The sequence below is a fragment of the Nonomuraea sp. NPDC049419 genome (genome assembly GCF_040676995.1).
Classification (GTDB): domain Bacteria; phylum Actinomycetota; class Actinomycetes; order Streptosporangiales; family Streptosporangiaceae; genus Nonomuraea; species Nonomuraea salmonea.
Genome location: NZ_JBFAQB010000010.1, coordinates 1 through 57,042, shown reverse-complemented (window position 1 = coordinate 57,042; position 57,042 = coordinate 1). Strand labels below are relative to the sequence as shown.

Genomic DNA, 57,042 nt, shown 5'->3' with positions numbered 1-57,042 from the left:
TCTTCCTCAACAGCGCGATCGAGCGCCGCCACCTCGTCCTGCCCCCGGCCGGGGCCGACGGCGAGCGGCGGCCCGAGGCGCAGGGCGAGCTGCTCGCCAAGCACAAGCGCAACGCGCTCGACATGGGCGGCAAAGCCGTGCGGGCGTGCCTCGACGACGCCGGATTCCGGCTGGAGGACGTCGCCTACCTGTGCTGCGTCACCACGACCGGCTTCCTCAGCCCCGGGCTGAGCGCGTACCTCATCGACGCGCTGGGCCTCGACCCCTCCTGCGGCCGTGCGGACATCGTCGGCATGGGCTGCAACGCCGGCCTCAACGGGCTCGGCGCGGTCACCTCCTGGGCCGTGGCCCACCCCGGCAGGCTCGCCGTGATGGTGTGCGCGGAGGCCTGCTCGGCGGCGTACGTCATGGACGCGACCATGCGCACCGCCGTGGTGAACAGCCTCTTCGGCGACGGCGCCGCCGCCATAGCGCTCGTCGCCGACCCACCAGAAGGCGGGCACGAGAGCGGGCGGGGAGATGAGGGCGGATCCGCGGCGGGGCCGCGGGTGCTGTCGACCGCCAGCCTCCTCATCACCGACGCCATCGCCGCGATGCGCTACGACTGGGACGACGACCAGGGCAGGTTCAGCTTCTACATCGACCCCGACGTGCCGTACGTGGTGGGCGCGCACGCCGAGCAGGTCGTCGACCGCCTGCTCACCCCCGCCGGCCTGCGACGCGACGACGTCAGCCACTGGCTGGTGCACTCGGGCGGCAAGAAGGTGATCGACGCGGTCCGCGTCAACCTCGGCCTCACCCGCCACGACGTCCGGCACACCCGCTCGGTCCTGCGCGACTACGGCAACCTGTCCAGCGGGTCGTTCCTGTTCTCCTACGAGCGGCTGCTGCGCGAGGGCGTCGTCAGAGCGGGCGACTACGGCGTGATGATGACCATGGGGCCGGGCTCCACCATCGAGACGGCGCTGATCCAATGGTGAGCCCCGGGCCCGCGATGCTGCGGATCGACGGCGCCAGGCCGCTGACGCCCGACGTGGTCGCCGAGGTCAACGCCGCCTGCGACGCGGCCGTGCAGCACGGGACGCTCGTCGTGCACGTGACAGGCGCCCCCGGCGACGGCTGGCTGAGCGGCGTCACCGTCGCTCTGGTCAGCAAGTGGGAGCGGGCGCTGCGCGCACTGGAACGCCTGCCCCTGCCCACCCTCGCGATCGCCCGCGGCGACTGCGGCGGCCTCGCCCTCGACGCCTTCCTGGCCGCCGACCACCGCGTCGCGATCGGCAGGCCGCGCCTCGTGCTGCCCGTGAGCGCGGGGGCGACCTGGCCCGGCATGGCGCTCTACCGGCTCGCCCAGCACGGCGGCGGCGCGGCGGCCGTCCGCCGGGCGGCGCTCTTCGGCACCCCGATCGGCCTGGAGGACGCGCTGGCCGCGCACCTCATCGACGCGGTCGCCGCCGACGAGGAGGAGGCGGTGGCCGTGGCGGGCCGGTACGGCGCCGGCATCGCCGGCCCCGAGCTGGCCATCAGACGCCAGCTGCTCTTCGAGGCCCCCACCGTCGGCTTCGAGGAGGCGCTCGGCGTGCACCTGTCGGCCTGCGAGCGAGCCCTGCGGCGCACGGCCGCGGAAGGGAGCACCTCATGACAGCGGCTCTGGAGGAGGACCGCGCCGCCCTGGCACGGGCCGCCGAGCAGGAGGAACGCGTCCTGTCCTGGCTGCCTGAGCCCGCCGACCGCTCGCCCGAACAGCGCGCAGCCGCGACGGCGGCCGTCGACGCCGCCCGCGACGCCCGCTGCGCCTTCCTCGACGCCCACGCCGAGGAGGTCTACGACGACCTCACCGCCGGCCGTACCCGCCGCCTGCGGCTGCCCGAGCTGGCCGCGGCCGCCGCGGACGCCTTCCCCGGGCTGGTGCCCGGCCCCGACCGGCTGGCCCGCGAGCAGGCCAGGCAGCAGCAGGACAAAGAAGGCCACGAGATCGACATCGGCATCTTCTTCAACCGGGTGCTGCACGCGCCGCGCGCCGGCGACCACCTGCTCGGCACCATGCTGCGGCCCACGCCCCGCGCGCTCGGCCTGCTCGCGGAGTTCACCAGGACCGGCACCGCCGACCTCGGCTCCGTACACATGGAGCGCAGGGACGGCGTGGCCCGGCTCACCATGTGCCGCGACGACTGCCTGAACGCCGAGGACAACCGGCAGGTCGAGGACATGGAGACGGCGGTGGACCTGGCGCTGCTGGACCCCGGCGTCGAGGCCGGCCTGCTGCGCGGCGGCGAGATGACCCACCACCGCTACCGGGGCAGGCGCGTCTTCAGCGCGGGCATCAACCTCAAGGCCCTGCACAACGGCACGATCTCGCTGGTCGACTTTCTGCTGCGGCGCGAGCTCGGCTACATCCACAAGCTGCTGCGCGGGCTGGTGACCGACGAGGGCCCGGCCTGGCGGGCTCAGCCAATCCAGAAACCGTGGGTGGCCGCCGTGGACACCTTCGCCATCGGCGGCGGCACGCAGCTCCTGCTGGTCTTCGACCACGTGGTCGCCGCGTCGGACGCCTACCTCAGCCTGCCCGCCGCGCAGGAGGGCATCATCCCCGGCGCCTCCGCGCTCCGGCTCACCCGGCACACCGGCCCCCGGCCGGCCCGCCAGATCATCCTGGCCGGGCGGCGCCTCACGGCGGACGAGGCGCGGGCCATGGGCCTGATCGACGAGGTGCACGACACCGACACCCTCGACCTGGCCATCGAGGGCGCGCTCCAGCGGCTGCGCGGCGCCGCCGTGGTCGCCAACCGCAGGATGCTCAACCTCACCGAGGAGCCGCTTGAGGCGTTCCGCCACTACATGGCCGACTTCGCCCTGCACCAGGCGCTCCGCCTCTACAGCACCGACGTGATCACCAAGGTCAGCCGCTTCACCACCGCAAGCTCGCCCACCAGTGAGAGGTCCCAGACATGATCGAACTGACTCCCAAAGAGTCCCTGGCCAAGAACGGCTTCGCGGGTCCCTTCCCCCGCTTCGCCTCGGAAGAGACGATCACGCAGCTGCGGGACTTCTTCGCCACCCTGCTCGACGACGCCCCGCAGCACCCGCTCTACGGGCGCTACTCCGTCCGCGACTGGCACCTCGTCGACGAGACCGTACGCTCCGTCATGAGCGCCCCCGAGCTGGTGCAGACCGTGCAGGAGGTCACCGGCGCCGACTCGCTCATCCTGTGGCGCTCCAAGCTCTTCGAGAAGTTCCCCGGCGACGGCCCCATCGACTGGCACCAGGAGTACGGCTACTTCGACGGCGAGGAGATCGGCGGCCACCGCCCCGCGCTGTTCCCGATGAACCCGGCCGGCGAGTGGGACTGGACGGTCTGGATGGCCCTGACCGACGTCTCCGAGGACGACGGGGTCATGGAGTTCGTCAAGGGCTCGCAGCGCAGCTCGTACCCGAAGCGGATGGTCAAGCTGGTCGAGTCGGGCGCGTACGTGAACCCGCGCAACCGCATCAGCACCAAGGAGGAGCTGCTGACCCGCGCGGCCAACAACAGCGTGCTGCTCGACATCGACACCCGCAACGTCTTCAGGGACGTCGACCCGGACAAGTACACCCTCGACGAGCTGTTCGACCGGCTCGACGCCTTCTGCGACGACCTGCTCGCGGTCGTCACCGAGCCGTTCGAGGTGAAGCCGGGAGACACCCAGACGATGCCGATGAAGGCCGGCGAGTACGTCATCTTCAGCGAGCGCTGCATGCACCGCTCGCGCGGCTCCCTGCCGGACGCCACGACCAGGCTCGCGCTCAACGCCCGCTACACCCTCGGCGACACCTGGGTATACCCGCAGCGCGTAACCGGCGACACCTACGACGGGTCGAACCTCGACATCAGCGGCCACCGCTGCGTGCCCGTGGCCGGGACCAGGTTCAACCCGAACAACGTCTACCTCGGATGATCCACCCCCGAAGCGGACGGGACGGTCATGAGCGCCGCAGAGGATGACCGTCCCCGCGTCCGCTACGACAAGAAGGACCACGTCGCCTACGTCACGCTCGACCGGCCCCACGTGCTCAACGCGATGGACCTGCGCATGCACGAGGAGCTGGCGGCGATCTGGGACGACGTCGAGGCCGATCCGTCCGTCCGCGTGGCGGTGCTCACGGGAGCGGGCGAGCGTGCCTTCTCCGTCGGGCAGGACCTGAAGGAACGCGCCAGGCTGAACGCCGGGGGAGCGCCGCCCACCACCTTCGGCAGCCGCGACCAGCCCGGCTGGCCCCGGCTCACCGAGCGCTTCGCCTTCGCCAAGCCGGTGCTCGCGCGCGTCGACGGGTACGCGCTCGGCGGCGGCTTCGAGCTGGCGCTCGCCTGCGACGTCATCGTCGCGTCGGATCGGGCGGAGTTCGGCCTGCCCGAGGCCAGGCTCGGGCTCGTGCCCGGCGCGGGCGGGGCGTTCCGCCTGGCCAGGCAGCTGCCGCTGAAGCAGGCCATGGGGCACCTGCTGACCGGCCGCCGCATGAGCGCGGCCACGGCCGAGCGGTTCGGGCTGGTCAACGAGGTCGTCGCGAGCGAGCGGCTGGACGAGTGCGTCGCCGGGTGGACGCGCGACCTGGCGCGCAGCGCCCCGCTGTCGGTCAGGGCGATCAAGGAGGCGGTGCTCGCCTCGCTCGACATGCCGCTGGAGCGGGCGTTCGCGACGCGCTACGCGTGGGAGGAACGACGGCTGCGCGGCAGGGACCTCGTCGAGGGCCCTGAGGCGTTCGCCGAGAAGCGGGAGCCCGTCTGGAGCGATGACTGATCAACGCCACGCCGGCGCCACGCTCGCGCCACGGCCGTGTATGACCATGAGGACTGACCAGCAGAGGGGCCTCCAGAACCGGCGGGAAGGCGAGGTCAGGCCACATGGCCGGCCGAGCCGTCGGTCATCGCGGGTGTGTACGGGGTGGGGGCGTCCCGATGCCATGCTGCAAACCGGGAGGCATGGGTGGTTCGTGTGAGCGCCGCATCGCAAGCGCGGCGGAGGATCAGACCGATCGATGTGCAGACGGAACGGCCACGGGTCGTCTCCGTGCCCATCCTGACGTTGCAGTTGGGGGAGTCGCCGCGCCTGAAAGGCGAGGACAAGGCGCACATCATGCGCCTGGCGGAGACCGAGCAGCCGCTGCCGCCCATCATCGTGGACCGGCGCACCATGCGGGTGATCGACGGGGTGCACCGTCTCATGGCCGCCTCGCTGCGCGGGCAGGAGACCATCGACGTCGAGTTCTTCGACGGCAGCGCGGAGGACGCGTTCCTCCTCGCCGTCCAGTCGAACGTGAAGCACGGGCTGCCGCTGTCGCAGGCCGACCGGCGGGCCGCCGCGCTGCGCATCCTCATGACGCATCCGCGCATGTCCGACCGGGCGATCGCGGAGTCGACGGGATTGGGCACCAAGGCGGTGGCGGAGCTGCGGCGCTCGAACGACGCCGTGCCGCAGCTGAACGCCAGGATCGGCAAGGACGGCAAGGTCCGGCCCCTCAGCAGCAGGGAGGGGCGGCTGCGGGTGGCGGCGTTACTGGCCGAGCATCCCGAGGCGTCCTTACGCCACATCGCCAGGGTGGCCGGTGTGTCCGCCGCGACGGCGATGGACGTCCGTAAGCGGCTGGAGCGTGGTGAGGAGCCCGTCCCGCCCCAGCAGGCCGCCGGCGGTGGCGGGCGCTGGCCCAAGCAGGCCGCCGCGCAGGAGACCGACTGGCCTGGGCCGCCGCCGGGCCTCGCGCTGCAGAAGCTGCTGCGCGACCCCTCGCTGCGGCACAACGAGAAGGGTCGTCAGCTCCTGCGCCTGCTGCAGGAGAACGTCAGCGGCGCGAGCACCATGCACGACGTGGTGGCCGCGGTGCCGTCGCATTGCCTGTCGCTCATCATGCAGGTCGCCTGGCAGAACTCGGAGATGTGGCGGGAGGTGGCCTTGGAGCTGGAGAAACGGTCGAAGGTGACCGACCCGTTCACCAAGCAGAAGGCCGGCGACGCGCACGAGCGGCGGCTGGCGCAGTAGTCCGGCCAGGCCCAATAACCGGCTCGCACCGCAGGTGGAGGGGCCTGCGATAGTGAGGGCTGTGCACGGTTCTGGTCCATATGCGGCCCACATTCTCGCCATACTTTCCGCGTACCCATTGATTTAATTCTCTACTTCTTTCCCGGGCGGCTCCTGATCGGCGGTGTCCGCCCACGTCCTGGGCTCTTGACACCGCTTCGGCGCTTTTGCGCAGTTCGCTGTTGCACTCACCCGCATCATGGAGTAAGGACCAGAAAACGTCAGAGTGACGATTGGTGGAGTTTCCCTACGACGCTTTCCGATACGTGAAGAAAACTTGTAGTATCTGCACTTGCAGAACAGCTGACATGCCTTTGCAGCCGCTGTCGTGCGTCCACGGCGACGGTGCGCACGGCGATGTCCTCACGGGAGAGCGTCACTGGAGGTCTGCATGCGGTTCGGGGTGCTCGGTCACTTGGAAGTGTCTGTGGACCACGAAGTGATCAAGATACCCTCAGCGCGTCAGCGCATCACCCTAGCCGCGCTGCTGACCAGGCCGAATCAGGTCATCTCCGCCGACGAGCTGGCCGAGATCGTCTGGGACGGCACCCCCTCCGCAGGAGCGCGCACCACCCTGCGCTCCTACGTCATGCGCCTGCGGCGCTCCATCGGGCCCATCGCGGGCACCCGCATCGGCACCAGAGAGCCCGGCTACTACATCGAGCTCACCGACCACGAGCTCGACCTGCGCCTGTTCGACCAGCACTTCCAGCGCGGCCGCCAGGCCGAGCGCACGGGCAGATGGCAGGAGTGCGTGCAGGAGATGTCGGCCGCGCTCGAGCTGTGGCGCGGCGACCCGCTCAGCGACATCCCCGCCCAATCGCTGCTGCGGGCCGAGGTGCCCCGCCTGATGGAGATCCGGCTCCAGGCCCTCGAGTCCCGCATCGACGCGCTGCTCCACCTGGGCCGCCACGACGACGTGATCCACGAGCTGGTCGAGCTGGTCATGGCCAACCCGCTGCGCGAGCACTTCGGCGCCCAGCTCATGCTGGCGCTCTACCGCGCCGGCCGCCAGGCCGAGGCACTCGATATCTACGGCGCCGCCCGCCAGCGGCTGGTCACCGAGCTCGGCATCGAACCGTCGGGCGAGGTCCAGGCCCTGCACCAGCGCATCCTCGCCAACGACCCGCTGCTGATGCCCCCGCCGCCGCCCCTGCGGCTCGACGAAGCCGCGCCCGCGCCCGCCGCCGAGCCGGCTCCCGCGCCTCCTGCCGGCCCCGCCCGCGTGCCCGTCCCGCGCCAGCTCCCGCCCACCATGAGGGACTTCACCGGCCGCGAGAAAGAGCTCGACGAGATCGCCGGCATCCTCAAGCGCGCCGACCGCGCCGCCGTGCCCATCGTCCACGTGCACGGCCCGCCCGGCGTCGGCAAGACCTCGCTCGCCGTGCTGGCCGCGCACCGCGTGGCCGACGCCTTCCCCGACGGCCAGCTCTTCATCCCGGGCACCCGCGAGGACGGCACCCCCCGCGAGCCGGAGGAGACGGTGCACGAGCTGCTGCGGACCCTCGGCGTGGCGCAGGAGGCCATCCCCTGCACACTCAGCGACGGCGCCGCCCTGTTCCGCTCCATCCTGGCGGGCAAGCGCATGCTCGTCCTCATCGACGACGCGCAGGACAGCGAGCAGATCCTGCCCCTGTTACCCGGCGCCTCCGGATGCGTGGCCGTCGTGACGAGCCGCAGGCAGAACATCCACCTGCCCGGCGCCCACCTGTTCGAGCTGCAGCCGTTCGACATGGACGAGTCCCTGCACCTGCTCCGCAGGATCATCGGCGGCGCGCGGGTCGGCGGGGAGCAGCGCGCCGCGGAACGCATCGCCCACGCGTGCGAGGGCATCCCGCTCACCCTGCGGATCATCGGCGACCGCCTCGCGACCCGCGTGACGTGGTCGCTGTCCTACGCGGCCGACATGCTGACGCCAGGCTCCACCCTCGTCACCCAGGTCGGCCGCGACCCGCACCTGCGCGCCGCCGTCGCCGGCAGCTACGCCACGCTCGACCCCGAGCTGCAGCGCGCCTTCCGCTACCTGGCCCTGGCCGGTCCGCATGCCTTCTCCGAGTGGACGGCCTGCGTCCTGCTCCGCAGGGTCGGCGCCGAGCACCTGGTCGAGGCGCTGCGGGACCGCTCGCTGCTCCAGGACGCGGGCTCGTCGCCGCAGGGCCGGCCCCGCTACCGGATGCTCAACCTGTTCCGCCACTACGCCCTCGACCTGCTGGCCGAGGACCCGGAATACCCCGCCGCGCTGCGGCACGTGCTCACGTTATGGGCCGAACTCGCCGAGCTGGCCCGCTCCCGCCTGCCCGCCGGCACGTACGGCGCCGACGACCGCCCGCCCGCGCCGCCGTCCCCGAGCGGCGACCCGGTCGTCCGCGCGATCGCGGCGCCGGTGCGCCGCGATCCCGCCGGCTGGCTCGACCGCGAGTGGCCGCTGCTGATGGAGGCCGTCGACCTCGGCATCGGCTGCGGCCTGCCCGACCACGCCGTGCGGCTCGCCGCCCGGCTGCACCCGCACCTGGCGCGGCACCACCCGCAGCAGGCGCGCGAGCTGTGGCAGCGCTTCGCCTCCGTGCCCGATCAGCTGATCAGGCAGGAGGCGCTCTTCCACAGCGCCCGCCTGTGGACGTCCTGCGACGCCGGCGCGGTCCGGCCGTCGGCGTAGCCCGCGTCCGTCGCCGGCGTACGGACGATCACCTGGCCGCCAGGGCGGGTGATCACCACTCGGCGAAGGAACCGTCGGGATGCCGCCACAGCGGGCTGCGCCAGCGGTGGCCCTGCTGCGCCGCCCGCTCCACCGCCGCCTCGTCGATCTCGATGCCGAGGCCGGGCCGTTCCGTCCGGGTCGCGTAGCCGCCGGGGAAGGTCAGCGGTGCCGGGTCCACCAGGTAGTCCAGCACGTCGTTGCCCTGGTTGTAGTGGATGCCGACGCTCTGCTCCTGGATGAGGAAGTTGGGCACGGCGAAGGCCAGCTGCAGGCTGGAGGCCAGCGAGATCGGGCCCAGCGGGCAGTGCGGGGCCATGCTGACGTCGTACGTCTCCGCCATCGCGGCGATCCTGCGCACCTCCGAGATGCCGCCCGCGTGGCTCACGTCCGGCTGCGCGACCGCGATGCCGTGCCCGATGACGTCGCGGAAGTCCCACCGGGAGAACAGCCGCTCGCCGGTGGCGAGCGGGATCGACGTGCCCGCGGCCAGCGCGGCGAGGTTGCGCGAGTGCTCCGGCAGCACCGCCTCCTCCACGAACAGCGGCAGGTACGGCTCCAGCAGCGGCAGCAGCCGCCTGGCCATCGCCGTGCTGGCCCGGCCGTGCAGGTCCACCACCAGGTCGTGGTCGTCGCCGATGGCCTCGCGCACGGCGGCGACCCGCTGCACGACCTCCATCGTGCGGGCCGGGGTGTCGATGGCGGTCAGCTCGCCCGAGCCGTTCATCTTCACGGCGGTGAATCCGGCCTCGATCTGCGCCTTGGCCTGCTCGGCGACCTCGGCGGGCCGGTCGCCGCCGATCCAGGCGTACATGCGGGCCTTCTCGCGGACGGGCCCGCCCAGCAGCCGGTGCACGGGCAGCCCGGCGGACTTGCCGGCGATGTCCCACAGCGCCTGATCGATGCCGGCGACCGCGCTGGACAGCACGGGACCGCCCCGGTAGAAGCCGCCCTTGGTGAGGACCTGCCAGTGGTCCTCGATGCGCAGCGGGTCCTGGCCGATCAGATGGTCGGCCAGTTCGGCGACGGCGGCGCGGACGGTCTCCGCCCGGCCCTCGACGATCGGCTCGCCCCAGCCGGTGATGCCCTCGTCGGTGCGGATCCGCAGGAACAGCCAGCGTGGTGTGACGAGGAAGGTGTCCAGAGAGACGATCTTCATGCAGGTTTTCCGTTCTAGGAGGAGGTAGTGGAGACGCTCCAGCCGCCGTCGACGTTGAGGCAGGCTCCGGTGATGAACGAGGCGTCGGGCGAGGCGAGGAAGGCGACGGCCGCGGCCACCTCGTCCGGGGTGCCGAAGCGGCCCGCCGGGGTCTCGGCGATGGTCGCGTCGCGGCCCGCCTGGTCGATGTCGTCCCAGGCGGGGCTCATGATCGGGCCGGGCACGACGGCGTTGACGCGGACGCGGGGCGCGTACTCGACGGCGAGCTGCCTGGTCAGCGACTGCAGCCCGCCCTTGGCGGCGGCGTACGGCGCGCAGCCCGGGATGCCGGTCTGGGCGTGCACCGACGAGGTGATCACCAGCGCGCCCGCGCTCTGCGCCAGCAGCGGGCAGAACGTGCGCGCCGCCAGGTAGGCCGCCTTGAGCGAGACGTCGATCTGCAGGTCCCAGTCCGCCTCGGGCATCTCGTGGGCCGGGCGGGCGGGCACGACCCGGCCCGGCCCGTTGGCGTGCAGCACGTCCAGGCGGCCGAACCGCTCGCGCACCTCCTCAAGGGCGGCCGCCCAGCCGGCGGCGGAGGCCACGTCCAGGTGCAGGAAGGCGGCCCGCTCGCCGATCGACGCGGCCACCTCGCGGCCCCGCTCGTCGGCGACGTCCGCCACCAGCACCCGTGCGCCCTGCGCTGCCAGGCGGCGCGCGGTGGCCGCGCCGATGCCCGACGCGGCGCCCGTGACCAGGGCGGTCCTGCTCATCGGCCCTCCGTGAAGATCCGGTTGGCGGTGACCTGCAGCTCCACGTCGTCCCACATCGGGTGCTGCGGGGCCGCGTTCGAGCAGACCACCGTGCCCCACGCGCTGAGCCGGCGGGCGTGGCGGACCGCGTCCAGGCAGATCTCCGAGCCCACCGGGCCCTCCTCGAACGTGCCGCGCAGCGGGGTGTAGCCGACCCAGCCCTCGCCGAAGACCAGCGGCAGCTCGCGGGCGGCGGCCCAGTCGGCGGCCACCTCCATCCACAGGCACAGCTTCTCGGCCATGCCGTGGCGGTAGGTGGCGTACCGGTCGTACAGCCAGCGGTCGAACAGGGCCGGGTCGCACCAGTCGTGCAGGTACACCTCGCGCGGCGGCACCACCGTGGCCGCGCCGCGCCACTCCTCCTCCGGATGCCACTCCGCGAGGCCGGGCGCGCCGGGGCGGAGCAGCTCGCGGCGGGCGCGCTCCTGCGGGAACGGCACGCTCGGGTCGCGCAGCGCGAACGTCTCGATCAGCTCGTCCAGCACGCCGTAGACGTAGGGGTGGAAGACGGCGACGTCCACGTTGGCGGGGATGCCGCGCATCTCGCCGTGCGGCACGCGCGCGTAGTTCACGGTCGCCGGCACGTCGGGATGCCGGGACTTGAACACGTCGAGCGCCTTCTCCAGGTACGGCCGCAGCCCCAGCACCGCGGACTCGCCCGGCGCGAGCACCTCGGTGAGCCAGGTGGCCTGGATCTCGTTGTGCAGCTCGACGAACGCGATCTGCTCGGCCAGCCCGTGCCCGGACACGAAGTCCACCAGGCCGGCGAGCGCCTCGGCCAGCGCGGTCGCCCGCCGCTCGGCCGGCACCGCGCGCAGCGCCTCGTACCAGGCGGGGTCGGCCAGGAAACTGGAGCTCTGCTGGTACTCCCAGGAGGAGACGATCACCCGGCAGCCGTGCCGCCTGGCCGCCTCGAACAACCTCAGCAGGTGCGCGCGGCCGTCCAGGGTGGACGGCTCGCGCACGTCGTACCAGCGGGTGCCGAGGCCGTAGCCGCGGCCGAACGGGGCGAACGTCAGCGCCGAGGTGTCCAGTCCCGACCCGAACAGCAGGTACGGCATCGCGCAGATCCGCACGGTGTCGTACCCGCGCGCCACCGCCTCGTCGAAGGCGCGGTCGAGGTCCTCGAACGGCTCGCCTGGGCCGGTCCTGGCGTACCAGGAGAAGTCCCAGAGCGTGATGGTCAAAGTGGACAACAGGTCGGCTCCCTCAGGATTTGACGGCGCCCGCGGTCAGGCCGTCGAGCAGTTGCTTACGCAGCAGGATGAACATGATCAGGCTGGGGATCGCAGCCAGCACGCTCGCGGCCAGCACCAGGTCCACCTGGCGGGCCTCGGCGGCGTACAGCGACTGGATGCCCAGCGGCAGCGTGTACTGGGCGGGGTCGGAGACCACGATGAGCGGCCAGAAGAAGCTGTTGTAGCTGTTGAGGAAGCTCCACACGGCCAGCGCGCCGAGCGCGGGCCGCAGCAGCGGCAGCACCACCCGCACGAACAGCCCGAACTCCGACGCGCCGTCGATGCGCGCCGCCTCCAGCACCGAGTCGGGCACGGCCTGCTCGGCGTACTGGCGCATCATGAAGATGCCGAACGCGGGCGCGACCCAGGGCACGATCAGGCTGAAGTAGACATTCGTGACGCCGGCCTTGATGAGGATGACGAACAACGGCACCACGATCACCGCGAACGGCACGGCCATGGAGCTGAACATCACGTCGAACAGCAGCCGCTTGCCGCGGAAGCGGTACTTCGCGAAGGCGAACCCGGCCAGCGCGCACACGAACACCGACACCGCGGTCGACACCACGGCCACGATCGTGCTGGTCGCGAACCAGCCCCAGAACGGCTGCGTCTCCAGCAGGCGGGTGTAGTTCTCCAGCGTGAACGGCGACGGCAGCGGCTGCGGCGGGTAGGTGAAGATGTCGCCGCGCCGCTTGAACGACGAGCTGAGCGCCCACAGCAGCGGCAGCACGAACATCACCACGAGGGCGATCAGCAGCACGTACACCAGCCGTGGCCGGCGGGAGGCCGGGCCCTTCCCGGTGGGGCCCGCCGCCAGGCTCCGGGTCTGCCGGGCGCTCATCGTTCCCTCCCCACCCCGAGCAGCGAGTTGGCGGTGCGGCCGATGACGAAGACGATGGCGAACATCACGACCCCGGCCGCCGCGGCGTAACCGAGCTGCTGGCGGGTGAACGCCTCCCGGTAGATGAACATCGCCACCGACAGCGTCGCCTCGCCCGGCCCGCCCTTGGTCAGCAGCATCGGCTCCTCAAGGATCTGCGCGGTGCCCACCATGACGGTGACGGCGACGAACGCGGTGACGGGCTTGAGCATGGGCAGCGTGACGTTGAAGAAGCTGTGCACCCGGCCCGCGCCGTCGATGCCGGCGGCCTCGTACAGCTCGCGCGGGATGTTCTTCAGGCCCGCCAGGAAGAAGATCGTCAGATAGCCGGTCCAGCGCCACAGCACCAGCAGCATCACGCTGGCCTTCGCCCAGGAGGGCTCGCCCAGCCAGTCGATGCCGCCCCAGCCGAAGAAGCCCCGCAGCGCGGCGTTGAACAGGCCGTACTCGCGGTCGTAGAAGAGCGTGAAGACGAGCGCGATGATGATCGGCGACAGCACGACGGGGATGAAGAACGTCAGCCGGAAGAAGTCGCGCCCGCGCAGGCCGCGGACGTTCAGCGCCTGGGCGATGAGCAGCGCGGCCGGCACCACGACGCACACCGAGAACAGCACGTACAGGACGGTGTTGACGACCGCGGTGAGGAAGCTCTCGTCGCCGAACAGCCGGGCGTAGTTGTCCAGTCCCACCCAGAGCGGGGTGCCGAGCCCGGCCCACTCGGTCAGGCTGAGGTAGGCGCCGACGCCGATCGGGACGATGAGGAACAGCGTGTACAGGACGTAGAACGGCGAGATGAAGGCGTACGGCGCGAGCGTGCGCCGCGTTCCGGCGGACAGCACCTCAGTCGCCCTTCTTGCCGGCGAAGGCGGCCGTCGCCTCCTTGATCACCTCGGCGGGTGTCTTCTTGCCCTGCAGCGCCTCGAGCGCGGGGCCGCCGAGCGCCTCGATGAGCACGTTCAGCTGGGAGTTCTGGTAGAAGACCGGGCTGTCCTGCGAGGCGGGGGTGTAGACGTCGAACAGCCGCTGCCCGCCCAGATACTCGTCCTCGAAGCCGAGGAAGTCGTCGTCCTGGTAGAGCGACTTGAGCGTGGGCAGGAAGCCGCCCTGCTGGAAGCGGAGCAGCTGGCCCTCCTTGGTGAGGTAGGTCTGCTTGAGCAGCTCCGTGGAGGCCGTGGTGTTGGGCTTGTCCTTGAGCACGGCGAAGCCGGTGCCGCCGAGGTTGGAGGAGAGGTGGCCGCCGCCGGCGAACTTGGGCAGCGTGCGCATCCGCCACTTGCCCTTCTGCTCGGGCACGTTGGTCTGCAGGCCGTAGACGTTGTACCAGTTCGGCATGACGGTGGCGATGAGCTTGTCGTTCTTCAGCGCCGCGGTGTTGGGGGCGCCGTACGGGTCGGGCAGCGCCAGCAGGAAGCCGCTGGCCACGCCCTTGACCATGAAGTCGAGCACCTCGACGGCCTCGGGGGAGTCCAGGATGAGGTTGCCGCCCTGGTCGAAGTAGCCGCCGCCGCGCTGCAGCAGCAGCTGCAGGAACGCGTTGGTGATCGAGGTGTTGTCGCCCGTGGCGACCGTGCCGAGCGACTTGCCGGTCTTCTTGTGCAGCCGGGCGCCGATCTCGGCCAGCTCTTCCCAGGTGCCGACGTCCTCGGGGATGTCGTTCTTCTTGAACTCGTCCTCGCGGTAGTACAGGACGCTGAGGCAGGTGTCGGACTCCAGCGCGTACAGCTTGCCGTCGATCGTGTACGGCGCCGTGCGCAGCAGGTCGTCCTTGACGGGGGCGATCACGCTGTCGAGGTCGAGCAGGAGCTGCCTGCCGATGCCGCCGGTCATCATCCGGGGGAAGACGCTGATCACGATGCCGATCATGTCGGGGGTGCCGGTGCCGGCCGCGCCCTGCGAGATCATCTTGGTGACCAGGGCCTCGCTGTCGGCCTGGGTGGCCTTGACCGTGTAGTCGAAGGCGCCGTCGGGCTTGCCGGTCAGCCGCTTGGCCGACTCGGTGAAGGTCTTCACGTAGCCGGGGTCGTGCGTCCAGAAGTTGATCGTGACGGCGCCCGACGTGACCGCGGGGCCGCCGTCGCTGCCGCCGCAGGCGCTGAGCACCGGCGCGGCGAGCAGGCCGCCGCCGATCATCCCGGTTCGACGCAGGAAGCTCCGCCGCGTCAGGTCGCTCATCGTCGACTCCTTCGTTGGGGGTGTGAGGTGCCCGGATGCGGGACTTCGTCTCGCAGGATGCCCCCAGAGTTCGCGAGAAGTCAATAAAAAGTACGATTACTTTTTACACTAGTATGCTTAGAGGCGATATCGGCGATCTTGGGGGCGGTGGCCTGGAGTGCGGGCGTGGCATGATTCCGCCATGACGGAGATCGGGAGGTCCGGCGCGCACGACCGGGTGGTCAGCAGTCTCGGCACGGCCATCGTCAACGGCGAGCTCGTCCCCGACGACGACCTCGACGTGGCGGCGCTGCAGGAGCGGTTCTCGGTGAGCAGGACGGCGGTGCGCGAGGCGCTGCGCGTCCTGGCCGCCAAGGGCCTGGTGGGGGCCCGGCCCCGGCGCGGCACCTTCGTCGCGCCCCGCGAGCAGTGGGCGCTGCTCGACGCCGACGTGCTGCGCTGGCGCTTCGCCGACCGCGTGGACGAGACGTTCCTCGACGAGCTGGGCGAGGTGCGGCTGACCGTCGAGCCCGCCGTGGCCCGCATGGCGGCGCTGCGCCGCACCGACCGCGACCTCGCCGACCTGGAGGACGCGCTGGCGGCCATGCGAGCGGCGGCGGGCCGGCCGGCCGCCGATCACGTCGAGGCCGACCTGGCCTTCCACCACGCCCTGCTGCGGGCCGCGCACAACGAGCTGATGGCCCAGATGGCCACCGCCATCGAGGCGGGCCTGCGGCTGCGCGACCAGTTCGTGCACGCCACGCTCACCAGCGAGTCCGCCGACAAGCACGCCGAGGTCCTGCTCGCCGTACGCAAGCAGCGCGCCAAGGCGGCCGAGACCGCGATGCGCGCCCTCATCGAACGCTCGATCGCCGACGTCGACCTCGCCAAGAAGGTCCACGGGGAACAGGCCGACCGCTGAGCCGGCGGTCGCGAGCGGCACCGTCACCCCCGCCGCCCGCCACCAGGCCCACCGCGCCCCCGCCCGTCCATCCCGCCGGCTCAGCCGTCCGCGCCGCTGCGTGCGATCACGTCGATCAGGCGCTTGGCGCGCGACGTCAGGGCCGCCATGTCGCCGTCGGCGCAGGCGTCGCCGAGCAGCGGGGAGCCCATGCCGACGGCTCGGGCGCCGGCCCGCAGGTAGGCGGGGACGTCGTCGATGCCGATGCCGCCCGTGGGCACCAGGGGGATGTGCGGGAGCGGGGCGCGGACGTCCCTGATGTAGGCGGGGCCGCCCGCCGCACCCGCCGGGAAGACCTTGACCAGGGCGGCGCCCTGCGACCACGCCTGGACGATCTCCGTCGGCGTGAAGGCCCCCGGCAGGACCGGCACGCCGAGCCGCCGCCCTTCGGCGATCACCTCGGGGAGCACGGCGGGCGTGATGAGGTAGCCGGCGCCCGCGTCCACGGCACGGCGCGCGGAGTCCGCGTCGAGGACGGTGCCCGCCCCGACCGCCACCCCCGGCAGCCCGGCCGCCCGCCGGATCGCCGCCTCCGCGCCGGGCGTCGGCATGGTGACCTCCATCGCCCGCACCCCGGAGCCGGCCAGCGTCTCCAGCGCGGCGTCGAGGTGGCGCGCCTCGGCGGCCCTGATGATGGCGATGACGGGCAGCGCGGCCAGCGCATCGTCCAGCGTCGTCATGATTCCTCCTGGGTGAGCACCGTACGGGGCACGGGGACGAGGGTGACCGAGCGCAGCTCCAGCACGGAGCCGCCCGGATACACGGCAGGCCGCACCTGCGGCGAGACGAACACGGGGGCGTCCGCGCGCAGCGGCAGCAACCGTACCTCGATGCCGTGCTCGAGCACCTCGTCGCGGAAGCGGCGCAGCCCGATCTCCCACGCGGGCCCGTACCAGAACTGGTCGGCCACCAGACGGCCGCCGACGTAGGCGCGGCCCACGTCGCCGGTCCAGTCGAGCCGCATCAGCACCTCGTCCTCACCCGCGAACGCCTCGGCCGGGACGGTGACACGGTAGACGGCGGCCTGCTCGAAGTCGGTGTCGGTGGGCGCGGAGGCCCGTCCCGACGCGGGGTCGATCACCGGCTCCCTGGCCGGACCGGCCTGCCGGACCTCCTCCACCTTCACCTCGGGGACCCCGGGCACCTCGGCGGCGGCGGGCAGCAGCCCGAACACGCCGTCGGCCCGGGGAGCACCGGCCGGCGCGGGGAAGACCCGCACGTCCGAGGAGCCCGCGCCGTACACCACCAGCCGGTCGTCCTCGATCACCACCGGCCGCTCGCTCAGCACCAGCCGCCGCACACCCCAGAGCCGGCCCGCCGCCGCGCTCAAGGCACTTGCGGCGTCCAGCACCAGGACGGCCGCGCGGCCACCGGAGGCGTCGCGGAGCCGCAGCAGGCAGCCGGTGCCCGGCGTGAGATCGGTGACCACGAGCCGGTCGCCGTCGCGCGACACCGTCGCGGGCCCCTCGACCCCGGTGACGGTGGCGGCGTCGAAGACCAGCTCGACCGGGATGCCGGCGGTCTGGAAGAACACGTGGACGCCGGCGTCCACCACGCCCATGGGCTGCGCGGTGGCGGCGAGTAGCGTGGCGCCGCCGACCGGCCGGGCGAGCGGCCACACGAAGTGCGCGCCGGACGGCACCGTCACCGGCTCGCGCGGGACGACGAGCTCGCGACCGTCCAGCTCGACCGCGAACCGCACGTCCTCGTGGGCGGGCAGCGTCTCGACGGGCTGGTGAGCGTTGACGAACAGGAAGCCGGAGCGGCCGTCGGAGCGTACGCACCAGCGCAGGGTGTCCCGGTCGGCCGGGTCATCGGGCGCGTCCTGCGGCATGACCAGCGTCATGGTGGCGAGGCCGGGCCCGTCGCTCGCCAGCCACAGGTGCTGCCGCCGCAGGTGCCGGAACGACTCGCGGAACTGGCCGTACTCGCCGAGCGGCGCCTGGAAGTCGTAGCTGACGACCGGGCAGTCGTTCGGGTAGCCGGTGGCGTGCGACTCCTGCAGCGTGGACAGCGCGCCGATCTTCTGGGACGCCCCGTGGTACATGTAGTAGCCCTGCCACACCGAGCCGCTGCCCAGCTTGACCAGGCCGAGCGCGGCGATGTCGGCCGCCTCGACGATCGGCCTGCGGTGGTAGGAGGTGTACATGCCGCCGCCCAGCTCGCAGGTGGCGAACGGGTAGCGCGCCAGATGGCTCTCGTCGGAGCCGGTCACCTCGGTCGTCCGCAGGTCGGCGCCGATGGAGTCGTCGTCGCGGCCCGGGCCGAAGAAGTAGTGGGCCCTGCTCTGCTGCGGCCAGCCGTCGTGCGCGGTGTCCCACGCGGCCTCGGAGTACCCGCCGAACAGCGGGATCAGCTCGTCCGCCGGAAGCTGCGCGTGCCCCCACCCGGTGGCGGTCCACAGTGGCGCGTCGATGCCCGCCTCCCGCGCCATGCGCTTGAGCGTGACGAGATGGCCGGGCTGGTCGTACAGCTCGTTCTCCACCTGCACCGCCACCACCGGCCCGCCGTGCTCGCGGGTCAGCCCGGACAACTGGCCGCCGATCTGCCCGAACAGCGGCCGGACGAGGTCGAGGTAGCGGGGATCATCGGTACGCGGCACGCAATCGGCCTCCAGCACCCAGTCGGGGAACCCGCCGTTGCGCGACTCGCCGTGCCCCCAGGGCCCGATCCGCACCACCACGTCCAGCTCCAGGCCGGCGCACGTGCGCACGAACCGCCGCAGATCCCGGTCGCCGCTCCAGTCGAAGACGCCGCGCCGCTCCTCGTGCAGGTTCCAGAAGACGTACGTGGAGACCACCGTCACCCCGCCCGCCCGCACCTTCAGCAGCTCCTCCCGCCACTCGGCCGCCGGGAAGCGCCCGTAGTGGAACTCGCCCATGATCGGGAACCACGGCACGCCGCCCCTGCTCAGGTGGCGGGAGTTCACGGTGATCGCATCGGGCGCACCGGGCGGATCACCCAGCCGCAGATGGCCTCCGAGCGGCGGAGGAGTCTCGCCCGGGACGCCGATTCGTCGCACAGCTGCACCTTTCCTCAGGGTCGTACAACCGCCGTACGGTACTACGACTGAGCAAAAAAATACTACTAGTTGGGGCGGACGGGCACGACGCCGGTGCGTGCGACCTCGCCCGGCCAGGCCAGTCAGCCAGAACGACCGCGCCCGCACCCTGGGGGCCGCCGGTATGCCGGTGGTACACGACCGGGACTATGGGGCAGGGCGGCCGATGCCGTCGTCGCCGAAGACGGCATCGAGCGCCTTGGCGATGAGGGCGGGCAGGTCGGCGCGGCCTTCGTCCTCGGCCCAGCGCACCAGCGCCGTGTGCAGGGCGGCCAGGCAGGCGCCGGCCGCCGCCTGCGCCTGGAACGCCCGGTCGGGGTCGGCGGCCTCGTCGCCCAGGGCGTCGATGATGGCCCGCTGGAGCGCGTACTGGTTGTCCAGGTGCCTGGCGCGCAGCGCGGGCGTGGAGATCATGAGCTGGAGGCGGACGAGCAGGGTCCGCCGCTCCGCCGGCACGTCGTCGCCGGCCAGGGCGGCGGCCGCGGCGACGAGCGCGCCGCCGATGCGGCGGGCCAGGGGCTGTCCGGGGGGTGACGTGGCGATCCGCTCGGCGATGAGCTCACCGTGCTGGTCGATCAGGACGAGGTCCTCCTTGGTGGGGAAGTGCCGGTAGAGGGTCATGGGTGACACCCCTGCCGCCTCGGCGACGTCGTTCATGGTCGTCGCGTCGTAACCGCGCTCGCTGAACAGCCGGATCGCGTGGGCCTGGATCGTGCGCTGTGTCTGGGCCCGGCGGCGGGCCCGGAGGGTTGAGTGCTGTGCTGACACGTGATAGACACTACCATCCTGATAGTTACTACCACTTTGGGGTGAGCGTGAGGGATCTGACCGGCAGGACGGCTCTGGTGACCGGCGCGTCGCGCGGCATCGGCCAGGCGATCGCGACCCGGCTGGCGGCCGGGGGAGCGACGGTGCTCGTGCACTACGGCAGGGACGCGGACGGCGCGGCGGCGACGGTCGGCGCGATCGAGCGCGCGGGCGGGACCGCGCTCGCCGTCCAGGCGGAGCTAGGGGCGGACGGCGACGTCGAGACGCTCTTCGAAGGCGTCGAGAAGGGCCTGGCGGGGCGGCCGCTCGACATCGTGGTCAACAACGCGGCGGCCCAGCCCGCCGGGCCCCTCGGCGTCACGACCAGGGCCGAGTTCGACCACCTCTTCGCGGTGAACGTGCGGGCGCCGTACTTCATCGTCCAGCGGGCACTGCCGCTGCTGCGCGACGGCGGACGCATCGTCACCATCTCGTCCGTCGCGACCCGCATGGCCAACCCGGCGCAGACGTCCTTCGCCATGACCAAGGGCGCGATCGAGACGATGAGCCTGACCCTGGCCAACGAGCTCGGCGCCAGGGGCATCACGGTGAACGCGGTCGCCCCCGGCGCCACCAGGACGCCCGCCAACGGCGCCGTCTTCGAGGCGCCCGGCCTGGCCGACGTCATCGCGGGATCGACGGCGCTCGGCCGCCTCGGCGACGCCGGCGACGTGGCGGACGTGGTCGCGTTCCTCGCCTCCGACGCCGCCCGCTGGATCACCGGCCAGGTCATCGACGCCAGCGGCGGCCTGTTCCTCGGCCCGCGCGCCTGACGCGGCCGGTTCCGGCCGCCCTCCGTCGGCAGCGGCTGGAACCGAGCCCCGCACGCGCGTCACCCGGCCGTGTGCGTGAGGATGGCGGCGGCCAGCTCATCGTGCACCTCGGGCGGCAGGGTGTGGCCCATGCCCTGCACGATCATCAGCCGCGCGTCGGGGATCTGCTCGGCGATGAGCGCGCCGTGCCCCGGTTTGGCCGGCTCGTGGCTGCCTTCGATGACCAGCGTGGGGGCCTTGACCTGGTGGAGCACGCCCACCGGCTCGAAGTCGGGTTCGGCGGCGGCGGCCAGCCGGTGGTTGGCCGTCGCGGTCAGGTCGCGGGCCCGGTCGTAGACGCGTTCTTGGAGGCGGCGGGCGGCGTCCTCGTCGAAGGGCAGGGCGGTGCCGTGCAGGACGCGCTGTTCGGCGATCATGAGGTCGATCTGCGTGCGCCGGTCGGTGGGCGGTGGGGTGGTGAGCAGCGTGCGGAAGAACGCCACGAACTCGGGCGTGGGCTCTGGCAGGCTGCCTTCGGGCTGGGGCTCGCCCATGAGCGCCCGCATGATCACTGCGCCTTCGCCGCCGCCGAGCGGGGAGGAGCCGATGACGGTCAGCGAGCGCACCCGCTCGGGCGCCTCGACCGCGATGTACTGGCCGAGCAGCCCGCCTGCGGAGTGGCAGACCAGGTGGGCGCTGTCCAGGCCGTGGGCGTCCATCACGCGGTAGACGTCGTTCTTGATGTCGTCCCAGGTGTAGGGCGCCTGTTCGAAGTCGACGGTGTCGGACCTGCCGGTGTCGCGGTGGTCGTAGCGGACGACCCGGCGCCCTCCGGCGGTCAGCAGGCCGACGAACTCGTCCGGCCACAGCACGCCCTGCGACATCGAGCCCATGATCAGCAGGATCGGCTCGTCGGTGGCGGCGCCGAACTCTTCACTCCAGATGTTCACGTTTTGCATGACTCACAGCTTGCCGTCGCCGGTTACGGGTGCCTTCCGTAGGACTACTAGCCGCGCGAGGTCAGTACGCGAGCTGATGCCCAGCTTCGGATACATCTTGTACAGGTGGTACTCGACCGTACGCGGGCTCAGGAAGAGCCGGGCGGCGATCTCCTTGCTGGACAACCCGTCGGCGACCAGGCCCGCGATGCGCAGCTCCTGCGGCGTCAGCACGTCGAGCACGTCGGCGGGCGGGGCCTGCCCGCTCTCGCCGGCCGCCCGCAGCTCCTCCTGCGCCCGCCGCGCCCACGGCCGCGCGCCCGCCCGCTCGAAGGTCTCCCACGCCGCCCGCAGATGAGCCCGCGCCTCGCCGGGCCGCTGCGACCTGCGCAGCCGCTCGCCCAGCAGCAGCGCCGTCCTGGCCGACTCGAACGGGTTGGTGTGCAGCCGCAGCGCCTCGGCGAAGGCGCCGGACGACCCCTCGACCAGGCCGCGGCAGCGGGCCAGCAGGGCGTGCGACTCGGGCGTGGCGGCGTTCGCCGACCACCGCTCGTACGCGGCCAGCGTCGCCCGCGCGCCCTCCTCGTCACCCGCGCCCACGGCGGCCTCGATCCGATCAGGGATGGACCGCGACACGACGGTGGGATGCCCGGCCCCCGGTCCCGCCGTGACGATGGTGTGGAAGCGGTCGTGCGCCGCCGCGTACCGGCCGAGGCACAGATCGAGCAGCGCCAGCGCGTACGACGCCACCCCCGCGCGCATCCCCACCCGGTGCGGGATCGCGATGGCCAGCGCGGCGCGGGCCTGCCGCTCGCACTCCTCCTCCTCGCCGCGCAGCGCCGCCACCGCCGCCAGGTTGGCGAGGTGGGCGGCGACGGTGTTGGTGTAGCCGGCCTCGCGCGCCAGCTCAAGGCCCTCCTCGGAGAGCGCCTGGCTGCTCGCCAGCCGGCCGGCCATGCGCTCCGCCGTCGCGACGAACTCCAGCACGACCGGCAGCTGCCCGCTCATCCCCGACACCCTGGCCACCCGCCCGGCCCGCTCGGCCATCTCGGCGGCCAGGTCGTTCTCGCCCAGGTAGCTGGCCGCGGCCGCGGCCCACAGGTGCTCGGCCGCGTCCTCCAGCTCGCCGGCGTGGGACAGCGCCCGCCGCAGCAGGCCAGGCCCCTCCGCGTCGCCGTCCAGCGTGAGGCCGACCCCGGCCACCGTGTCGCGCAGGAACCCCTCGGGGTGCGCCGCCGCCCGCCGGCCCAGCGCGACGATGGCCGCCGTGTCGCCGACGTACGAGGCCGCCTCGGCGGCGTCGGCCAGCATGTCCAGGGTGTCGCCCGCCGCCAGGATGCGTACGGCCTCGGCGGCGTCGCCCGAGTTCAGCTCGAACCGGCCGCGCAGCCGGGCGACCTCCATCGCCAGGCCCACGTCCTCACCGGCGCGTTCGCGCGCCTCGGCCAGCAACGACTGCGCCTGACCGGGGCGTCCGCCGAGCCAGGCCGCGACGGCGGCATCCTTGAGCCGTACGGCACGCGCCCGCGGCTCGGGGGTCAGCTCGGCGGCCCTGGCCAGGGCCATGGCGGCGACCCCGTACCCGCCGCGCTCGCGCGCCCGGTCGGCGGCGGCCACCAGCGCGGCGGCGACCTGCTCGTCCTGGCCCAGCGCGGCGCCCGCGAGGTGCCAGGCGCGGCGGTCGTCGGAGGCCAGCTCCGCCAGCACGGCGTGCACCCGGCGGACGTCGGCGGGAGAGGCCGCCTCATGGATCGCGGAGCGGACGAGCGGATGGAGGAACCGCACGGTCGCTCCCGCCACCTCGGCCAGCCCGGACTCCTCCAGCTCGGCCAGCGCCTGCCCGCCCGCCAGCCGCTCGGCGGCGCTCAGCACCAGGGGAAGATCGGCCTCCACGGCGGCGACCAGACCGATCAGCCTGGCGGCGGGCGACAGGGACGCGACCTGGTCGCCGAAGAGGCGGGCGCCACCGGGCAGCGGGTCGGGCAGCGCCTCGTCCCCGGCGAGCTGCGCGGGCGTCAGCCGGGCGACGATCTCGTGCAGGGCGAGCGGGTTCGCGCCGGTCAGCGTCACGAGCTCCCGCCGCACGCGGGCGGACAGCTCGGCGTGGCGGTCCCGCAGCAGCTCGTCCGCGGCGGACTCGGGCAGCCCCCGTACGTCCAGCGTCCGCGGCACCCCCTTCACCGGGGCGTCGCCGCGTACGGCGAGCAGCATCGCGACGCGTTCGGTCGCCAGCCGCCTGGCGGCGAACAGCAGCGCGTCGGCCGAGGCCCGGTCGATCCACTGGAAGTCGTCGATCACGCAGATCAGCCCGTCGGGCGCGGCCGCCTCCGCCAGCAGCGACAGCACCCCGGCACCCACCAGGAAGCGGTCGCCCCCGCCCGGCTCAAGGCCCAGGGCCGCGCCGACGGCGAGCCGCTGCGGCTCGGGCAGCGCGCCGAGCGCCCCGATCACCGGCCAGAGCACCTGGTGCAGCGCCGCGAACGCGAGGTCGGACTCCGACTCGACGCCCGTGGTCCGCAGCACCCGCATCGCGCCGCCGCGCGCGGCCGCCGCGTCGAGCAGGGCGGTCTTGCCCGTGCCGGCCGCGCCCCGGACGACCACCGCGCCGCCTGAGCCGTCGCGCGCCCACGCGATCACCTCGTCGAGCGCGCTGACCTCCGCCGTTCTTCCGTAGAGCACGGAAGGACACTGTAGGGGCGTCCGTCGCTCGGGGGAGAACGCGGCCCACTCGACGATGGCGAAGCCGTCGCCGTCCTTGCGCACCTCGGCGGCGCCGTGCCCCGGCCAGTGCGCGGGGAAGACCAGCTCGCGCCGGTCGGCGGCGCGATCGAGGTAGGCGCGGCGGGTCTTGGCCGCGAGCGGTGGGTCGTCGCAGAAGCAGCTGTTCCACTGGGGGTCGAGCACCTGGACGGGACTGTGCAGCATGTCGCCCACGAAGACGGCGCGGTCGCCTCCCGAGCGCAGGGTGAGCACGGACGAGCCGGGGGTGTGCCCCGGCGCGGGCTCCAGCAGCAGGTTGCCGTCGATGCGGTGGCCGCCCTCCCACAGCACCGCCTGCCCGGCCCGGTGGATGGGCGCGATGCTGTCGTCGAACACCAGCTTGCCGCCCTCCCAACGCAGCCGCTCGTGCTCGTCGCGCGGCGCCCGGCGCAGGTGGGCGTTGGCCGGGTCGAAGTAGACGTTGTCAACGCGCGGGTTACAGAACAGTCTAAGTAGTCAGGACGAGCTTCCCCCTCGTACGGCCGGCCTCGCCGCGTAGGTGCGCCGCCGCGGCCCGCTCCAGCGGGAAGGTCTCCTCCACCTCGACGGCGACCTGCCCCGCGTCGATCAGGCCGGCGATCGTGGCCAGCGCGGGACCGTCCGGCTCGACCAGGAACGGCGTGGTGCGCACGCCGGCCGCCGCGCCCGCCTCGGCCAGCTCGGGGGAGACCCCGCCGGGGACGCCGACCAGCAGCCCGCCGGGGCGCAGGACCTTCAGCGTCCGGGGGCTCGCGTCGCCCACCAGGTCGATGACGACGTCCACGTCCGCGGCGGCGTCCTCGACGCGGGTGGCGGTGTAGTCGATGGTCTGCTCGGCGCCGAGCTCCTTGAGCCAGGGGTGACGCGGAGCGCTGGCGGTGGCGATCACGCGGGCGCCCAGGTGCCGGGCGAACTGCACCGCGAAGTGGCCCACCCCGCCGGCGGCGGCCGTGATCAGCACGCGCTGACCGGCCCGCACCTGGGCGGTGTCGACCAGGGCCTGCCAGGCGGTCAGCGCCGCCAGCGGCACGGCGGCCGCGTGCACGTGATCGACCGTGGCCGGCTTGCGGGCCCACTGGCGGGCCGGGGCGGTCACGTACTCGGCGTAGCCGCCGGCGGCGCGCGGGAACCACGGCATGCCGTACACCTCGTCGCCCGGCCTGAGCGTGGTGACGCCGAAGCCCGCCTCCTCCACGACGCCCGAGACGTCCCAGCCCACGATCAGCGGGAACGTCTGCAGCCCCGCCATGCCGTGACCCAGGCGGGTCTTCCAGTCCACCGGATTGACCCCGGCGGCGTGCACGCGTACCAGCACCTCGGTCGGCAGCGGCTCGGGACGGGCGACGTCCTCGACGGTCAGCACCTCGGGTCCGCCGAACTCCTTGATGGTGACAGCCCGCATGATGTCCTCCTCATGTCGTCTTCAATGGGGCGGACACCAGAGTGGCGGGCCATGGGGGAGGCGGGTGAGTGGCCGGAAGGTCAGCTACCGTACTATTCCGGCCATGCCGCATCGTGTCGCCGTCCTCGCCCTCGACGGAGTGCTGCCGCTCGACCTGGGCATCCCGGCCCGGGTGTTCAACGAGGCGTGCACCTCCGACGGCACCCGCCTCTACTCCGTCAGCACCTGCTCCATCGGCGGCCGGCCGGTCCGTACGCACGAGGACTACCAGATCGTCGTGGACCACGACGAATCGCTGCTGGAGAGCGCCGACACCGTCGTGCTCGCCACGCAGGAGCCGAGCAAGGAGCTGCTCGAGACCGGCGCGCTGCCCGGCGACGTCGCCGCCGCGCTGGCCAGGATCGGGCCGCGGGCCCGCGTCGTCAGCCTGTGCACCTCCGCGTTCCTGCTCGGCGCGGCCGGCCTGCTGGACGGCCGGCGGGCCACCACGCACTGGGCGCTGTGCGACGCGCTCGCGCGACTGTTCCCCCAGGTCGAGGTCGATCCCGGCGTGCTGTTCGTGGACAACGGACGCATCCTGACCTCCGCGGGCGGGGCGGCCGGCATCGATCTCTGCCTGCACCTGGTCCGCCTCGACCACGGCGCGGCGGTGGCCTCGGCCGCCGCCCGGCGCTGCGTGGTGGCGCCGTGGCGCGAGGGCGGGCAGGCGCAGTTCATCGAGCATCCGGTGCCGCAGGACACCGACCGTTCCACCTCGGCCACCCGGCAGTGGGCGCTGGACCGCCTGGCCGACCCCATCACACTGGAGGACATGGCGAGGCACGCGAACATGAGCGTGCGCACCTTCACCCGGCGCTTCCGCGGCGAGGTGGGCAGCAGCCCGCTGAAGTGGCTGGCACAGCGGCGGCTGTCCCACGCCCGCCTGCTCCTGGAGTCGACCGATCTGCCCGTCGCCCGCATCGCCACCGCCTGCGGCTTCGGCGACCCCGTGACGCTGAGGAAGCACTTCTACGCGTACCTGGGCCTGTCGCCCCTGGCCTACCGGCGCGCCCACCACGCGCCAGAGCCCGCATGAAGTCTGTTCCCGGCCTCGGCGAGCGTCTCCGCCTGCCGGGCCGGTCCCCGCCGTCGAGGAACGCGCGCCCGCCCACGGAGATCACGTCATCACCAGGCCAGAAGCTCGGCGTCTCCGGCCGTACGGCGGCGGTCATGACCGCGATGGAACGCGGCCTGCTCTAGGGTGACCATGGTGATGGAATCCCGGCTGACCCGCCACCGAGACGTCTCGACCGCCCTGGCCCGTTACGACGACCGGCGGCTCGCCGCGTTACTGGAGCGCGAGGCGGTGCCGCTCGGCACCGGCATCGGCGGGGCCTCCGCACGGCTGGAGGTCGGCGGCAGGTCCGTCTTCGTCAAACGCGTCCCCCTCACCGAGCTGGATCTGCGCCACCCGCGCTCCACGGCCAACCTGTTCGGGCTGCCGCCCTTCTGCCAGTACGGCATCGGCGGGCCCGGCTTCGGCGCCTGGCGCGAGCTGGCCGCCCACACGATGACCACCGAATGGGTCCTGGCCGGCCGCTTCCCCGGCTTCCCGCTGCTGTACCACTGGCGGGTGCTGCCCGACCCCGAGCCGCTCCCGCTGTACGAGGAGCTGGCCGACATCGATCGCGTGGTCACGTTCTGGGAAGGCGCGCCGGGCGTGCGCCGCCGCCTCGAGGCGCTGGCGCAGGCGCCGGCGCGGCTGACGCTGTTCATGGAGTACCTCCCCTCGAACCTGGACCGCTGGATGGAGGAGCAGGTCCGCGCCGGCGACGCCGACCGCGCCGCCGCCGTCGCGGACCGGAGGCTGCGCGAGACCGTGTCGTTCATGAACGCGGCGGGCCTCCTCCACTTCGACGCGCACTTCGAGAACTTCCTCACCGACGGGCGCGAGTTCTACCTGAGCGACTTCGGGCTGGCCGTGTCGTCCGCGTTCGACCTCTCGGCCGAGGAGCGGGCCTTCTACGAGCGGCACCGCACGTACGACCGCACCTACACGCTGGCATACCTGGTGAACTGGCTGACCCGCACCATCCACGGCGGCGGCTGGGCGGAAGGGCGCGCGCGGATACGGCGATGGGCGTCGGGGGAGCCGGTGACCGGCGTGCCCGGCGGCGTCGAGGAGCTGGTGGCACGGGACAGCCCGCTGGTCACCGTCCTCAACGACTTCTACTACGAACTGCAGACCGAGCGCAGGACGACGCCGTACCCGCTGGAGCGGCTCCGCCAGGTGGCCGACCGGCTCGCCCTGCCCATCGACTGACGTCAGCCCGTGGGATAGTCCTCCAGCTCGGCGTCGATCGCGTCCCAGGCGGCGCTGAGCTGCGCGACGAGGTCCTCCTCGTGGGCGGCGCGGTTGGCCCGTTCGCGGGGGTCGGCGGTCACGTCGTACAGCAGGTGCCGGGTCTGCTGGTCCTGGACGCGCAGGTACTTCCACCTCCCGCGGCGCAGCGCGCCCGCGCGTCGCATGCGCCAGAACAGGTCGCGCTGCGGTGGCTGCGCGCCGTCCAGGAGGTAGGGGATGAGGCTGTGGCCGTCGAGCGGGTAGCGCGCGTCCGGCTCGACGCCGGCGGCGTCCAGGAGCGTCGCCGTCCAGTCCTGTGTGACGACCGGGACGTCGCTCACCTGGCCGCCGCCGATCGCGGCGGGCCAGCGGACGATGGTCGGCACGCGGATGCCGCCCTCGTTGAGCTGCCCCTTCGAGCCGGTCAGCGGCCACAGGTAGGACCAGCGCTCGCCGCCGTTGTCGCTGGAGAAGACGACCAGGGTGTCGTCCTGCCTGCCGCTGTCGGCCAGCGCCCGCAGCACCTGGCCGATGCCGGCGTCCATCGCCTCGACCATCGTCCGGTACGTGCCCAGCGACCCGCCGTCGTTGTGCGCCAGGATCTGCCCCTGCTCCTGGCCCTCGGTGATGCGGCGGGTGAGGTCGTCGCTGACGGCCCGGTCGCCGGGGCCCTCCCACGGCCAGTGCGGGGCGGTGTAGTTGAGGTTGAGCAGCCACGGGCCTTCGCTGTGGTCCCTGATGAAGGCCGCCGCCCGGTCCGACACCGTCCGCGTGTAGTACTCCAGCGACTCCGCCGGCACCTCGCCCTCGTACAGGTCCGTCTCGCCGTTCCCGCTGATCTTGGAGAAGTAGTCGACGGCGCCGCCCATGTTGCCGAAGAACGTGTCCCAGCCCGACTTGACCGGGCCGTAGTCCGGCAGGAAGCCGCAGTGCCACTTGCCGAACATGGCGGTGGCGTACCCGGCCTGCTTCAGCAGCGAGGCCAGCGTCGGATGATCGACGGGCAGGCCGACGCCCGCGCCGGGGCCGGGGATCGGCTCCAGCAGGCCCGCCTCCAGACGGCCCGGGTGGCGGCCGGTGTAGAGCGCGAGCCGGGTCGGCGAGCAGACCGCCGAGGCGGCGTACCCGTGGGTGAAGCGCACGCCCTGGCCCGCGAGCGCGTCCAGGTGCGGCGTGCGGATCTCCGGCGCGCCGTAACAGCCGAGATCCGCCCAGCCCAGGTCGTCGGCGAAGATGAACAGAATGTTGGGGCGCGAGGGGCGTTCGGTGAGCCGGGCGGCACGGAACGGCCGCTCCCGGACCGCCGCGGGCGCCGCGAACGCCGCCGCCCCCGCCGCCAGAACCCCTCTCCTGCTGAGGCCACGCATGGAACCGTCCTTTCTCCGGGTGACGGTCCCGACTCTGGCCCCGGCTCTGTTTCCCGGCTGTTACCGCCCCTCCGCCGCCCCTCCGCCGCCCCTCCGCCGCCCCTCCGCCGCGCTGTCCGCCGCGCTGTCCGCCGCGCTGTCCGCCGCGCTGTCCGCCGCGCTGTCCGCCGCGCGGGCGAGCAGGGCGCGGCGTTCCGTGTCGGTGTGGGCGACGGCGGCGGCCTGGCGGAACAGGTCGGCGGCGCGGTCGTGGTCGCCGAGTTTCCCGGTGAGGTCGGCCTCGGTGGCGAGGGCCAGCGGGTGGCCGTCCAGCTCGCCGCCCGCACGGGCGCCGGCCAGCACCGCGAGGCCCGCACGGGGGCCGTGCGCGTAGCCGTGGGCGACGGCGCGGTTCAGCTCGACGACCGGGGTGGAGCGGATGCGGGCCAGCTCGTCGTAGCAGCGCGCGATCCGCGCCCAGTCCGTGCCGGCCACCGACGGCGCGGTGGCGTGGCAGGCGGCGATCCGGGCCTGCAGCTCGTACGGACCGCACACCGCGACACGGTCCCGGCCGTCGGGCGCATTGAGGCGCCGAGAGTCCTCGGGCCGGTCGGCTCCTTCCAGGGCGGCCAGGATGGCGAGGGCCTCCGCGATGGCCTCGCGGTCCCAGACAGAGCGGTCCTGGCGGTCGAGGGGCAGCAGCTCACCGCCCGCGTCGCGGCGGGCCGCGTGCCGGGAGCGCTGCAGCAGGAAGAGCGCCAGCAGCGCCGCCACCTCGTCCTGCCCCGGCATCAGCCGCCGCAGCAGCCGCGCCAGCCGGATCGCCTCCTCGGCGAACGCCGGTTCGCCGTCGGCGTTGTAGCCCTGCGTGAACAGCAGATAAAGCACCGACAGCACCCCGGGCAGCCGCTCACCGAGCGCGGGGCCGCGCGGCACCCGGTACGGGATCCGCGCCGCCGTGATCTTGCTCTTGGCCCTGGTCAGACGGCGGGTCATGGTCGACTCGGTGACCAGGAAGGCCCGGGCGAGGTCCGCGGTCGGCACCCCGCAGATCGTCCGCAGCGTCAGCGCCACCCGCGCCTCCAGCGCCAGCGCCGGATGACAGCAGGTGAAGATCAGCCGCAGCCGATCGTCCAAAACGTCCTCCTCGATGACGGGATCGGTGGTCTCCGCGAGCGCGGCCACTTCCTCCAGCTTGCGGCGCTCCACCGACGCGCGGCGCAGCGTGTCGATCGCGCGGTTGCGCGCGACCGTCATCAGCCACCCGCCCGGATTGCCGGGAACGCCGTCGCGAGGCCATCGCTGCACGGCGCTGACCATCGCCTCCTGCGCGCAGTCCTCGGCCAGAGTCCAGTCGCCGGTGACCCGGATGAGCGTGGCGACGATGCGCGGGTACGCCTCCGCCGCCACGCTCTCCAGGGTCGTCGCAGGTCGGGTCGTCACAGGTCCATGAACGGGCGCAGCTCCAGCCGGCCCTCCCTGGCCATCGGATGGGTACGGGCGACCTCGATCGCCTCGTCCAGATCGGCGCATTCGAGCAGGTCGAAGCCCACGATCATCTCCTTGGTCTCGGTGAAGGGCCCGTCGGTGAGAATCAGCTCACCGTCGCGCACCCGGACGGTGGTCGCCGCCGACTCCGGCGCCAGCGCCGACCCCTGCAGCCGCCGCCCGCGCGCGTCGTTCTCGGCCACCCACGCCTCGATGTCCGGCAGGTTCTCCCTGTCGGTGTCGGGCTGGGGGTCGTCGCAGACGAACATCATGTACTTCATCACATGCTCCTCGGATCGTGGTTCACCCTAGTGACGAACGGGATCCGTCTTTCCGGACACGTCGGAACCATGTCGGCCGGGCGAACATCTAACACGCCGTGGAAACGCTCAGCGCCGGGGATCCGCAGCGCATCGGGGACTACTGGATCGCCGGGCGGCTCGGCTCGGGAGGCCAGGGCGTCGTCTACGACGCCTACGACGGCGACGGGCGGCGGGTCGCGCTCAAGGTCCTGCACGCGGTCGACAGCCGGGCGAGCCGCGACCGGTTCGCCAAGGAGGCGACGGCGGCGCGGCGGGTGGCGTCGTTCTGCACGGCGCGGGTGCTGGCCTCGGACATGTCGGGCGCGCGGCCGTACATCGTCAGCGAGTACGTCCCCGGCCCGAGCCTGCGCCAGGTGGTCGAGCGGGGCCGCAGGTTCACCGGCGACGACCTGCACAGGCTCGCCACCGCCGTCGCCACCGCGCTCACCGCCGTGCACGAGGCCGGGGTGATCCACCGCGACCTGAAGCCGGACAACGTGCTGATCAGCGCCGACGGCCCGCGCGTGATCGATTTCGGCATCGCGCGTACCCAGGACATGTCGCTCACCAAGACCGGCGAGGTGGCGGGCACGCCCACGTACATGGCGCCCGAGATCTTCACCGGGCAGCGCGCGGGCGCGGCGGCCGACGTGTTCGCGTGGGGCGCGATCATGGTGTTCGCCGCGACGGGCGAGGACCCGTTCAGGGCCGACAACCTCGGCGGCGTCATGCACCGCGTGCTGTCGCACCACCCCGACCTGCGCGCGCTGCCGCCCCGGCTGGCTTCGCTGGTCTCCGCCGCGCTGGACAAGGACCCGGCGGCCCGCCCCGCCGCGCGCGACCTGCTGCTCGCCCTGGTCAGCGGCGGGAACGCGGGCATCGAGGGGCTGCTGAACGCGGGCAGCCGCGCCGCGCGGGGCGTGCACGTGCCGGACAAGGCCGATCCGGCGCTCGGCACGATCGCCGAGGACGCCTTCGGCGCCCTCACCCCAGAAGAGCGGGAGCTGGCCGCCGGGATCTTCCTCCGCCTGGTGACGGTGACCGACGACGGCCACGAGACCGTACGCCAGGCGCTGAAGCAGGACCTGCTCGCCGGCCGCTCGGAACGCGAGGTCAGGGCCATCGAGCACATCCTGCACGCCTTCTCCTACCTGGTGACGCAGCAGGACGACGCCGTACGCCTGTCGCGCCCCGCGCTGCTGCGCGCCTGGCCGCGCCTGCGCCTGTGGGTGGACGGCGACCGCGACGGTCTCGCCGTGCTGGCCCGCATCAGCGACGCCGCCCGCAACTGGGACGACAACGGCCGCAAGGACGGCGACCTGCTCCAGGGCACCCGCCTGGACCAGGCGCTGACCTGGGCCGCCACCGGACGCCGGCACATCACCCTCACCCCGCGCGAACGCGACTTCCTGGCCGCCGGCACCGGCCTGGCCAGGCGGCGGGTGCGCCGCAGGCGGCTGACCACGGCGGCGCTGGCCGGCCTGCTGGTGGTGGCGCTCGCGGCGGGCGGCCTCGCCGTGCTGCAGGGCAGGCAGGTGGCCGAGCAGAGCCGCGTGGTGGCCACGCGGCGCGACCAGGCCGTCGGACGGCAGGTCGCGGCGGAGGCCGACCGGCTGCGGACGACCGACCCCGCGACGGCGATGCTGCTCAGCGTGGCCGGCTGGCGGCTCGCCCCCGGCGCCGGCACGCGGCGCAGCCTGACGTCCTCGCTGACCATGCCGGAGAGCGCCGTCTTCCGCGACCCCGGCGCCAAGGGCGTCTCGGCCACGGCGTCGTCGGCGAGCGGCCGGATCCGCGCCATCGCGGGTGAGGACGGCGTACGCGTCTATGACGTCACCACCGAGCGGCAGACCGCGTTCTGGCGCTGGCCCGGCGGCATGAGCGCGCTGCCCACGGCGGCGGCGCTCAGCCCGAGCGGGCGGACGCTGGTCGTCGTCAGCCGGCAGACCGCCTCCGCCTGGGACACCGCGACGGGCAGAAAGCTGCGCGAGCACCGCGTCGGCGAGGGCAGTCCCGGCGTGCACGTCGTCTTCGACGGGCACGAGAGCCTGGCCGCGATCATGCGCGAGAACACCCTGGAACTCCTGTGGGACACCAGGACCGGCGCGTCCTCCAGGCCGCGGCTGCAGGCCGACCACGCTCCGGCGATCGCGCCGTCCGGCGCCTACATCGCCGGGGTGGAGACGAACCAGGGCGGGCTGAAGGTGATCCGCCTGCCCGGCCTCACCGTGGACACCCGCCTGCCGAAGAGGTGCGGGTCGGTGGTGACGTTCACGCCCGACAGCAGGCGGCTGCTCTGCGCGAACGGCGACGTCGAGGCGTGGGACCTCGCGTCCGGGACCAAGGTGCCGGACGAGGACCGGCCGTTCTGGCAGGCGTCGGCCGCCAAGGACCTGACAGGAGCCCGCCTGCGCCTCAGCGCCGACGGCCGCCGCCTGCTCGGCGTCGAGGGACGTACCCTGCACCTCTGGGACGCCGCCACCGGCGACGAGCTGGCCGTCTACCACGCCGAGGGCGAGCCCGAGGACGCCTGGCCGGAACGCGACGGCCGCACCGTCCGCTACCTGCTCGACAGCTCGACCATCACCGCCGACCTCGGCTCCCGCCTCTCCTCGGTCCGGCTCCCCGGCGCCCACCAGGTGACCGCCTTCGCCCAGGACGGCCGCCTGGCCGCCACGGCCAAGGACGGGGGAGCGCTCCGCGTCTGGGACACCCGCCGCCTCGGCCCGCCGCTGTCCGGCAGCGAGGGCGCGTCCGGTGCGTTGTTCGACCCGGCGGGAAGAAGGCTGGCCGCCGACGGCACGGACTCCTCGGTCGCCCTCTGGGACGTCACCACCGGCCGCCGCCTCTGGCGCCACGCGTTGCCCGGCTCGCAGGGCGTCCTGTCCAAGACCTTCACCCCCGACGGCACCCGGCTGGTGCTGTCGCTCACGGAGCAGAGCCAGCGCGACGCCCGCAACGAGCTGGTCGTCCTCGCCGCCGACACCGGCCGCCCGCTGGCCCGCCACCGCCTCGCCACCGCCACGGGGACCATCGTCCCCACTCGGGACGGCACGGCGGTGGTGACGGCAGCGGGCACGATCTACGACCTCGCCACCGGCAAGCCGGCCGGCCCCGGCTTCAATCGCTCGGGCCTGGTCGTCGCCGTCAGCCCCGCCGCCCCGCTGCTGGCCCTCGGCGCGCGTACGGTCGAGCTCTGGGACCTCACGAAGGGCTCAGAGCTGCCCCCCGCACTCCGTGTGGCCAGCGACGCCCAGGTGGAGGCGATGCGCTTCAGCCACGACGGCTCCCTGCTGGCGTTGATCGGGAGATCCATCGGCGAGACCTTCAACGACGTCTACACCGTCCAGCTCTGGGACGTCACCACCCGCGAACGCCTCGCCTCCTTCCCGATCGACATCCTCGACCAGCTCGCCTTCACCGAGGACGACCAGGCCCTGTACGTCTCGGGCAACCACTCGGCCACGATCACCCGCATCCCGATCGGACCGGAGGCGGTGGCCAGGCAGGTGTGCGACCGCGCGGGCCGCACCCTGACCACCCAGGAATGGCAGCGCTACCTGAAGGACGTGCCGTACCGGGACGTCTGCGGCGCCATCTAAGGGCGGTCGTGCCAGGCTTCGGCGAGGATGCGGGTGACGGCGGTGCTCAGGACGCGGACGCCCCTCGTCGAGCCGGGCTCGATCCCCACCAGCTCGCGCACCCGCCGCAGCCGGTAGTCCAGGGTGCGGGGGTGGACGCGGAGGGCCACGGCGGTGCGCATGCGGTTCATGTCGTTGCGGTAGTAGCAGTCGAGTGTGGTCACCAGGTCGGGGCCGCTCGCCAGCCGCCAGGTCAGCTCGCGCAGCCACTGGTCGACCTGCGGCAGCTGGGCCGCACCCAGCTCCACGAACACGTCGGCCACCCCGTACACCTGGGACGGGATCCGCTCCACCGGCGCCGCCTGGCAGACGCGGCGGGCCAGCGCGACCGGGTCGGCCAGGGCGCGCACCCGGCCGGGGGCCGCCCCGACCGAGCACGGGCCGCACAGCTCGGCGACGGCGCGCACCACCGACAGCGCACGGGACCGCGCGGGCGCCTGGCCGTCGATCGGGTCGGCGCCGTCGCAGGGCACCAGCGCCACGAACTCGTCCGGTTCGTGCCAGGTCAGCGGCAGGTAGTGGTCGGTCAGCAGGGTCTTGACGACCTCGTCGCGGCACCGCTCGTCGGGCGGGCCGGCGGCGACGCGGGCGACCGTCACCAGGTAGTGGCCGGGCAGCGGCAGGTCGAGCTCGCGGGCCAGCTGCGCGGCGGCGGGCTCGCCGGTGACGAGCAGGCCGGCGAGCATCTGGATCCTGGCGGCGACCGGCAGGAAGCGCTCCTGGCCCTTGAGGAAACCGTGCGTGTAGGCGTCCTGCGCGGTGAGGCCGTGGCAGGCGACCCAGCCGAGCATGCACATCACGTCGGAGAGGTCGTTGGGGCCGGCCGCCTCGTGGATCTCGCGCAGCGTCAGGTTGGCGTGCAGGAGCAGGACCTGCCGCTGGGACGCCAGCGAGACGCCGACCTCGCCGCGCGTCGCCCCGACCGAGGACATGTACGCGTGATCCTGCTCGGTGAACGGCTGCTCGTCGGCGGCCAGGTCGATGGTGCGGCGGCGGAGGTTGACCGCGAAGTCGAGCATCGCGGCCGAGCCCCGCGTCTCGGCGGCCAGGCTGCGGTAGTCGGCGAGCTCGTTCGTGTACACCTCGACCGCCCGCCGCGCGTTGGCGTCCAGGCGGCGGCGTAAAGCGCGGAACAGGCTGCCCATTTCTCGCCTTCCTCGACGGCCGACTCAATGGGTTTACTTGACCGGCGGTAATTGCGCAAGATGACAAAGCCCGGAATGGCGTCACGCCGCGTATTTCTGAAGAAACAACAGGTGAATGTCCTTGTCACGTGTGACAAGCCGCCGGGCGGCGGCCAGGTGAGGATCATCACAGCTCACGATGACAGGCGGTCGCCCTGCTGAGACCCTGTCCGCAGGCGGGCCGCCCGTCCCGACCGCAGTCGGGACGGTTGTTTATTACGTCCATTTCACCGCTTTAAGGGCGGTCGTTCGTTGGAGGAGGGCCGTGGCGCATTCGCCGCAGAAACCGCCGCCGGCATTCACGCTCGGCGGGCGAACAATTACGGGGAGAAAGTGTTAGGTCACGGCGGCGGGCCGCCCTGTCCGGCGTCGCCGGTCACCGTGGACCTGCGCGTGCCGTCGCCCGCCGCCGTCCGGTGGCTGCCGGAGGAGGAGTGCGCGTCGCGGGTCGTGCTCGCCGACCGCGCGGCCAGGGGCGAGTTCGCCGCGCTGCAGGCCGTGCTGCACCGGCTCGGCGTGCCCACGGTACGCTTCGACGCCGCCCAGGCGGACGGCGGGAGGGAACCGCTGACGATCTCCCTCGACGACGGGCTCGTCACCCTCGAAGGGCGCTCCTTCCGCCCGACCGTCGTGTGGGCGCGCGGCCCGATGCCCAGAGCGATCCCGGACGGGTACGCGGGTTCGCTGATCGGCGCCGACTCCTGGTCGGCCCTGGTCGGCCAGCTCGCCGCGCTCGCCCCCGCCGGTCTCCCGGGCGGCAACCGCGTGGGCCACCTGGCGCAGCTGGCCGGGGCGGCGGCGGCCGGCGTCCGCACGCCGCGCACGATCGTCACCACCGACCCCCGCACCGCCGAGGCCGTGCAAGGGGACAGGCTCGTGGTGAAGGTGCTGGACGAGCACTTCGTCGAGGCCGCGCCCGGCCGCCTGGTGGGCCTGCTCGCCGAGGTCGTCGGCCGCGAGACCCTCATGCGCCGCCGGCCGCCGGGCTTCCCGGTGATCGTGCAGGAGTACGTCGAGCACGACCTCGAACTGCGCGTCTACTACCTGGACGGCGACCTCCACGCCTTCGCCGTCACCAAGCCGTCGCCTGACGCGCCCTGGCGGAACCCGGCCGCCGTCTCGGTCCGGGGGATGCCGGTCCCGCCGCGCGCCGCCGAGGTGGTGGAGCGGCTCGCGCGGGGCTGGGGGCTCACGTACGGCGCCTTCGACCTGCTGCTCACCCCGGAGGACGTCGTCTTCCTCGAGGTCAACGCGGACGGCGACTGGCGCTGGTTCGAGACCAAGGCCGGCACCCGTGCGCTCACGAACGCCGCCGCCTCCATGGTCAGGACCCTGCACGCGAACGTGCTGCGCGCGACCGCCCCGCCGCCGATCGGCGGCGTGCTCGACTTCCTCGTGCTGGGCAGCGAGACATGGTGACGTCGGGGGAGGCGCATGAGCCTGTACTGCTCGATCCTCGGCCCGCTCCAGATCCTGGTGGACGGGCACGACGCCGTCATCGGCGCGCGCAAGCAGCGGCTGCTGCTCGCGCTGCTGCTGTGCCGGGCGAACGCGGTCGTGCCGGCCGCCGAACTGATCGAGGCGTTGTGGGGAGAGACGCCGCCGCGTACGGCCAGGAAGAACCTGCAGGTCTACGTCTCCGCGTTACGCAAGCTCACCGGCGACCGGATCGGCTTCCACGGCTGGGGGTACCGCTTCAGCGCCGCCGCCGGCGAGCTCGACCTGCTGCGCTTCAAGGAGCTGGCCCGAGCGGGACGCGGCGCCATCCACGGCGGGAAGCTCGCGACGGCCGCCGAGCTGCTCGGTGAGGCGGTCGGCCTGTGGCGGGAGCAGCCGCTGACCGAGTTCGCGCAGGTGCCCCGGGTGGCGCGCGAGGTGGCCGGGTTCACCGACCTGTTCCTGTCGGTCCACGAGGACTGGGCCGAGCTGGAGATCGAGCTCGGCCACCACGTCGAGGCCCTGCCCGGCCTGGACGTCCTGGCCGCGCGCTTCCCCGCCCGCGAGCGGATCGCGGCGGCGCGGATGACCGCTCTGACCCGCTGCGGGCGGGCGTCCGAGGCGCTGGCGCACTTCGAGGAGCTGCGCAGGCACCTCGCGAGCGAACTGGGCATCGACCCGAGCCCGGTGCTCAAGCGCCTCTACCAGGACATCCTCACCGGCACCGTCGCCCGCCCCGCACCCGCCGTACGCACGACCGACCAGCTCCCCCGGGACATCGGCGACTTCGTCGGGAGGAAACCGGAGATCCACCGCATCCTGCACGAACCGGCCGCCGTCACCCTGATCACCGGCGAGCCCGGCATCGGCAAGACCGCGCTCGCCGTCCACGTCGCCCACGCCCTGGCCCCCGGCTACCCCGACGGCGCCCTGATGGTCCCGCTCGGGGGAGGAGGAGCGCACGACGTCCAGCACGAGATCCTCGAGTCCGTGGGCGTGAGCATCGCCGGGGTGCACGACGCGGACGTGCTGGCCTCGGTGTGGCGGTCCTGGCTGGCCGGGCGCCGCGTGCTGCTCGTCCTCGACGACGCCCCCGACGAGCAGAGCGTGCGCAGGCTGCTGCCCGGCTCCGGCGACAGCCGGGTGCTGGTCACCAGCCGGAGCCGGCTGAGCGGGCTGGAGTCGGTGGCGCGCGTCGGGCTGGGCGAGCTCTCGGACGCCGAGGGCCTCGCGTTCCTGGCCGCGCAGCTCGGCCGCGACCGTACGCTCGCCGGCCGGGCCGCGCTCACCGCCCTCTTCGACAGGTACGGGCGCTCCCCGCTGACGCTGCGCCTGCTCGGGGGCCGGTTCGCGCGGCTGCCGCACCTACCGCTGCCGGTGCTCGCCGAGCGGCTGACGCGGGCCGGGAACGTGCTGGACGAGTTCACCGCCGGTGACGTGTCGCTGCGGGCACGGTTCGAGGAGTGCTACGAGGGTGCGGCGTTCGCCGCGCTGGGGGCGCTGCCTGGGCCGCCGTTCAGCCATGAGGAGCTGGTGGCGGCGCTGGGCGAGCGGGTCATCGAGGCGCTGCTGGAGGCGAACGTGCTGCGCATGCCCGAGATCGACCCGGCGGCGGAGGTCGCCGCGCACGCGCTGACGTACACGATGTCCCCTCTTGCTCATCTTTACGCCGCCGAACTCAGTAGGGTGGCGTCGCATGACCGACGCTGAGATCGAGATCACCGCCGAGCTGGTCCGCGACCTGCTGCGCGACCAGCACCCGGATCTCGCCGGGCTGCCCGTCCGCGAGGTGGCGGGCGGGTGGGGCAACCAGATGTGGCGGCTCGGGGACGACCTGGCCGTACGCGTGCAGCGCATGGACACCACCCCGGAGCCCCAGCTCAAGGAACGGCGGTGGCTGCCCGAGCTGGCGCCGGCCCTGCCGCTCCCCATCCCGGTCCCGGTGCGGGCGGGCGAGCCGTCCGAGCGCTTCCCCAAGCACTGGACCGTGATGACGTGGGTGCACGGCGAGCCCCTCGACCTCGGCACGATCACCCGCGGCACCGACGCGGCCGACACGCTGGCCCGCTTCCTCCGTGCCCTGCACGTCGAGGCCCCGCCGGACGCGCCGGCCGCTGCCGACCGCGGCGCCCACCCCAGAGACTGCACGGGCGGCTTCGAGGGCTGGCTCAAGGAAGCCGACGCCCTCGACGACATCGCCGCCGACGTCCGCGCCGTGTGGGACGACGCCGTCACCGCCGCCGAGTGGACGGGCCCGCCGATGTGGGTGCACGGCGACCTCCACCCGGCGAACGTCGTCGTCGCGGACGGCACACTCGCCGGCGTCGTCGACTTCGGCGACGTGTTCGCCGGCGACCCGGCCTGGGACCTCATCGCCGCCTGGCTGCTGCTCCCCGCCGGCGCCGCCGCCCGCTTCTTCGACACCTACGACCGAGCCGACGAGGCGACGATCCGCCGCGCGAGGGGCCTGGCCGCCATGAAGTCCCTCTTCCTCATCCTCATGGGCCAGAACGGTGACCGCGGCCTCCCCGGCGGCAAACCCCACTGGGGGCCCCTGGGCCACGCGGCACTGGAACGGGTCCTCAAGGGCGTGTGAGGCGCAGCGCGGCGGTCCCGGCCACGATGAAGCCGACGTACCCGGCGGAAGGTGAAACGCCCACATTCGTGGGGTTTCTCGCCCCTGCGTAGCGCGCTGATACTCGACACGACAACGCGACCCCAACCAACGAGAGGTGGCGGGTATGGCCGTGTCGGGCGACGTGGTGACGGCCGAGGCGCTGACCAAACGATATCGGCGCATGGAGACGCCGGCCGTGGACGACGTGTCGTTCGAGATCGCGCGGGGCGAGACGATCGGGCTGCTCGGCCCGAACGGCGCAGGGAAGACGACGCTGATCAAGATGATCTGCGGGGTCACCGCGCCCACCTCGGGACGGGTCCAGGTGTTCGACGCCGACCCCGTGCGCCAGCCGGTGGCCGCCAAGAGCGGCATCGGGGCCATGCACCAGACCGCCCCGTTCGACGAGATGCTGCCCGCACTGGACAACCTGCGCATCTCGGCGCGGTTCCGTGGCGTGCGGTGGCGGGACGTACGGCCGTGGGCGCTGGAGCTGGCCGAGTTCCTCGGCGTGGCCAAGGCGCTGCCGCAGCTGTGCTTCCAGCTGTCCGGCGGCCAGCGGCAGCGGCTGCAGCTCGTCCGCGCCCTCATCACGCTGCCCAAGCTGCTCATCCTGGACGAGCCCTCGGCCGGCCTCGACGTGGCGGGCCGCCACCAGATCGAGCGGTTCGTCACCTGGCTGCGCGAGGAGCACGGCGTGACCGTGCTGTGGACCAGCCACCACATCGACGAGCTGGAACGCAACAGCCAGCGGGTGATGGTCATCAACCAGGGACGGGTGCTGCGCTTCGCCAAGCCGCGCGAGCTGGTGGAGGAGTTCGGCTCGGTGCACCTGCGGGTGACCCTGGCCGACGCCGCGGCGGGCGGCGCCCTGGTGGCGTGGGCGGGCAACGCCGGGCTGACCGCCACCGCCGAGGACACCGAGGTACGCATCGAGGGCCCCCACGCCAAGGAGATGCTGCCCGAGCTGACCCGGCACTGCCAGGACCACGACATCGCGATCAGCGGCGTCTCGACCGCGCTGGACTCGCTGGAGACGGTCTTCCTCCGCATGACCGAGAACGAGGGCTGACCATGGCCGCCGACCTCACCTTCACCACCGCGCCGCCCACCGTGGCCCCGAGGGCCGCCGACCTGTTCGCGGTGATCTACCGCGAGTACGCGCTGCTGGCCCGCAACCGCATCAACCTCATCCTCAGCCTGGCGCCGATGCTGGTGTACCTGCTGCTGGTGAACACCTCGCTGAGCAACCTGGTCGGCAGCATCTCCTACCGGGGCGAACAGCTGCCGTTCGCGGTCTTCCTGCTGCCGATGGTGCTGGCGATGTCGATCGTCAGCGCGTCGGGCACCTCGGGGGTGGCGCTGTTCCAGGAGGAGCTGAGCGGGGTGGCGACCCAGCTGTGGTCGTACCCGATGCGCCGCTCCCGGTTCCTGCTCGGCAAGCTGCTGGCCGGGGTGTCGCTGGTGCTGGGCCAGAGCCTGCTGGCGCTGGGCGTCGCGGTCATCATCTTCGACCTGCCGTTCGGGGCGGAGGGCTGGGCCGGGCTGCTGGTGGCGCTGACCCTGGCCGCGATCGCGTTCAACGGGCTCTACCTGGCCGCGGCCATCACGATCACCGACTTCCAGACGTTCATGGTGGGGTCGAACGTGTCGATCCTGGTGCTGGTGTTCAGCGCGCCGTCGATGTACACGGTCGACCAGATGCCCGTGGTGCTGCAGTGGATCGCCGTAGTCAACCCGCTGACGTACGCGATCAACGGGATGCGGGACGCGGCGCTGTTCGGGTTCGCCGACGCGTGGGTGAACCTGCTGGTGCTGGCGGTGATCGCGGTGGTCACGTACGCGGTGGCCGGCCGGGCGCTGCTCAACCGGGCACGGAACCTCTGACATGCTGATATCTGACGCCAAAATACGGCTCCCCGGCACCGACCGCGCCCGCGACCCGGCGGCCACGCTGACGATGGCGCGGCGGGCGGCCCGCGCGGTCGGGGTCACCCGGGTCGCCGACATCACCAGGCTCGACACCGTGGGGATCCCGACGTTCCAGGCGATCCGCCCCGCGTCCCGCACGCTCGCCGTCTCCCAGGGCAAGGGCGTCACCCCCGACCTGGCCAGGCTGTCGGCGATCATGGAGTCCATCGAGCTGTGGCACGTCGAACAACCCCTGCCGCCGGACGTCACCGCGCCCCCGCGTGACTGCCGGCTCGGCTACGACGTCCACGCCCTCGTCCCGTCCACGCCGAGCCTGCTGCACGATGGCCTGCCGCTCGACTGGCTGGCGGGCACGTCGCTGGAGGACGGCTCGCCCACGCTGGTGCCGCGCGACGCCGTGGCGCTGACGCTGGAGCGCGGCACCGGCTGGAGCCCGCCGCTGTTCCTCGCCTCCAGCAACGGCCTGGCCAGCGGTAACACCCGGACGGAAGCGATTCTTCACGCCCTGTACGAGGTGATCGAGCGGGACGCGGTCACCGCCGCGGGCCCGACCGGTGGGGTCCGCGTCGATCCGGGCACGTCGGGGTCGCCGATCGTGGACGAGCTGTGCGCCACGCTGGCGCGGGCCCGTGTACGGCTGGAGGTCAGGCACCTGCCGTCGCCGACCGGGCTGCCGTGCTTCCTGGCCAGGATCAGCTGCGACGACTACCCGCCGGCGTTCTTCGGGTTCGGCTGCCACCTCAGCTCGGAGATCGCGCTCACCCGGGCGATCACCGAGGCGGCGCAGGCGCGGCTGGCATACGTGTCAGGGGCCCGCGACGACCTGCGCGCCGACTTCCACGACGGCGTCACCCGGCGGGAGAGCTCCGAGCCGTCGCACGACGTCCCCCTCATGCGCGCGCACGACACCCTGGCCGATGACCTGGAGGACGCGGTCGAGCGGTCCGCCGCGGCGTTCGGCCACCCGCCCCTCGTCGTCGACCTGACCCGCGAGGAGATCGGCGTCCCTGTCGTCAAGGTGGTGGCGCCGGGCGCCCGCGTCTCCCCGGAGGTGCTGTGATGAGCCACGTCGTCTACGCGGGCCCGACGATCTCCGCCGGCGAGATCCGCACCGCACTCCCCGGCGCGCGGGTCAGGCCGCCCGTCGCCCGCAACGACCTGTTCACCGAGGACTGGGCGCCGGGGGACACCGCGGTCATCATCGACGGCTACTACCGCGAACGCCTCTCCGTGGGCCACAAGGAGATCCTCTGGCTGCTCGGGCAGGGCGTCCGCGTCATCGGCGCGGCCAGCATGGGCGCGCTCCGGGCGGCCGAGCTCAGCCCGTACGGCATGCGCGGCGTCGGCACGATCTTCGACCTGTACGCGGGCGGCGAGATCGACGGCGACGACGAGGTGGCGGTGCTGCACGGCCCCGCCGAGGTGGGCTACCCGGCGGGCACGGTCGCGATGGTCAACCTGCGGCACGGCTGCCGCGAGGGAGCCAGGACCGGCCTGGTCCCGAAGGAGGCGGCCGAGCGGATCCTGGCGGCGGCCAAGGCCCGGCCGTTCACCCATCGGACCTGGCATGAGCTGGCCGAGGACGTACCGGATGATCAGGACGCCCTCCACACGCTCAGAAGCAAGATCGCGGCCGGCGACTGGGACCTCAAGCATCTGGACGCCGTGGAGGCCCTGAACAGAGCCCGCGACGAGGACCCGGCACCCACCCGCCCCGACGACACGGCGCTGACCGGAATCACCCGCAACGAGGCACTGAAATGGGGATCGAGGCGCGAGTACGCGCCGGGACGCTGGATGTCCGACCTAGACGTGCTGACGGCGGCGCGGCTGTTCGACGACGGCTACCCCGCCCTGCACGAGCAGGCACTGACGGCCCTGCTGGCGGACTTCGCCGCCGCGCACGGCCTGAGCCTGGAGGACTACGCCCGCACCTGGCTCGGCGTGGCGGAGGGGCTGCCCAAGGAACTGGCGGTCTGGTTCACCCAGGAGGAACGCGCGGCGCTGCCATCGAAGGAGCAGCTCAGGCTCGTCATGGTACGGGTCTGGCCGCTCTGGAAGTCGGCCGACTGGCGCCCGGCCGTCATGGCGCGGCTGCGCGACACCGGCCGCTGGGACCGATGGACCGACGTGGTCGCCCGCGCCGACGAGGTCGCCGAGCAGCACAGAGGACGGCTGGTCGTCCCGCCGCCCGAGCTGTGCGGCCGGCTGTTCCTGCGCCACTGGCCCGGCATCCCCCCGCAGGTCGCGATGGCCCGGCGCGGCTTCCTCGGTCTGGAGGACCTGGGCCACGCGGCCACCCGCTTCTTCGCCCTGGACGTGAAGACCCCCGGCGGAGCACGGTGACGACCGCACCGCCCCGGCTCGACCCGGCGGCGCACGCCGCTGACCCGCACCCGATGCTCCACAGGATGCGGGCACAGGAACCGGTGTACCGGCACGTCGAGCCTGCGACCGGCCGCGTCTTCTGGTACCTGACCAGGTACGACGACGTGCGCCGCGCCCTTGCGGACCCCTGCCTGGGACGGGAGCTCGACCGGCTGCCCCCCGAGCTGGCCGCACGGCACCGCGCCTGGGACCGCGACCCGCTGCCGATGGTCCGCAGGAGCGTGGTCAACCTGGACCCGCCCGACCACACCCGGCTGCGCCGCCTGCTGGCCCCCGCGTTCACCGCGCGGGCGGTGGCCGCACTCGAACCGCGCGTCGAACGCCACGTCGCCGACCTGGTCGAGCGCATGGACGGCCACGAGGAGATCGACCTGATCCAGGCGCTGGCCCTGCCGCTGCCCACGCTGATCACGGCCGAGCTGCTCGCCATCCCCCGCCGGGACCTGCCCCTGCTGCGCCGCTGGAGCGATGGCATGCTGCGCGGCAGGGACCGGCGGCACGGCATGGAGTACATCGCGTACCTGCAACGGACGCTCACCCAGCGGCGTGCCCACCCCGGCGACGACCTCATGTCGCACCTCATCGAGGGTGACCTCAGCCGGGCCGAGCTGCTGTCCAGCGTGTTCCAGCTCCTGCTGGCCGGCGACGAGACGACCGCCAACGCGATCGGCAACGGCCTGCTCGCCCTGCTGCGCCACCCAGGCCAGGCCGCGCGGCTGCGTGCCGGCCCGGAGCTGATCGACGCGGCCGTGGAGGAGATGCTGCGCTTCGACGGCCCCGTGGGACACGCCAGGCCGCTGTACGCGCTGGCCGACGTGGACATCGGCGGCACCACGATCCCGCGCGGCGACACCGTGCTGCCGATGCTCGTGGCGGCGAACCGCGACCCGGAGGTGTTCGAGCGGCCGGACGCGTTCGACGTGGCCCGCGCCCCGAACCGGCACCTGGGTTTCGGCCACGGCATCCATTTCTGCCCCGGCGCCGCGCTGGCCCGCGTGCAATTACGCGCCGTCGTGCGCGCGTTGTTCCGTCGCCATCCCGGCATCACCTTGTCCGCCGCCGATCTGGAATGGACGCCCGACCTTTTCGTCCGAGGCATCCGCCGGCTGCCCGTACGGCTGTGACCCACATTCATGGGGTTGCCCGCCCGACATATGACCGGGCGATACTCGACGTGAAAGGCGGTTCTCCCGAAAAGAGAGGTGGAAAGGCATGACCTTCGACGCGAAGGAAGCGTTGCGTACGGCCGGAATTCTGACCGGTTCCGAGGCGCCGGAATTGGCGCAGGCATTCAGCGTCCTGTCCCGTGAGGAAGTGGACATGCTGGTGTCGCTCAAGGGCAGGATCCCCGCCGCGCTGCCGGAGGTGCTGGCGCACTCCATCGGCGGCTGGACCACCCCGGAGGCGACGCAGCAGAACTTCGAGCCGGGCATGCTCTGCGCGTGCGGCCTCTGGTCCGGGTCGGGGAAGGCCCACTAGCCGGTCTGCGAGGTCGCAGGCGCGGGCCACCCACATTCATGGGGTTGCCCGCCCGACATATGACCGGGCGATACTCCACGTGAAAGGCAGTCCCCCGAAAAGAGAGGTGGAAGGCATGACCTTCGACGCGAAGGAAGCGTTGCGTACGGCCGGAATTCTGACCGGTTCCGAGGCGCCGGAATTGGCGCAGGCATTCAGCGTCCTGTCCCGTGAGGAAGTGGACATGCTGGTGTCGCTCAAGGGCAAGATTCCCGCCGCGCTGCCGGAGGTGCTGGCGCACTCCATCGGCGGCTGGACCACCCCGGAGGCGACGCAGCAGAACTTCGAGCCGGGCATGCTCTGCGCGTGCGGCCTCTGGTCCGGGTCGGGACAGAACGCCCAGTAGCCGGCCGGCGAGCTCGCAGGTGCGGGCGGCCGCACCTGCGAGCCGACGCGACACAAGGAGTGGACATGCCCGGGAAACTGACAGCGAACCGCGCCCTGTTCGAGGTGCCGGACGGGCTGACGTATTTCGCGCGCGCCGGGAGATACCTGGTGGTCAATCCGCACGCCGGCGGCCGATGCGTGCTCGACGAGCGGGAATTCGGCGTATTACAGGCCCTGGCCAGGACCGGCGAAGCGCTCGAAACCACCAGGGAGACCGAGCGCACGCTCGCCAAACTGATTCTGAGCTGGGTCGTCTATTACAACGGCAACCACCCGAAGATCAAGCTGACCGAGCCCGCGTTGCAGACGGTCTATTACGCCATCACCGACGGCTGCAACCTGCGCTGCCCCTATTGCTACGCCTCGTCGGAGAAATGCCTGCCGGGCGAGCTCGACACCGCCGAATCCCTCGACCTGGTCTCGCGCATCGCCGATGTCGGCGCCGGGCTCATGGTGTTCACCGGCGGCGAGCCGATGCTGCGCAAGGACCTGTTCCAGATCGTGGAGCACGCCAACGAGCGCGGCCTGAGGTGCAACATCATCACCAACGCCACGATGATCAGGACGCCGGCGCAGGCCGCCAGGTTCGCCGAGTTGTTCGGCAACGTCACGGTCAGCATGGACGGCGCCACCGCCGAGACCCACGACCGCACCAGGGGCGCGGGAGCGTTCGCCAAGACGTACCGGGCACTGGAGCTGCTCAACGACGCCGGCGTGGCGCCGAGCATCAACCACATCGTCACCTCCGAGAACGTGCATCACCTGGAGGACTTCGCGACCTTCATGGAAGGGCTCCAGGTCAACTCGATCCGGCTGATGTACCACAACAACCTGGGCCGCGGCATCACCGACGAGTACGACTTCGGCTGGGCCGACCACCTGCGCGTCCAGCAGCTCGTGTGGACCGTGCCGGTCGCGGGGAAACTGCGCCCGCTCGGCCCCAAACCCATCTCGCCCTGCTCGATCAAGGGCAACTGCGGCATGGGCGGCAGCGAGATCTACATCAACTCCCTGGGCGACGTCTACCCGTGCAAGCTGGTCACCGGCCGCGAGCACTTCGCCGGCAACGTCAGGCGGCAGTCGCTGGAGGACATCTTCGCCACGCCGGTGCTGCGCGGCATGCGGACGAGCACCGTCTTCGGCGGCGAGTACCACGCCGACTGCGAGCGCTGCTACATCAAGGCCACCTGCGGCGGCGGCTGCCGCGCCGCGCACATGGCCGAGTCGGGCGACGCCCGCAGGAACAGCCGCCACCTGTGCCGCATCCTGCGGCACGGCGTCGTCACCCAGATGTGGCAGGAGGCCGGCGTCGATCCCCGCGAGATCGCCGCGCACGACACCGAGATGACCACGCCGCGCCTGGTCGCCACCGGCGAGGTGCACGCGGTGCACGAGGACTGGAAGACGTTCGTCCCCGTCTCGCTGCCCGAGCCCGAGCCGCCCGCGCGGGCCCGGGTCGGCGAGCTGCTCCCGATAACCCCCGTCCGATGACAAGACAGCAGGAGGTGGCGCGTGTCGCTCCGCATCAGTGACGCCGTGGTGTGGCAGGAGACGGGCGAGGGCATCTCGCTCTACCACACCGAGACCGGGGACTTCCGCACCCTGAACGAGACGGGCTCCAAGATCTGGCTCGCCGTCGCGGGCGGCGGCGAGGCCCAGCCGGTCGCCTCGGCCCTGTCCCGCGAGTTCGCCGGCACCGAACCGGCCCTGATCAAGCGCATCGTGGCGGACGTGCACGCCTTCATCGGCACGATGGTGGACCAGGGCCTGTTCGAGGAGAGCCCGGCGTGACCCGCGCGGTGGTCCTCGGCGGCGGCTTCGCGGGCGTGCTGGCCGCAGCGGTGCTGGCCCGGCACGCGGACGACGTACTGCTCGTCGAGGGCGACCGCTACCCGTCAGCGCCGCTGCCCCGGCGCGGGCTGCCGCAGGCGCACCACGGCCACGTGCTGGTCACCGGCGGCGCGCGGGCGCTGGAGGAGCTGCTGCCCGGCACGCTCAAGGCCCTGTACGCCCGTGGCGCGCACCGCCGCGACCTGACCGGCGACGCGCTGATCCTCAGCGCGGACGGCTGGTTCGCCCGGCACGACACCGGCGCGTACGTGATCTCGTGCACCCGCGCCCTGCTGGACCACGTCGTACGCCGCCGGGCCCTGCGCGGCGTCACCGTGTGGCCGGACACCGTCGCGCTGGGCCTGACCGGCGACGCCGGCCGCGTCACCGGCGTGACCGTCGGCCGCGCGGGCGGCCCGCCGCAGACCGTGGAGGCCGATCTCGTCGTGGACGCGACGGGCCGCCGCTCGAAGGCACCGAGCTGGCTGGCCGGGCTCGGCGTGCCGCAGATCGAGGAGACAGTGGTCGCCTCGGAGCTGGCGTACGCGACCCGCCTCTACCGGGCGCCCGCCGGACGCGCCGCCGCCACACCGGCGATCATGATCCACCCGCACCCGGACGGCCCCGCGCGGGGGGCCACGCTGCTCCCCATCGAGGACGGCCGCTGGGTGGTCACCCTGACCGGCGACCCGCCCGTGAAGGAGCCCGGTTTCACCGCGTTCGCCTGCGGCCTGCGCAGCCCGCTCATCGGGGAGCTGATGGCCGCGGCCACGCCGCTCGGCCGCATCCGCCCGTACCGCGACACCGCCGACAGGCGGCGCTTCTTCGAACGCGCGCCCCTGCCGGAAGGGGTGCTCGCGATCGGCGACGCGGTCGTCGCGGTCAACCCGGTCCACTCCCACGGCATGTCGATCGCCGCGCTCACCGCGCTCCGCCTGGACCGCGAGCTGGCCGGGCACGGCGGCGTCAAACCCTGCCGAACCCCCGAGCTCCAGGCCGCCGTGGCCGAGGTGGCGGACCCGTCGTGGCGGATGGCCGTCAGCCAGGACGGCCCCCCGCGGCACACCTTGCTGAGCCGGGCCGCGCTGACCAGTCACCAGCTCGCGACCCGGATCTTCCGCGCCCAGGCCCTGATCGCCGAGCAGGAGAGCACGCCATGACCCGCCTGATCCCGCGCAGCCTGCTGTTCGGCAACCCCGCCTACCTGGCCCCCGCGCTGTCGCCGGACGGCACCAGGCTGCGCTTCCTCGCCCCCGACGACGGCGTGCTCAATGTCTGGATCGGCCCGGCCGACGCCCCGGACGAGGCCAGGCCGGTCACCAAGGATCGCGGGCGGGGGATCAGGTCGGCCGGGTTCTGCCATGACGACCGCACGCTCTACTACCTGCAGGACCGGGACGGCGACGAGAGCTGGCGGCTCTACCTCGTCGATCTCGGCACCGGCGCCGAGCGCTGCGTCACCCCGTTCGAGGGCGTGCAGGCCCGCGTGCTCGCGCACAACGGCTCACGACCCGGCACGATGCTGATCGGCCTGAACAAGGACCGGCCCGAGCTGCACGACGTCTACCGCCTCGACCTGGCGACCGGCGACCTCACCAAGATCGCCGACAATCCCGGCTACCTGAGCTGGGAGATCGACCCCGGGCTGCGCATCCGCGGCGGAACCACCATGAACCAGGACGGCACCCTTACCATCCACCTGACCAGGCCAGGCGCGCACGAGCCCACGCCGTGGCTGGAGGTGCCGCGCGAGGACGCCATAGGCACCCGCGTCGCCGGCTACTCCCGCGACGGCGAGACCATCTACCTGCTCTCGTCGATCGGCGCGAACGCCACCCGCCTGTACGCCGTGGACACCGCCACCGGCCGGCGCACGCTCCTCGCCGCCGACCCCGTCCACGACGCCAAGGCCCTGGAGGTGGACCCGATCCACCGCCGCCCGCAGGCCGTGGTGTTCGGCCGCGACCGCGACGAGCGCCTGTTCCTCGACGACGCCTACGCGCGGGCCGTCACCCGGCTGAGCGAGCGGCTCGCGGAGCTGGGCGTGCACGGCGAGCTCGACATCGACCGCTCCGAGCGCGGCGACCGCACGTGGATCGTGGCCGTGGTCGCCTGCGACGCGCCGGTCCGCTACTACGTCTACGACCGGCACGAGGACCGCGTGCGCTTCCTCTTCTCCCACCAGCCCGAGCTGGAGCGCTACCGGCTCGCCGAGATGGAGCCGTTCGTGTTCGACGCCCGCGACGGCGTCGAGGTGCACGGCTACGTGACCTGGCCGCCCGGCGCCGGACGCCGCGACCTGCCGGCCGTGGTGAACGTGCACGGCGGCCCCTGGTGGCGCAACTCCTGGTGCTTCGACGAGGAGGCCCAGCTGCTCGCCAACCGCGGCTACGCCTGCGTCCAGGTGAACTTCCGCGGCTCGGTGGGCTACGGCAAACACTTCCACAACCTGGGCGCCAAGCAGTGGGGCGCGGCGATGCAGACGGACCTGCTCGACGCGGTCTCGTACCTCGCCGCCCGTGGCGCCGTGGACCCGGCCAGGGTCGCGATCATGGGTTGCTCGTACGGCGGATACGCGGCCCTGGCCGGCGCGGCCTTCACTCCCGGCGCATACGCGTGCGCCGTCGACCTGTGCGGGCCGTCCAACCTCATCACCCTGCTGGAGGGCGGCGCCGCCTACCGGCGCACCGTGGACACCTTCATGCGCGCCCACGTGGGCGACCCCGCGACCGAGCGCGACCTGCTGTGGGAGCGCTCGCCGCTGTCCAGGGCCGCCGACATCACCATCCCGGTGCTGATCGTGCAGGGCGCGAACGACGTACGGGTGCCCCGCCAGGAGGCCGAGCAGATCGTCGCGGCGCTGCGCGCGGGCGGCGTGCCGCACGAGTACCTGCTGTTCGAGAACGAGGGCCACGGGCTGCTCAGGCCGGAGAACAGGGAGACGTACTACGCCGCCGTCGAACGCTTCCTCGCCGAGCACCTGGCATAGAACCGGCTACGAGCACGCCGGCGGCCAGACGCCGACGTGCAGCAGCTCGTGGGCGTAGCAGTACGCCACCAGCTGGCTGCGGTTGCTGCACGCGAAGCGGTCGAGCAGCTTGCCGATCCGCTCGGCCACGGTGTACCTGCTCAGGCGCATCTCCCGCGCGATCCGCGTCGTCGTGTACCCGGTGGCGAGCATGACGATCAGCTGCCGGTCACGATCATTGATCAGGTCATCGGAAACAAGAGTCATAGAAGTCTCCGGACGGCTCGCATCGACCGCGGGCGCCCCGGACGAGAGCGCCTCCGACCTCGAACGCTAGGAGAGCCCGGTTGCGTACCGGTATGGCCCGGCCATGGCCCCGGTTAGCCGGAACGGCCGCCATGGCGCGGGCATGCCGCCGCCATACCGGCGCGAAACCGGCCGGACATAGCGTGCAGATCAGTGCCCACCTGCCCGGGAGGTTGACCGATGGACAGCGAGAAGCCTTTCGACGCGCTGGCCACGCTGCGCGCCGCAGGACACCCCGTCGACCTGCTGAACGAGCGGCAGCGGCAGGTGTTCGCCGAGCTGGGCAGGCCCGAGGTCGAGCTGCTCAACTCGATCAAGACCCGGCTGGACGCGGCGGCCGGCGAGGTCGAGGGCCAGGACCTCAAGCTCGTATGAGCACCAGGGCCGCCCGCCCGGCCCGCCGGCGCGTGGTCGTCGTGTTCGTCGACCTGGTCGGCTCGACCGAGCTCGCCGAGCGGCTCGATCCCGAGCTGCTGCGCACCGTACTCGACCGCTACCACCGCGCCTGCACCGCGGGCATCGCCGAGCACGGCGGCGTGGTCGAGAAGTACATCGGCGACGCCATCATGGCCGTGTTCGGCGTCCCGGCCAGCAGCGAGGACGACGCGCTGCGTGCCGTACGCGCCGCGCACGCCGCACTCGCCCGGGTCCACCGGCTCAGCGACGACCTCGCGCCCACCCACGGCATCCGGCTGGAGGTGCACTGCGGCATCGCGGCGGGGGAGGCCATGGTGACCGACCTGCCCGGCGCCGACCTGCGCGTCACCGGCGACACCGTCAACACCGCCGCCCGGCTGCAGTCGGCGGCCGGCGCCGGCGACATCCTCATGGGGGACGAGGTGGCGCGCATGGTCCGCGCGTACGCGCAGGTGGAGCCGGTGCCGCCGCTGCGGCTCAAGGGCAAGCGCGCTCCCGTGCGCGCCTGGCGGCTGCTCTCCCTCGGCGCGCCGGACGCCGCCCGCGAGGACGACCAGGCGCCGCTGATCGGCCGCGAGGAGGAGGCGCGGCAGCTCAGGCAGGCGTACGGGCGGGCCGCCCGCGACCGCCGGTGCTGCGTGGTCACGCTGCTCGGGCTGCCCGGCATCGGCAAGTCCCGGCTGGTACGCGACTTCACCGGCGGGCTGCCCGCACAGACGTCGGTGCTCGTCGGGCGGTGCCCCTCGTACGGGGCCGGCATCACCTACCGGCCCATCGCCGAGATGCTCGAAGCGCTCAACGGCGACTGGCCGCTCGTCGCGCCCGAGCTGGAGCCGGCGAGCGTAGCGGCCCTGCACGGCCTCGCCGCCACCGACGGCGCCTCCGGGGTGGAGGAGATCGCGCGGGCCGTACGCGGCCTGTTCGAGGCCCTGGCCCGGCGCCGGCCCTTGGTGGTGATCTGGGAGGACCTGCACTGGGCCGAGCCCACCCTGCTCGACCTCATCGAGCAACTGGCGGCCCGGCTGATCGACGTGCCCGTGCTGCTCGTCTGCGTGGCCCGGCCCGAGCTGCTCGACCTGCGGCCCACCTGGGGCGGCGGGATGGCGTGCGCGTACGCGCTGGAACTCGGCCCCCTCGACCCCGACGAGATGCGCGCGCTGGTCGCCTGCCTCGCCCCGCCTTCTGGCGAGGTGGTCGCACACGGTGCCGACCCCCTGCTCGACCGGGTGGCGGAGGGCGCCGACGGCAACCCGCTCTTCGCCGAGCTGATGCTGGAGACCCTCGCCGAGGAGGGCGCCGACGCGCCGCTGCCGCCCACCGTCCAGGCGCTCATCGCGGCCCGGCTCGACCGGCTGGGGGACGGGGAGCGCGACGTGCTCGAACGTGCCGCGACCATCGGCGAGGTCTTCACCCGCGACCGTCTCACGGTGTTGCTCCCCGGCTCCTTCGACGCGGACGAGGCACTGTGGAGCCTGCTGCGGCAGCGGATGATCCGCCGCGCGGAGCTGCCCGGCTCGTACCAGTTCACCCAAACCCTGACCAGGGACACCGTGTACGCGATGACCCGCAAGGAACTGCGAGCCACCTGGCACCTGACCCTCGCCGACCACCTGTCACCTCATTGCCCGGAGAACCCCTCGCCCGCCTCCGCGCAGGACCGCTCGCCTGCCTCCCTGGGAGACCGGGAGCCGCGCCATCCACCGGCCGGCTCCTTCGACGAGCCGTCGCAAGGGGACCTCGCGCACCACCTGGAGACGGCGTGCCTGCTCAAGCGCGAGGTCCAGCCGGACGACCCGCTGCTGCCCGCGCTCACCGTACGCGCCGCCCGCGCGCTCATCGGGGCGGGCACCCACGCCGCCCACCGCAAGGACCTGCCCGCCGCACTCGCCCTGCTGGAGCGCGGACGCGAGCTGCTGCCGCCGGGCGACCCCGAGCACCGGCGGCTCGCCGTACGGATCTGCGACGCCGCCCTGGCACGCGGCGACGGCGAGCGGGCGTACGCGGCGGTCGAAGCCGCCGAGTGGATGCTGCCCGGCGACCGGCGTACCGGCCTGACCTGCGCGATCCAGCGGGAGACGCTGAGCCTGCGCTTCGGCCTCGCCCAGCCCGCGCTGGACCCGCTGCGCGACCTGCTCACCACCGAGCCGGACGACGACCTGAGCTGGTGCCGCTTCCACGAGCTGGAAGCGCTCACCCACCTGGGGGAGGGCCGCTTCGGCGCCGCGGAGGCGGACCTGCGCGCGGGCCTGGACCGAGCCCGCTCCCTCGGCGACCGCTACGAGGAGAACCGGCTGCTCAGCGGGGTCTGCGAGCTGTCCCAATGGTCGCCCACCCCGATCCCTGAGGGCCTGGCCCTGTGCACCGAGCTCTCCGACAGGTTCGCGGACGACCGAGCCCTGCTCGTCCCGGTGCTGATCACCGAGGCGCGCTTGCTGGCTTTGGCAGGGCAGATACGGGAGGCCCGCACCGTCCTCACCACCGCCGCCCGCCACGCCACCGACCTCCACCTCGACCTCGCCGCCACGGCGGTCACCCAGGTGCGCGGCCTGGTGGAATCCCTCGACGCCCACCCCCGAGCCGCCGCCACCCGCTTCCGCCAGGCCGCCACCGCCCTGCGCACCGCCGGCCACCCAGGCCCCGCCGCCACCCTGGACATCTACGCGGCACGCGAGCTGCTGCGCCAGGGCCGGCACAGCGAGGCCACGCAGACCCTGGCCCGCGTGGAGGCCGCGCACGCGCGTGACGGCGTGGAGGCCGCGGGTGCGAAGGACGACGTGAACGCCGCGCGGGCGCGTGACGACGTGCCGGTTGCCGGTGTGCGGTTGCCGGCGCGCGGCGAGCTGATGTTGCTGGCCCTGCGCGCCCGTCTGGCCTCGCTCGAAGGTGACCACGACCGGGCCGTCACGCTGGCCGGCGAGGCGGCGGAACGGCTCGGCCGCACCGACGACCCGTGCCTGCGCGGCGACGTCCTGACCGAACTAGCCGACACCTACCGCGCGGCGCATCACCCGCGGCGAGCCGACGAGGCCGTTGACCTGGCCCGGCGTTCCTATGCGGCCAAAGGAGCCGCCTGGCCCCGGAACCGCGGCACCGGTCGCGGCACCGGTCGCGGCACCGGTCGCGGCGGGGAGGCGGCCCGATGAGCAGCAGCACGACCGCCTCCGCCGGGACGCCCCCGCCGCCGTGGCGCAGAGCCCGCCCCGCCTCCTTCCCCGGCATGCCCGCCTGGGGCCAGGCCACCTCCCGCCTGGAGGTGGAGGCGTTCGAGGTGAGCCGCCAAGGGGAGATCGACCGCGAGTGGGCCTGGGGCGGCTCGGACGGTTCCGGCGTCCGGGTCTGCGTGATCGACACAGGGGTGGACGGCACCCACCCCCTGGTCGGCGACCTGGCCCGATCCCTGGTGGTCGTCCAGGGCGAGGCCCGTACGGACGAGGTGATCGCCGACACGGCGATGACCGCGACCACCGCGCACACCACCATCGGCACCGGACCACCGCGAGCGGAGGCGGCCGCCGTCATCGACTGCGAGCCGACCGACCCGGCAGGTCACGGGACGGCCTGTGCGGGCATCATCCGTTCGATCGCCCCCGCGGCCGAGCTCACCTCCGTCAGGGTGCTGACCGACGGCCGGTCGGGCAGCGGGGCGGCGCTGCTGGCGGGCCTGGGCTGGGCGGTGGACGAGGGCTTCGACGTGATCAACCTGAGCCTGTCCACCACCCGCCAGGAGTTCCAGGGCCCCCTGCAGGAGCTGGGCGACCGCGCGTACTTCCGCCGCACCATGCTGGTGGCCGCCGCGCACAACATGCCGGTGGTCAGCTACCCGTGGACGTTCTCCTCGGTCATCTCGGTGGCCAGCCACGACGAGAACGACCCCCTGACGTACTACTACAACCCGGCGCCGCCGGCCGAGTTCCACGCCCGCGGGGTGCGGGTGCCGGTCGCCTGGCGGGGCGGCAGGCGGATCCGCAGCACGGGCAACAGCTTCGCCGCCCCCCACATCACCGGCATCTGCGCCCTCATCCTGAGCAAACACCCCTGGCTGACGCCGTTCCAGCTCAAGTCGGTGCTCTTCCTGGCCGCGAACAACGTCACAGAACACCCTGGAGGCATCAATGGCCGTACGTGACCCGCTGCCACCCGGCGACGTCGAGCTGACCGAGCGCCGGCTGCTGATGTCCGTGGTCGAGGTGGCCAGGCACGTCTTCGACTCCGCCGCCGCCTCGATCTTCCTCATCGACGGCGACACTGGCGAGCTGATCTTCACCGCCGTCTCGGGCAAGGGCGAGGGACACCTGCTGGGCACGCGCTTCCCGCAGGGGACGGGGATCGCGGGCTGGGTGGCGGCGAGCGGCCAGCCGATGATCGCCGACGACGTGGAGGAGGTCACGTACTTCGCCCGCTACGCCGCCGAGGCCACCGGCTACGTCCCGAGCAGCATCATGGCGGCCCCGCTGATCCGGTACGAGGAGTGCATCGGCGTCCTGGAGGTGCTGGACCGCTCGGACGCCCTGCGCGGCGAACTCGCCGACGTGGACCTGCTGTCCCTGCTCGCCACGCAGGCCGCCTGCGGCCTGGAGTTGCTGTTGCGCTGGCGCCACACGCACACCGCGGCGGCCGCCTCGCGCGGCGACGACCTCCGCACGATGCTGGACCGCATCGCGTCCCGCGTCCTGTCGGGCGGAGGCACGCCCAACCCCACCGCGCTCACCCTGCTCGTCGCCGCCGACGAACTCCTCGCCTGAAGCGCAGTCGGACCGGTTGCCCCTGCGGCCCGGCCGAGGAGCTGCACCGCTGCCTCTACCTGTGGTGAGCGGGCCCGTGGTAGTGCGGCAGGTCGAGCGGCGGCACAGGGAAGCCACCGGCCGCCGGTTCCTCGGACAGTTCCTCGAACTCGGCCTCCACCTGCGCCTTCTTCGCCTCCTTGCGCCGCTGGCCGACGGTGTCGAACCGCATCCAGATGGCCAGCGCGCCGACCACGATGACGGCGCCGAGTGCGATGCCGACCGTGCGGCTCTCCTCGTACACCACGACGTTGCGGACCGCGGCCACCAGCAGGATCCAGGCCAGGTTGACCGGGATCAGCACCTTCCAGCCCAGCGACATGAGCTGGTCGTAGCGGACGCGGGGCAGCGAGGCGCGCACCCACACGATGAAGCAGAACGTCAGCACGAACTTGATGAAGAACCACAGCACCGGCCACCAGCCCGAGTTGGCGCCCTCCCAGAAGGTGGTGATCGGGGCCGGGGCCCGCCACCCGCCCAGGAAGAGCGTCACGGCGATGCCGGAGGCGGTGAAGGTGTGCAGGTACTCGCCCATCATGATGAGCGCGAACTT

General features: G+C 72.8%; 49 protein-coding genes (1 of these 49 only partly in view). 31 read left to right on the top strand and 18 right to left on the bottom strand.

Annotation, left to right across the window (positions count from 1 at the left end; all coding sequences use genetic code 11):
- From dpgA to AB0K12_RS27565, 7 genes are all read left to right on the top strand, one after another.
- Positions 1-980: the 3' portion of a 3,5-dihydroxyphenylacetyl-CoA synthase DpgA gene (gene dpgA / locus AB0K12_RS27595; RefSeq protein WP_364567087.1), read on the top strand. 163 nt of this gene lie to the left of the window's left edge; the window shows 980 of its 1,143 coding nt (coding positions 164-1,143); its start codon lies off the left edge, out of view; its stop codon occupies positions 978-980.
- Positions 974-1,639: an enoyl-CoA-hydratase DpgB gene (gene dpgB, locus AB0K12_RS27590; protein ID WP_364567084.1), complete on the top strand. Its 666-nt coding sequence runs from the start codon at positions 974-976 to the stop codon at positions 1,637-1,639. The genes dpgA and dpgB overlap by 7 nt, the downstream gene beginning before the upstream one ends.
- The gene (dpgC, locus tag AB0K12_RS27585; RefSeq protein ID WP_364567081.1) at positions 1,636-2,949 is read left to right on the top strand and encodes a (3,5-dihydroxyphenyl)acetyl-CoA 1,2-dioxygenase DpgC; all 1,314 of its coding nucleotides are present in this window, start codon (positions 1,636-1,638) and stop codon (positions 2,947-2,949) included. Before dpgB ends, dpgC begins: the two co-directional genes overlap by 4 nt.
- Positions 2,946-3,932 carry a phytanoyl-CoA dioxygenase family protein gene (locus AB0K12_RS27580; protein WP_364567078.1) on the top strand — a complete coding sequence of 329 codons (987 nt, stop codon included), beginning with the start codon at positions 2,946-2,948 and terminating at the stop codon, positions 3,930-3,932. Before dpgC ends, AB0K12_RS27580 begins: the two co-directional genes overlap by 4 nt.
- A 27-nt stretch (positions 3,933-3,959) precedes the next feature.
- Positions 3,960-4,772 carry an enoyl-CoA-hydratase DpgD gene (gene dpgD, locus AB0K12_RS27575; protein ID WP_364567075.1) on the top strand — a complete coding sequence of 271 codons (813 nt, stop codon included), beginning with the start codon at positions 3,960-3,962 and terminating at the stop codon, positions 4,770-4,772.
- Positions 4,773-5,012: 240 nt separating this feature from the next.
- Positions 5,013-6,008: a ParB/RepB/Spo0J family partition protein gene (locus AB0K12_RS27570; protein WP_364567072.1), complete on the top strand. Its 996-nt coding sequence runs from the start codon at positions 5,013-5,015 to the stop codon at positions 6,006-6,008.
- A 478-nt stretch (positions 6,009-6,486) separates the two neighbouring features.
- Positions 6,487-8,703: a BTAD domain-containing putative transcriptional regulator gene (locus tag AB0K12_RS27565; RefSeq protein WP_364567069.1), complete on the top strand. Its 2,217-nt coding sequence runs from the start codon at positions 6,487-6,489 to the stop codon at positions 8,701-8,703.
- A 52-nt stretch (positions 8,704-8,755) separates the two neighbouring features.
- Here the strand turns inward: AB0K12_RS27565 and dgoD are convergent, their stop codons facing one another.
- Genes dgoD through AB0K12_RS27535 form a run of 6 tightly spaced genes read right to left on the bottom strand, consistent with a single transcriptional unit; the run spans position 8,756 to position 14,985 of the window.
- The gene (gene dgoD / locus AB0K12_RS27560; protein WP_364567066.1) at positions 8,756-9,901 is read right to left on the bottom strand and encodes a galactonate dehydratase; all 1,146 of its coding nucleotides are present in this window, start codon (positions 9,899-9,901) and stop codon (positions 8,756-8,758) included.
- Positions 9,902-9,915: 14 nt separating this feature from the next.
- Positions 9,916-10,653 carry an SDR family NAD(P)-dependent oxidoreductase gene (locus AB0K12_RS27555; protein ID WP_364567063.1) on the bottom strand — a complete coding sequence of 246 codons (738 nt, stop codon included), beginning with the start codon at positions 10,651-10,653 and terminating at the stop codon, positions 9,916-9,918.
- Complete coding sequence (locus tag AB0K12_RS27550) at positions 10,650-11,888, bottom strand: cellulase-like family protein (protein WP_364567060.1); 1,239 nt, start codon at positions 11,886-11,888, stop codon at positions 10,650-10,652. The genes AB0K12_RS27555 and AB0K12_RS27550 overlap by 4 nt, the downstream gene beginning before the upstream one ends.
- 13 nt (positions 11,889-11,901) lie before the next feature.
- Entirely contained in the window at positions 11,902-12,774 is an 873-nt protein-coding gene (locus AB0K12_RS27545) for a carbohydrate ABC transporter permease (RefSeq protein ID WP_364567057.1), read from the bottom strand.
- On the bottom strand, positions 12,771-13,652 hold the full coding sequence (locus AB0K12_RS27540; RefSeq protein ID WP_364567054.1) for a sugar ABC transporter permease: 882 nt from the start codon (positions 13,650-13,652) through the stop codon (positions 12,771-12,773). Before AB0K12_RS27540 ends, AB0K12_RS27545 begins: the two co-directional genes overlap by 4 nt.
- A 1-nt stretch (position 13,653) precedes the next feature.
- Complete coding sequence (locus AB0K12_RS27535) at positions 13,654-14,985, bottom strand: ABC transporter substrate-binding protein (protein WP_364567051.1); 1,332 nt, start codon at positions 14,983-14,985, stop codon at positions 13,654-13,656.
- A gap of 181 nt (positions 14,986-15,166) precedes the next feature.
- Between AB0K12_RS27535 and AB0K12_RS27530 the strand changes: the two genes are divergently transcribed.
- The gene (locus tag AB0K12_RS27530; protein ID WP_364567048.1) at positions 15,167-15,886 is read left to right on the top strand and encodes a FadR/GntR family transcriptional regulator; all 720 of its coding nucleotides are present in this window, start codon (positions 15,167-15,169) and stop codon (positions 15,884-15,886) included.
- Between the two features lie 80 nt (positions 15,887-15,966).
- Here AB0K12_RS27530 and AB0K12_RS27525 read toward each other — a convergent pair whose 3' ends face one another.
- The 3 genes from AB0K12_RS27525 to AB0K12_RS27515 form a co-directional block, all read right to left on the bottom strand.
- The gene (locus AB0K12_RS27525; RefSeq protein WP_364567045.1) at positions 15,967-16,605 is read right to left on the bottom strand and encodes a bifunctional 4-hydroxy-2-oxoglutarate aldolase/2-dehydro-3-deoxy-phosphogluconate aldolase; all 639 of its coding nucleotides are present in this window, start codon (positions 16,603-16,605) and stop codon (positions 15,967-15,969) included.
- Positions 16,602-18,947: a beta-galactosidase gene (locus AB0K12_RS27520; protein ID WP_364567042.1), complete on the bottom strand. Its 2,346-nt coding sequence runs from the start codon at positions 18,945-18,947 to the stop codon at positions 16,602-16,604. Before AB0K12_RS27520 ends, AB0K12_RS27525 begins: the two co-directional genes overlap by 4 nt.
- Before the next feature lie 186 nt (positions 18,948-19,133).
- On the bottom strand, positions 19,134-19,754 hold the full coding sequence (locus AB0K12_RS27515) for a helix-turn-helix domain-containing protein (protein ID WP_364567039.1): 621 nt from the start codon (positions 19,752-19,754) through the stop codon (positions 19,134-19,136).
- 41 nt (positions 19,755-19,795) lie between these two features.
- On the opposite strand from AB0K12_RS27515, the gene AB0K12_RS27510 reads away from it, so the two are divergent.
- Positions 19,796-20,566, top strand: coding sequence for an SDR family oxidoreductase (locus AB0K12_RS27510; RefSeq protein ID WP_364567036.1), 771 nt, complete (start codon positions 19,796-19,798; stop codon positions 20,564-20,566).
- A gap of 59 nt (positions 20,567-20,625) precedes the next feature.
- On the opposite strand, the gene AB0K12_RS27505 is transcribed toward AB0K12_RS27510, so the two are convergent.
- Genes AB0K12_RS27505 through AB0K12_RS27495 form a run of 3 tightly spaced genes read right to left on the bottom strand, consistent with a single transcriptional unit; the run spans position 20,626 to position 25,624 of the window.
- Positions 20,626-21,504: an alpha/beta fold hydrolase gene (locus tag AB0K12_RS27505; protein ID WP_364567033.1), complete on the bottom strand. Its 879-nt coding sequence runs from the start codon at positions 21,502-21,504 to the stop codon at positions 20,626-20,628.
- 3 nt (positions 21,505-21,507) lie between these two features.
- The gene (locus tag AB0K12_RS27500; protein WP_364567509.1) at positions 21,508-24,636 is read right to left on the bottom strand and encodes an AAA family ATPase; all 3,129 of its coding nucleotides are present in this window, start codon (positions 24,634-24,636) and stop codon (positions 21,508-21,510) included.
- A 55-nt stretch (positions 24,637-24,691) separates the two neighbouring features.
- Entirely contained in the window at positions 24,692-25,624 is a 933-nt protein-coding gene (locus AB0K12_RS27495) for an NADP-dependent oxidoreductase (protein WP_364567030.1), read from the bottom strand.
- Positions 25,625-25,727: 103 nt separating this feature from the next.
- Here AB0K12_RS27495 and AB0K12_RS27490 point away from each other — a divergent pair, with 103 nt between their 5' ends.
- From AB0K12_RS27490 to AB0K12_RS27480, 3 genes are read left to right on the top strand one after another with little or no spacing between them, the layout of a single operon-like run.
- Complete coding sequence (locus AB0K12_RS27490; protein WP_364567027.1) at positions 25,728-26,699, top strand: helix-turn-helix domain-containing protein; 972 nt, start codon at positions 25,728-25,730, stop codon at positions 26,697-26,699.
- Positions 26,696-26,863, top strand: a complete 168-nt coding sequence (locus AB0K12_RS27485; RefSeq protein WP_364567024.1) for a hypothetical protein — start codon at positions 26,696-26,698, stop codon at positions 26,861-26,863. Before AB0K12_RS27490 ends, AB0K12_RS27485 begins: the two co-directional genes overlap by 4 nt.
- 7 nt (positions 26,864-26,870) lie before the next feature.
- Entirely contained in the window at positions 26,871-27,926 is a 1,056-nt protein-coding gene (locus AB0K12_RS27480) for a protein kinase family protein (protein ID WP_364567022.1), read from the top strand.
- A gap of 2 nt (positions 27,927-27,928) precedes the next feature.
- Here AB0K12_RS27480 and AB0K12_RS27475 read toward each other — a convergent pair whose 3' ends face one another.
- From AB0K12_RS27475 to AB0K12_RS27465, 3 genes are read right to left on the bottom strand one after another with little or no spacing between them, the layout of a single operon-like run.
- Positions 27,929-29,314, bottom strand: a complete 1,386-nt coding sequence (locus AB0K12_RS27475) for a sulfatase-like hydrolase/transferase (protein ID WP_364567018.1) — start codon at positions 29,312-29,314, stop codon at positions 27,929-27,931.
- Positions 29,315-29,374: 60 nt separating this feature from the next.
- Entirely contained in the window at positions 29,375-30,736 is a 1,362-nt protein-coding gene (locus AB0K12_RS27470) for a sigma-70 family RNA polymerase sigma factor (protein WP_364567015.1), read from the bottom strand.
- The gene (locus tag AB0K12_RS27465; protein WP_364567012.1) at positions 30,733-31,062 is read right to left on the bottom strand and encodes a YciI family protein; all 330 of its coding nucleotides are present in this window, start codon (positions 31,060-31,062) and stop codon (positions 30,733-30,735) included. Before AB0K12_RS27465 ends, AB0K12_RS27470 begins: the two co-directional genes overlap by 4 nt.
- 98 nt (positions 31,063-31,160) lie before the next feature.
- Here AB0K12_RS27465 and AB0K12_RS27460 point away from each other — a divergent pair, with 98 nt between their 5' ends.
- A complete protein-coding gene (locus AB0K12_RS27460) occupies positions 31,161-34,685 on the top strand; it encodes a WD40 repeat domain-containing serine/threonine protein kinase (protein ID WP_364567010.1) in 3,525 nt (1,174 codons plus the stop codon).
- On the opposite strand, the gene AB0K12_RS27455 is transcribed toward AB0K12_RS27460, so the two are convergent.
- Positions 34,682-35,869, bottom strand: coding sequence for a helix-turn-helix domain-containing protein (locus AB0K12_RS27455; RefSeq protein ID WP_364567007.1), 1,188 nt, complete (start codon positions 35,867-35,869; stop codon positions 34,682-34,684). The genes AB0K12_RS27460 and AB0K12_RS27455 overlap by 4 nt on opposite strands.
- Before the next feature lie 372 nt (positions 35,870-36,241).
- Here AB0K12_RS27455 and AB0K12_RS27450 point away from each other — a divergent pair, with 372 nt between their 5' ends.
- From AB0K12_RS27450 to AB0K12_RS27385, 14 genes are all read left to right on the top strand, one after another.
- Positions 36,242-37,327: a hypothetical protein gene (locus tag AB0K12_RS27450; RefSeq protein ID WP_364567004.1), complete on the top strand. Its 1,086-nt coding sequence runs from the start codon at positions 36,242-36,244 to the stop codon at positions 37,325-37,327.
- Positions 37,328-37,342: 15 nt separating this feature from the next.
- A complete protein-coding gene (locus AB0K12_RS27445) occupies positions 37,343-39,055 on the top strand; it encodes a transcriptional regulator (RefSeq protein ID WP_364567001.1) in 1,713 nt (570 codons plus the stop codon).
- The gene (locus tag AB0K12_RS27440; RefSeq protein WP_364566998.1) at positions 39,042-39,941 is read left to right on the top strand and encodes an aminoglycoside phosphotransferase family protein; all 900 of its coding nucleotides are present in this window, start codon (positions 39,042-39,044) and stop codon (positions 39,939-39,941) included. Before AB0K12_RS27445 ends, AB0K12_RS27440 begins: the two co-directional genes overlap by 14 nt.
- A gap of 145 nt (positions 39,942-40,086) precedes the next feature.
- Positions 40,087-41,034, top strand: coding sequence for an ABC transporter ATP-binding protein (locus AB0K12_RS27435; protein ID WP_364566995.1), 948 nt, complete (start codon positions 40,087-40,089; stop codon positions 41,032-41,034).
- A 2-nt stretch (positions 41,035-41,036) separates the two neighbouring features.
- Entirely contained in the window at positions 41,037-41,849 is an 813-nt protein-coding gene (locus AB0K12_RS27430; RefSeq protein ID WP_364566992.1) for an ABC transporter permease, read from the top strand.
- A 1-nt stretch (position 41,850) separates the two neighbouring features.
- Positions 41,851-42,954 carry a YcaO-like family protein gene (locus AB0K12_RS27425; protein WP_364566989.1) on the top strand — a complete coding sequence of 368 codons (1,104 nt, stop codon included), beginning with the start codon at positions 41,851-41,853 and terminating at the stop codon, positions 42,952-42,954.
- Complete coding sequence (locus tag AB0K12_RS27420) at positions 42,954-44,240, top strand: TfuA domain-containing protein (RefSeq protein WP_364566986.1); 1,287 nt, start codon at positions 42,954-42,956, stop codon at positions 44,238-44,240. The genes AB0K12_RS27425 and AB0K12_RS27420 overlap by 1 nt, the downstream gene beginning before the upstream one ends.
- 65 nt (positions 44,241-44,305) lie before the next feature.
- Positions 44,306-45,406 (top strand): cytochrome P450, encoded by a 1,101-nt coding sequence (locus tag AB0K12_RS27415; RefSeq protein ID WP_364566983.1) that lies wholly within the window; start codon positions 44,306-44,308, stop codon positions 45,404-45,406.
- 88 nt (positions 45,407-45,494) lie between these two features.
- Positions 45,495-45,761, top strand: a complete 267-nt coding sequence (locus tag AB0K12_RS27410) for a StsA-related sactipeptide RiPP (RefSeq protein ID WP_364566980.1) — start codon at positions 45,495-45,497, stop codon at positions 45,759-45,761.
- A 115-nt stretch (positions 45,762-45,876) separates the two neighbouring features.
- On the top strand, positions 45,877-46,146 hold the full coding sequence (locus tag AB0K12_RS27405) for a StsA-related sactipeptide RiPP (protein WP_364566977.1): 270 nt from the start codon (positions 45,877-45,879) through the stop codon (positions 46,144-46,146).
- 65 nt (positions 46,147-46,211) lie between these two features.
- Positions 46,212-47,678, top strand: coding sequence for a StsB family radical SAM/SPASM domain sactipeptide maturase (stsB, locus tag AB0K12_RS27400; protein WP_364566974.1), 1,467 nt, complete (start codon positions 46,212-46,214; stop codon positions 47,676-47,678).
- A gap of 21 nt (positions 47,679-47,699) precedes the next feature.
- Positions 47,700-47,978, top strand: a complete 279-nt coding sequence (locus tag AB0K12_RS27395; protein WP_364566971.1) for a PqqD family protein — start codon at positions 47,700-47,702, stop codon at positions 47,976-47,978.
- Positions 47,975-49,177, top strand: a complete 1,203-nt coding sequence (locus AB0K12_RS27390; RefSeq protein WP_364566968.1) for an FAD-dependent monooxygenase — start codon at positions 47,975-47,977, stop codon at positions 49,175-49,177. The genes AB0K12_RS27395 and AB0K12_RS27390 overlap by 4 nt, the downstream gene beginning before the upstream one ends.
- The gene (locus AB0K12_RS27385) at positions 49,174-51,006 is read left to right on the top strand and encodes a S9 family peptidase (RefSeq protein ID WP_364566965.1); all 1,833 of its coding nucleotides are present in this window, start codon (positions 49,174-49,176) and stop codon (positions 51,004-51,006) included. The genes AB0K12_RS27390 and AB0K12_RS27385 overlap by 4 nt, the downstream gene beginning before the upstream one ends.
- Before the next feature lie 6 nt (positions 51,007-51,012).
- On the opposite strand, the gene AB0K12_RS27380 is transcribed toward AB0K12_RS27385, so the two are convergent.
- A complete protein-coding gene (locus tag AB0K12_RS27380) occupies positions 51,013-51,252 on the bottom strand; it encodes a LuxR C-terminal-related transcriptional regulator (protein WP_345409094.1) in 240 nt (79 codons plus the stop codon).
- A 219-nt stretch (positions 51,253-51,471) separates the two neighbouring features.
- On the opposite strand from AB0K12_RS27380, the gene AB0K12_RS27375 reads away from it, so the two are divergent.
- Genes AB0K12_RS27375 through AB0K12_RS27360 form a run of 4 tightly spaced genes read left to right on the top strand, consistent with a single transcriptional unit; the run spans position 51,472 to position 56,450 of the window.
- Entirely contained in the window at positions 51,472-51,666 is a 195-nt protein-coding gene (locus AB0K12_RS27375) for an aroma-sacti cluster domain-containing protein (protein ID WP_355425651.1), read from the top strand.
- On the top strand, positions 51,663-54,851 hold the full coding sequence (locus AB0K12_RS27370; protein ID WP_364566959.1) for an AAA family ATPase: 3,189 nt from the start codon (positions 51,663-51,665) through the stop codon (positions 54,849-54,851). The genes AB0K12_RS27375 and AB0K12_RS27370 overlap by 4 nt, the downstream gene beginning before the upstream one ends.
- Positions 54,848-55,834 (top strand): S8 family serine peptidase, encoded by a 987-nt coding sequence (locus tag AB0K12_RS27365; protein WP_364566956.1) that lies wholly within the window; start codon positions 54,848-54,850, stop codon positions 55,832-55,834. The genes AB0K12_RS27370 and AB0K12_RS27365 overlap by 4 nt, the downstream gene beginning before the upstream one ends.
- Positions 55,821-56,450 (top strand): GAF domain-containing protein, encoded by a 630-nt coding sequence (locus AB0K12_RS27360; protein WP_364566953.1) that lies wholly within the window; start codon positions 55,821-55,823, stop codon positions 56,448-56,450. Before AB0K12_RS27365 ends, AB0K12_RS27360 begins: the two co-directional genes overlap by 14 nt.
- Positions 56,451-56,505: 55 nt before the next feature.
- On the opposite strand, the gene AB0K12_RS27355 is transcribed toward AB0K12_RS27360, so the two are convergent.
- Positions 56,506-57,042, bottom strand: a 537-nt coding sequence (locus tag AB0K12_RS27355) for a complex I subunit 1 family protein (RefSeq protein WP_364566950.1), incomplete at its 5' end; no start/stop codon positions are given.

What these genes read in the sequence shown, in the direction of transcription:
- AB0K12_RS27365 (WP_364566956.1), top strand. Translation starts at nt 54,848, where the DNA reads ATGAGCAGCAGCACGACCGCCTCCGCCGGGACGCCCCCGCCGCCGTGG.
- AB0K12_RS27490 (WP_364567027.1), top strand. Translation starts at nt 25,728, where the DNA reads ATGCCGCATCGTGTCGCCGTCCTCGCCCTCGACGGAGTGCTGCCGCTC.
- dpgD (WP_364567075.1), top strand. Translation starts at nt 3,960, where the DNA reads ATGAGCGCCGCAGAGGATGACCGTCCCCGCGTCCGCTACGACAAGAAG.
- AB0K12_RS27475 (WP_364567018.1), bottom strand. Translation starts at nt 29,314, where the DNA reads ATGCGTGGCCTCAGCAGGAGAGGGGTTCTGGCGGCGGGGGCGGCGGCG.
- AB0K12_RS27445 (WP_364567001.1), top strand. Translation starts at nt 37,343, where the DNA reads ATGAGCCTGTACTGCTCGATCCTCGGCCCGCTCCAGATCCTGGTGGAC.
- AB0K12_RS27410 (WP_364566980.1), top strand. Translation starts at nt 45,495, where the DNA reads ATGACCTTCGACGCGAAGGAAGCGTTGCGTACGGCCGGAATTCTGACC.
- AB0K12_RS27485 (WP_364567024.1), top strand. Translation starts at nt 26,696, where the DNA reads ATGAAGTCTGTTCCCGGCCTCGGCGAGCGTCTCCGCCTGCCGGGCCGG.
- AB0K12_RS27495 (WP_364567030.1), bottom strand. Translation starts at nt 25,624, where the DNA reads ATGCGGGCTGTCACCATCAAGGAGTTCGGCGGACCCGAGGTGCTGACC.
- AB0K12_RS27385 (WP_364566965.1), top strand. Translation starts at nt 49,174, where the DNA reads ATGACCCGCCTGATCCCGCGCAGCCTGCTGTTCGGCAACCCCGCCTAC.
- AB0K12_RS27435 (WP_364566995.1), top strand. Translation starts at nt 40,087, where the DNA reads ATGGCCGTGTCGGGCGACGTGGTGACGGCCGAGGCGCTGACCAAACGA.
- AB0K12_RS27415 (WP_364566983.1), top strand. Translation starts at nt 44,306, where the DNA reads ATGCGGGCACAGGAACCGGTGTACCGGCACGTCGAGCCTGCGACCGGC.
- AB0K12_RS27375 (WP_355425651.1), top strand. Translation starts at nt 51,472, where the DNA reads ATGGACAGCGAGAAGCCTTTCGACGCGCTGGCCACGCTGCGCGCCGCA.
- AB0K12_RS27425 (WP_364566989.1), top strand. Translation starts at nt 41,851, where the DNA reads ATGCTGATATCTGACGCCAAAATACGGCTCCCCGGCACCGACCGCGCC.
- AB0K12_RS27505 (WP_364567033.1), bottom strand. Translation starts at nt 21,504, where the DNA reads ATGCAAAACGTGAACATCTGGAGTGAAGAGTTCGGCGCCGCCACCGAC.
- AB0K12_RS27360 (WP_364566953.1), top strand. Translation starts at nt 55,821, where the DNA reads ATGGCCGTACGTGACCCGCTGCCACCCGGCGACGTCGAGCTGACCGAG.
- dpgB (WP_364567084.1), top strand. Translation starts at nt 974, where the DNA reads ATGGTGAGCCCCGGGCCCGCGATGCTGCGGATCGACGGCGCCAGGCCG.
- AB0K12_RS27545 (WP_364567057.1), bottom strand. Translation starts at nt 12,774, where the DNA reads ATGAGCGCCCGGCAGACCCGGAGCCTGGCGGCGGGCCCCACCGGGAAG.
- AB0K12_RS27455 (WP_364567007.1), bottom strand. Translation starts at nt 35,869, where the DNA reads ATGGGCAGCCTGTTCCGCGCTTTACGCCGCCGCCTGGACGCCAACGCG.
- AB0K12_RS27405 (WP_364566977.1), top strand. Translation starts at nt 45,877, where the DNA reads ATGACCTTCGACGCGAAGGAAGCGTTGCGTACGGCCGGAATTCTGACC.
- dgoD (WP_364567066.1), bottom strand. Translation starts at nt 9,901, where the DNA reads ATGAAGATCGTCTCTCTGGACACCTTCCTCGTCACACCACGCTGGCTG.
- AB0K12_RS27480 (WP_364567022.1), top strand. Translation starts at nt 26,871, where the DNA reads ATGGTGATGGAATCCCGGCTGACCCGCCACCGAGACGTCTCGACCGCC.
- AB0K12_RS27430 (WP_364566992.1), top strand. Translation starts at nt 41,037, where the DNA reads ATGGCCGCCGACCTCACCTTCACCACCGCGCCGCCCACCGTGGCCCCG.
- AB0K12_RS27530 (WP_364567048.1), top strand. Translation starts at nt 15,167, where the DNA reads ATGACGGAGATCGGGAGGTCCGGCGCGCACGACCGGGTGGTCAGCAGT.
- AB0K12_RS27555 (WP_364567063.1), bottom strand. Translation starts at nt 10,653, where the DNA reads ATGAGCAGGACCGCCCTGGTCACGGGCGCCGCGTCGGGCATCGGCGCG.
- AB0K12_RS27420 (WP_364566986.1), top strand. Translation starts at nt 42,954, where the DNA reads ATGAGCCACGTCGTCTACGCGGGCCCGACGATCTCCGCCGGCGAGATC.
- stsB (WP_364566974.1), top strand. Translation starts at nt 46,212, where the DNA reads ATGCCCGGGAAACTGACAGCGAACCGCGCCCTGTTCGAGGTGCCGGAC.
- AB0K12_RS27535 (WP_364567051.1), bottom strand. Translation starts at nt 14,985, where the DNA reads ATGAGCGACCTGACGCGGCGGAGCTTCCTGCGTCGAACCGGGATGATC.
- AB0K12_RS27370 (WP_364566959.1), top strand. Translation starts at nt 51,663, where the DNA reads ATGAGCACCAGGGCCGCCCGCCCGGCCCGCCGGCGCGTGGTCGTCGTG.
- AB0K12_RS27525 (WP_364567045.1), bottom strand. Translation starts at nt 16,605, where the DNA reads ATGACGACGCTGGACGATGCGCTGGCCGCGCTGCCCGTCATCGCCATC.
- AB0K12_RS27580 (WP_364567078.1), top strand. Translation starts at nt 2,946, where the DNA reads ATGATCGAACTGACTCCCAAAGAGTCCCTGGCCAAGAACGGCTTCGCG.
- AB0K12_RS27465 (WP_364567012.1), bottom strand. Translation starts at nt 31,062, where the DNA reads ATGAAGTACATGATGTTCGTCTGCGACGACCCCCAGCCCGACACCGAC.
- AB0K12_RS27380 (WP_345409094.1), bottom strand. Translation starts at nt 51,252, where the DNA reads ATGACTCTTGTTTCCGATGACCTGATCAATGATCGTGACCGGCAGCTG.
- dpgC (WP_364567081.1), top strand. Translation starts at nt 1,636, where the DNA reads ATGACAGCGGCTCTGGAGGAGGACCGCGCCGCCCTGGCACGGGCCGCC.
- AB0K12_RS27440 (WP_364566998.1), top strand. Translation starts at nt 39,042, where the DNA reads ATGACCGACGCTGAGATCGAGATCACCGCCGAGCTGGTCCGCGACCTG.